Annotated in this window: 44 protein-coding genes, 4 tRNA genes and 1 riboswitch (1 of these 49 running past the window's edge); of the genes, 18 read left to right on the top strand and 30 right to left on the bottom strand. The window is 59.7% G+C overall.

Annotated elements, in window-relative coordinates:
• Positions 1-5,496: the 5' portion of a DUF5801 repeats-in-toxin domain-containing protein gene (locus tag KW846_RS12820; protein WP_256356717.1), read on the bottom strand. Its footprint begins 942 nt before the window's first position; only the first 5,496 of its 6,438 coding nucleotides appear in the window; its start codon is at positions 5,494-5,496; its stop codon lies beyond the left edge, outside the window.
• A gap of 439 nt (positions 5,497-5,935) precedes the next feature.
• Here KW846_RS12820 and KW846_RS12815 point away from each other — a divergent pair, with 439 nt between their 5' ends.
• Complete coding sequence (locus KW846_RS12815; RefSeq protein WP_218482577.1) at positions 5,936-7,147, top strand: site-specific integrase; 1,212 nt, start codon at positions 5,936-5,938, stop codon at positions 7,145-7,147.
• Positions 7,148-7,158: 11 nt separating this feature from the next.
• Here KW846_RS12815 and KW846_RS12810 read toward each other — a convergent pair whose 3' ends face one another.
• Complete coding sequence (locus KW846_RS12810) at positions 7,159-7,578, bottom strand: hypothetical protein (RefSeq protein ID WP_218482575.1); 420 nt, start codon at positions 7,576-7,578, stop codon at positions 7,159-7,161.
• A gap of 446 nt (positions 7,579-8,024) precedes the next feature.
• On the opposite strand from KW846_RS12810, the gene KW846_RS12805 reads away from it, so the two are divergent.
• The 7 genes from KW846_RS12805 to KW846_RS12775 all read left to right on the top strand — a co-directional run bounded on the left by KW846_RS12805 (position 8,025) and on the right by KW846_RS12775 (position 14,833).
• Entirely contained in the window at positions 8,025-8,225 is a 201-nt protein-coding gene (locus KW846_RS12805; RefSeq protein ID WP_218482573.1) for a helix-turn-helix domain-containing protein, read from the top strand.
• Positions 8,226-8,275: 50 nt separating this feature from the next.
• Positions 8,276-9,124, top strand: coding sequence for a hypothetical protein (locus KW846_RS12800; RefSeq protein ID WP_218482571.1), 849 nt, complete (start codon positions 8,276-8,278; stop codon positions 9,122-9,124).
• Between the two features lie 138 nt (positions 9,125-9,262).
• On the top strand, positions 9,263-10,144 hold the full coding sequence (locus tag KW846_RS12795) for an ImmA/IrrE family metallo-endopeptidase (protein WP_218482569.1): 882 nt from the start codon (positions 9,263-9,265) through the stop codon (positions 10,142-10,144).
• Positions 10,145-10,280: 136 nt separating this feature from the next.
• Positions 10,281-10,892, top strand: coding sequence for a hypothetical protein (locus KW846_RS12790; protein ID WP_218482567.1), 612 nt, complete (start codon positions 10,281-10,283; stop codon positions 10,890-10,892).
• A 649-nt stretch (positions 10,893-11,541) separates the two neighbouring features.
• Positions 11,542-12,414 (top strand): TauD/TfdA family dioxygenase, encoded by an 873-nt coding sequence (locus KW846_RS12785; protein ID WP_218482967.1) that lies wholly within the window; start codon positions 11,542-11,544, stop codon positions 12,412-12,414.
• Between the two features lie 106 nt (positions 12,415-12,520).
• Complete coding sequence (locus KW846_RS12780; RefSeq protein WP_218482565.1) at positions 12,521-13,000, top strand: 2,4'-dihydroxyacetophenone dioxygenase family protein; 480 nt, start codon at positions 12,521-12,523, stop codon at positions 12,998-13,000.
• Between the two features lie 183 nt (positions 13,001-13,183).
• Positions 13,184-14,833, top strand: a complete 1,650-nt coding sequence (locus KW846_RS12775) for a 3-(methylthio)propionyl-CoA ligase (RefSeq protein ID WP_218482563.1) — start codon at positions 13,184-13,186, stop codon at positions 14,831-14,833.
• 97 nt (positions 14,834-14,930) lie between these two features.
• Here KW846_RS12775 and KW846_RS12770 read toward each other — a convergent pair whose 3' ends face one another.
• The gene (locus KW846_RS12770; RefSeq protein ID WP_218482561.1) at positions 14,931-15,992 is read right to left on the bottom strand and encodes an alpha/beta fold hydrolase; all 1,062 of its coding nucleotides are present in this window, start codon (positions 15,990-15,992) and stop codon (positions 14,931-14,933) included.
• Between the two features lie 360 nt (positions 15,993-16,352).
• On the opposite strand from KW846_RS12770, the gene KW846_RS12765 reads away from it, so the two are divergent.
• Positions 16,353-17,366 carry an AraC family transcriptional regulator gene (locus tag KW846_RS12765; RefSeq protein ID WP_218482559.1) on the top strand — a complete coding sequence of 338 codons (1,014 nt, stop codon included), beginning with the start codon at positions 16,353-16,355 and terminating at the stop codon, positions 17,364-17,366.
• A gap of 153 nt (positions 17,367-17,519) precedes the next feature.
• Here the strand turns inward: KW846_RS12765 and KW846_RS12760 are convergent, their stop codons facing one another.
• Both KW846_RS12760 and KW846_RS12755 read right to left on the bottom strand, forming a co-directional pair.
• Positions 17,520-18,530: a YeiH family protein gene (locus KW846_RS12760; protein ID WP_218482557.1), complete on the bottom strand. Its 1,011-nt coding sequence runs from the start codon at positions 18,528-18,530 to the stop codon at positions 17,520-17,522.
• 118 nt (positions 18,531-18,648) lie between these two features.
• Positions 18,649-19,977, bottom strand: a complete 1,329-nt coding sequence (locus KW846_RS12755; protein WP_218482555.1) for an MFS transporter — start codon at positions 19,975-19,977, stop codon at positions 18,649-18,651.
• 151 nt (positions 19,978-20,128) lie between these two features.
• On the opposite strand from KW846_RS12755, the gene KW846_RS12750 reads away from it, so the two are divergent.
• From KW846_RS12750 to KW846_RS12740, 4 genes are all read left to right on the top strand, one after another.
• Complete coding sequence (locus tag KW846_RS12750) at positions 20,129-21,160, top strand: AraC family transcriptional regulator (RefSeq protein ID WP_218482553.1); 1,032 nt, start codon at positions 20,129-20,131, stop codon at positions 21,158-21,160.
• A 279-nt stretch (positions 21,161-21,439) separates the two neighbouring features.
• Entirely contained in the window at positions 21,440-22,297 is an 858-nt protein-coding gene (locus KW846_RS12745) for a TauD/TfdA family dioxygenase (protein WP_218482551.1), read from the top strand.
• A gap of 271 nt (positions 22,298-22,568) precedes the next feature.
• Complete coding sequence (locus KW846_RS30025) at positions 22,569-22,787, top strand: hypothetical protein (protein WP_256356707.1); 219 nt, start codon at positions 22,569-22,571, stop codon at positions 22,785-22,787.
• Positions 22,788-22,902: 115 nt separating this feature from the next.
• Positions 22,903-23,523: a recombinase family protein gene (locus KW846_RS12740; protein WP_218482549.1), complete on the top strand. Its 621-nt coding sequence runs from the start codon at positions 22,903-22,905 to the stop codon at positions 23,521-23,523.
• Here the strand turns inward: KW846_RS12740 and KW846_RS12735 are convergent.
• From KW846_RS12735 to KW846_RS12725, 3 genes are all read right to left on the bottom strand, one after another.
• Entirely contained in the window at positions 23,514-24,383 is an 870-nt protein-coding gene (locus KW846_RS12735; RefSeq protein ID WP_218482547.1) for a DUF2971 domain-containing protein, read from the bottom strand. The two genes, KW846_RS12740 and KW846_RS12735, sit on opposite strands and share 10 nt — an antisense overlap.
• A gap of 329 nt (positions 24,384-24,712) precedes the next feature.
• On the bottom strand, positions 24,713-25,735 hold the full coding sequence (locus KW846_RS12730) for a hypothetical protein (protein WP_218482545.1): 1,023 nt from the start codon (positions 25,733-25,735) through the stop codon (positions 24,713-24,715).
• Between the two features lie 173 nt (positions 25,736-25,908).
• Positions 25,909-25,985, bottom strand: a tRNA-Arg gene (locus KW846_RS12725).
• Positions 25,986-26,275: 290 nt separating this feature from the next.
• Here KW846_RS12725 and KW846_RS12720 point away from each other — a divergent pair.
• The 3 genes from KW846_RS12720 to KW846_RS12710 all read left to right on the top strand — a co-directional run bounded on the left by KW846_RS12720 (position 26,276) and on the right by KW846_RS12710 (position 27,435).
• Entirely contained in the window at positions 26,276-26,497 is a 222-nt protein-coding gene (locus KW846_RS12720) for a hypothetical protein (RefSeq protein ID WP_102699819.1), read from the top strand.
• A gap of 19 nt (positions 26,498-26,516) precedes the next feature.
• Positions 26,517-26,696, top strand: a complete 180-nt coding sequence (locus tag KW846_RS12715; protein ID WP_007972182.1) for a PA3371 family protein — start codon at positions 26,517-26,519, stop codon at positions 26,694-26,696.
• Positions 26,697-27,108: 412 nt separating this feature from the next.
• Complete coding sequence (locus KW846_RS12710; RefSeq protein ID WP_003178899.1) at positions 27,109-27,435, top strand: Arc family DNA-binding protein; 327 nt, start codon at positions 27,109-27,111, stop codon at positions 27,433-27,435.
• A gap of 524 nt (positions 27,436-27,959) precedes the next feature.
• Here the strand turns inward: KW846_RS12710 and mgtE are convergent.
• From mgtE to ltaE, 8 genes are all read right to left on the bottom strand, one after another.
• Positions 27,960-29,402: a magnesium transporter gene (gene mgtE / locus KW846_RS12705; protein WP_007971042.1), complete on the bottom strand. Its 1,443-nt coding sequence runs from the start codon at positions 29,400-29,402 to the stop codon at positions 27,960-27,962.
• Between the two features lie 464 nt (positions 29,403-29,866).
• Positions 29,867-29,943 (bottom strand) — tRNA-Arg (locus KW846_RS12700).
• A 72-nt stretch (positions 29,944-30,015) separates the two neighbouring features.
• A tRNA-Arg gene (locus KW846_RS12695) sits at positions 30,016-30,092 on the bottom strand.
• 107 nt (positions 30,093-30,199) lie between these two features.
• Positions 30,200-30,290, bottom strand: a tRNA-Ser gene (locus KW846_RS12690).
• Between the two features lie 62 nt (positions 30,291-30,352).
• Complete coding sequence (gene csrA / locus KW846_RS12685) at positions 30,353-30,541, bottom strand: carbon storage regulator CsrA (protein ID WP_002554426.1); 189 nt, start codon at positions 30,539-30,541, stop codon at positions 30,353-30,355.
• A gap of 188 nt (positions 30,542-30,729) precedes the next feature.
• Entirely contained in the window at positions 30,730-31,971 is a 1,242-nt protein-coding gene (locus KW846_RS12680; RefSeq protein WP_007971040.1) for an aspartate kinase, read from the bottom strand.
• Positions 31,972-32,062: 91 nt separating this feature from the next.
• Positions 32,063-34,684: an alanine--tRNA ligase gene (alaS, locus tag KW846_RS12675; RefSeq protein ID WP_095963655.1), complete on the bottom strand. Its 2,622-nt coding sequence runs from the start codon at positions 34,682-34,684 to the stop codon at positions 32,063-32,065.
• Between the two features lie 146 nt (positions 34,685-34,830).
• A complete protein-coding gene (gene ltaE, locus KW846_RS12670) occupies positions 34,831-35,835 on the bottom strand; it encodes a low-specificity L-threonine aldolase (protein ID WP_218482542.1) in 1,005 nt (334 codons plus the stop codon).
• 197 nt (positions 35,836-36,032) lie between these two features.
• A riboswitch (FMN riboswitch) is annotated at positions 36,033-36,203 on the top strand.
• Between the two features lie 114 nt (positions 36,204-36,317).
• On the opposite strand from ltaE, the gene KW846_RS12665 reads away from it, so the two are divergent.
• Positions 36,318-36,827 carry a 6,7-dimethyl-8-ribityllumazine synthase gene (locus KW846_RS12665; protein WP_218482540.1) on the top strand — a complete coding sequence of 170 codons (510 nt, stop codon included), beginning with the start codon at positions 36,318-36,320 and terminating at the stop codon, positions 36,825-36,827.
• 143 nt (positions 36,828-36,970) lie between these two features.
• On the opposite strand, the gene astE is transcribed toward KW846_RS12665, so the two are convergent.
• From astE to KW846_RS12630, 7 genes are all read right to left on the bottom strand, one after another.
• Positions 36,971-37,981: a succinylglutamate desuccinylase gene (gene astE / locus KW846_RS12660; RefSeq protein ID WP_218482538.1), complete on the bottom strand. Its 1,011-nt coding sequence runs from the start codon at positions 37,979-37,981 to the stop codon at positions 36,971-36,973.
• Positions 37,982-37,993: 12 nt separating this feature from the next.
• Positions 37,994-38,284 carry a hypothetical protein gene (locus tag KW846_RS12655; protein WP_007971029.1) on the bottom strand — a complete coding sequence of 97 codons (291 nt, stop codon included), beginning with the start codon at positions 38,282-38,284 and terminating at the stop codon, positions 37,994-37,996.
• Positions 38,285-38,346: 62 nt separating this feature from the next.
• On the bottom strand, positions 38,347-39,693 hold the full coding sequence (astB, locus tag KW846_RS12650; protein WP_102699826.1) for an N-succinylarginine dihydrolase: 1,347 nt from the start codon (positions 39,691-39,693) through the stop codon (positions 38,347-38,349).
• A gap of 164 nt (positions 39,694-39,857) precedes the next feature.
• Complete coding sequence (astD, locus tag KW846_RS12645) at positions 39,858-41,327, bottom strand: succinylglutamate-semialdehyde dehydrogenase (RefSeq protein WP_218482965.1); 1,470 nt, start codon at positions 41,325-41,327, stop codon at positions 39,858-39,860.
• Positions 41,324-42,349 (bottom strand): arginine N-succinyltransferase, encoded by a 1,026-nt coding sequence (gene astA / locus KW846_RS12640; protein WP_218482535.1) that lies wholly within the window; start codon positions 42,347-42,349, stop codon positions 41,324-41,326. Before astA ends, astD begins: the two co-directional genes overlap by 4 nt.
• Before the next feature lie 87 nt (positions 42,350-42,436).
• Positions 42,437-43,456 (bottom strand): arginine/ornithine succinyltransferase subunit alpha, encoded by a 1,020-nt coding sequence (gene aruF / locus KW846_RS12635; RefSeq protein WP_007971023.1) that lies wholly within the window; start codon positions 43,454-43,456, stop codon positions 42,437-42,439.
• A 214-nt stretch (positions 43,457-43,670) separates the two neighbouring features.
• The gene (locus tag KW846_RS12630; protein WP_007971021.1) at positions 43,671-44,891 is read right to left on the bottom strand and encodes an aspartate aminotransferase family protein; all 1,221 of its coding nucleotides are present in this window, start codon (positions 44,889-44,891) and stop codon (positions 43,671-43,673) included.
• Positions 44,892-45,201: 310 nt separating this feature from the next.
• On the opposite strand from KW846_RS12630, the gene KW846_RS12625 reads away from it, so the two are divergent.
• Positions 45,202-50,139 carry a dermonecrotic toxin domain-containing protein gene (locus KW846_RS12625; RefSeq protein ID WP_218482533.1) on the top strand — a complete coding sequence of 1,646 codons (4,938 nt, stop codon included), beginning with the start codon at positions 45,202-45,204 and terminating at the stop codon, positions 50,137-50,139.
• Between the two features lie 7 nt (positions 50,140-50,146).
• Here KW846_RS12625 and argR read toward each other — a convergent pair whose 3' ends face one another.
• The 7 genes from argR to acs form a co-directional block, all read right to left on the bottom strand.
• Positions 50,147-51,139, bottom strand: a complete 993-nt coding sequence (gene argR / locus KW846_RS12620; RefSeq protein ID WP_015096503.1) for a transcriptional regulator ArgR — start codon at positions 51,137-51,139, stop codon at positions 50,147-50,149.
• Between the two features lie 263 nt (positions 51,140-51,402).
• On the bottom strand, positions 51,403-52,167 hold the full coding sequence (locus KW846_RS12615; protein WP_007971015.1) for an ABC transporter ATP-binding protein: 765 nt from the start codon (positions 52,165-52,167) through the stop codon (positions 51,403-51,405).
• Positions 52,168-52,194: 27 nt separating this feature from the next.
• Positions 52,195-53,307 (bottom strand): M14 family metallopeptidase, encoded by a 1,113-nt coding sequence (locus KW846_RS12610; RefSeq protein WP_218482531.1) that lies wholly within the window; start codon positions 53,305-53,307, stop codon positions 52,195-52,197.
• Position 53,308: 1 nt separating this feature from the next.
• Positions 53,309-54,007 (bottom strand): ABC transporter permease, encoded by a 699-nt coding sequence (locus KW846_RS12605; protein ID WP_007971009.1) that lies wholly within the window; start codon positions 54,005-54,007, stop codon positions 53,309-53,311.
• Complete coding sequence (locus tag KW846_RS12600; RefSeq protein WP_007971008.1) at positions 54,004-54,693, bottom strand: ABC transporter permease; 690 nt, start codon at positions 54,691-54,693, stop codon at positions 54,004-54,006. Before KW846_RS12600 ends, KW846_RS12605 begins: the two co-directional genes overlap by 4 nt.
• A 91-nt stretch (positions 54,694-54,784) precedes the next feature.
• Positions 54,785-55,561, bottom strand: a complete 777-nt coding sequence (locus KW846_RS12595) for an ABC transporter substrate-binding protein (protein WP_007971007.1) — start codon at positions 55,559-55,561, stop codon at positions 54,785-54,787.
• 702 nt (positions 55,562-56,263) lie between these two features.
• A partial coding sequence (gene acs / locus KW846_RS12590) for an acetate--CoA ligase (RefSeq protein WP_218482528.1) occupies positions 56,264-57,671 on the bottom strand: 1,408 nt, incomplete at its 5' end.

The following is a 57,671-nucleotide window of genomic DNA, read 5'->3' as shown; positions in this document are numbered from 1 at the left end:
CAACAATGTGCGCACCGAGTCCGGGCCGCCCGCAGCGAGCGAGCCGTCGGCACTGCTGAGCACGATCGTCGAACTGAAGCCCTGCACCAGATCCAGTGCATAGCGACCATCGGCATAGGCGGTCAACGTGTAGTCGACGGTGGTATTCGCCGTTGCAACGTTGTTGTCGAAATCACCGGTCAAGGTTCCCGCGAACTGGTACGCGCCATTGACATCCGGTGACTGCGCCAGCTCGGTGAGCGTGCCGGTCCCGGTCGTGGTCGTGTTGTCTGGCCTGACGAGGGTGAACTGGTTATTGACCAACGAGATATCCAGACCGGCCGCACCCAGCCCGTCGGCTCCCGTTGCCATATTCCAGAACCCGGATTGCGCCAGGACGCTACCGGTCCCGATCAGGTTGCCGAAACTGAGTGCCGGCCCGTCGTCCTTGAACACCAGGTTTTGCCCTATGTTCAGCGTCGCCTGGGCGCTGTCGCCGTCCCCGTCGGTCTTGATCGCCGTCAGCGTCACCAGGTTGTCCGAGGTCAACGTCCTCGAATCATCCGGATTGTTTGGGTCGGAATGGACCACGGCGCGGAGTTGGTCAAGCGTGACGCTGCCATTGGCGGCTACGCCGACGGTGAACACCAGCAGGTTGCTCGTGGCCGTACGCCCTTCGACCACGGTGCCATTGAGCGACAGGTTCACCGCCTGGCCCGAGGCCGTGTCCGTCAGCCCGGAGGCCCCGGCCGCCACGCCCAGCGCATAGCTCAGGGTGCCTGCCCCATCGGCGCCAAATGCCGAGTTGAAGTTGGCAGCGAAGCTCTGAGTGTCGTCGGTCGTCAGTAGCGTCTCGTCCACTGTCAGCGTTGGCTCCGCGCCGGTGGTGCTGATGCTCGGCCCGTCGTCCTTGAACACCAGGTTCTGCCCTATGTTCAGCGTCGCCTGGGCGCTGTCACCCTCCTTGTCGGTTATGGTCGCCGTCAGCGTCACCAGGTTGTCCGAGGTCAACGTCGTCGAATCATCCGGATTGGTTGTGTTGGGATGGACCACGGCGCGGAGTTGGTCGAGTGTGACGCTGCCATCGGCGGCGACGCTGACCGTGAATACCAGCAGATTGCCGAGGGCCGTGCGACCTTCCACTACGGTGCCGTTGAGCGACAGGTTGACCGCCTCGCCCGAGGCCGTGTCCGTCAGCCCGGAGGCTCCCGCCACCACGCCCAGCGCATAGGTCAGCGTTCCGGCACCATCCGCGCCAAACGCCGAGTTGAAGTTGGCGGCATAGCTCTGGGTGGCGTCGGTCGCCAGTAGCGTCTCGTCCACTGTCAGCGTGGGCTCCGCGCCGGTGGTGCTGATGCTCGGCCCGTCGTCCTTGAACACCAGGTTCTGCCCAATGTTGAGGGTCGCCTGGGCGCTATCGCCATCCCCGTCAGTCTTGGTCGCCGTCAGCGTCACCAGGTTGTCCGAGGTCAGGCTCGTCGAATCATCCGGATTGGTTGGGTCGGGATGGACCACGGCGCGAAGCTGGTCGAGCGTGACGCTGCCATCGGCGGCGACACTGACCGTGAATACCAGCAGATTGCCGAGGGCCGTACGCCCTTCGACCACGGCGCCATTGAGCGACAGGTTCACCGCCTGGCCCGAGGCCGTGTCCGTCAGTCCGGAAGCCCCGGCCACAACGCCCAGCGCATAGGTCAGGGTGCCTGCCCCATCCGCGCCAAACGCCGAGTTGAAATTGGCGGCGAAGCTCTGGGTATCGTTGTTCGCCAGCAGCGTTTCGTCCACCGTCAGCGTCGGCTCCGTGCCAGCGGTGCTGATGCTCGGCCCGTCGTCCTTGAACACCAGGTTCTGCCCGATGTTGAGGGTCGCCTGGGCGCTATCGCCATCCCCGTCAGTTTTGGTCGCCGTCAGCGTCACCAGGTTGTCCGAGGTCAGGCTCGTCGAATCATCCGGATTGGTTGGGTCGGGATGGACCACGGCGCGAAGCTGGTCGAGCGTGACGCTGCCATTGGCGGCGACACTGACCGTGAATACCAGCAGATTGCTGAGGGCTGTACGTCCTTCGACCACGGCGCCATTGAGCGACAGGTTCACCGCCTGGCCGGAGGCCGTATCCGTCAGCCCGGAAGCCCCGGCCACCACGCCCAGCGCATAGGTCAGGGTGCCTGCCCCATCCGCGCCAAACGCCGAGTTGAAATTGGCGGCGAAGCTCTGGGTATCGTTGCTCGCCAGCAGTGTTTCGTCCACCGTCAGCGTCGGCTCCGCGCCGGTGGTGCTGATGCTCGGCCCATCGTCCTTGAACACCAGGTTCTGCCCAATGTTGAGGGTCGCCTGGGCGCTATCGCCATCCCCGTCAGTTTTGGTCGCCGTCAGCGTCACCAGGTTGTCCGAGGTCAGGCTCGTCGAATCATCCGGATTGGTTGGGTCGGGATGGACCACGGCGCGAAGCTGGTCGAGCGTGACGCTGCCATCGGCGGCGACACTGACCGTGAATACCAGCAGATTGCTGAGGGCTGTACGTCCTTCGACCACGGCGCCATTGAGCGACAGGTTCACCGCCTGGCCCGAGGCGGTGTCTGTCAGCCCGGAAGCTCCGGCCACCATGCCCAGTGCATAGGTCAGGGTGCCCGCCCCATCGGCGCCAAACGCCGAGTTGAAGTTGGCGGCATAGCTCTGGGTGGCGTCGGTCGCCAGCAGCGTTTCGTCCACCGTCAGTGTTGGCTCCGCGCCGGTGGTGCTGATGCTCGGCCCATCGTCCTTGAACACCAGGTTCTGCCCGATGTTGAGGGTCGCCTGGGCACTGTCGCCGTCCCCGTCGGTCTTGGTCGCCGTCAGGGTCACCAGGTTGTCCGCGGCCAGGCTCGTCGCATCATCGGGATTGGTTGGGTCCGGATGCACCACCGCGCGGAGCTGGTCGAGCGTGACGCTGCCATCGGCGGCGACACTGACCGTGAATACCAGCAGATTGCTGAGGGCTGTACGTCCTTCGACCACGGCGCCATTGAGCGACAGGTTCACCGCCTGGCCCGAGGCGGTGTCTGTCAGCCCGGAAGCTCCGGCCACCATGCCCAGTGCATAGGTCAGGGTGCCCGCCCCATCGGCGCCAAACGCCGAGTTGAAGTTGGCGGCATAGCTCTGGGTGGCGTCGGTCGCCAGCAGCGTTTCGTCCACCGTCAGTGTTGGCTCTGTACCGGTGGTGCTGATGCTGGGTCCGTCGTCCTTGAACACCAGGTTCTGCCCGATGTTCAGGGTCGCCTGGGCACTGTCGCCGTCCCCGTCAGTCTTGGTCGCGGTCAGGGTCACCAGGTTGTCCGAGGCCAGGCTCGTCGAATCATCCGGATTGGTTGTGTTGGAATGCACCACTGCACGAAGCTGGTCGAGCGTGACGCTGCCATTGGCGGCCACACTGACCGTGAACACCAGCAGGTTGCCCGTGGCCGTGCGCCCTTCGACCACGGCGCCGTTAAGCGACAGGTTGACCGCGTCGCCCGTGGCCGTGTCCGTCAGCCCGGAGGCTCCCGCCACCACGCCCAGTGCATAAGTCAGCGTCCCGGCACCATCGGCGCCAAACGCCGAGTTGAAGTTGGCGGCGAAGCTCTGGGTATCGTTGGTCGCCAGCACCGTCTCGTCCACCGTCAGTGTTGGTTCCGTACCAGTGGTGCTAATGCTCGGTCCATCGTCGTCGAAGATGATCTTGGAACCGATCTCGGCTTTCGAAATAGAGGCCTGGACCAGCGTGAAACCACCGATATCAAAATCGGCGTGCTCATTGCCCTTGGCATTGACGGCCGCCCCGTTCTCGACGAGCACGCGGTTGTGGTCCGACGTCGTGGTGTATTCAATCTGGTAGCCGGCTTTAACGCCGGTGATGGTTGCAACCCCTGCTGCAAAGCTGATGGTGATGGCCGGATCATTCACCGAGCCGTTTGAGTTCTCGATCACCTGCCCGGTACTGTTGAAGACGCGAACATTGGTGATGGCCACCGACGCATCATTCCCGTACCCATTGATGAAATTCGTGCCGGGTTCAGCCGCGGTGCTGAATGCGCTGACCCTTACCACGGCACTCTTGCCGCTTTGCAACTGCACAACGTCGAAACTGGCCGACTTCGCATTGAAGACGCCGGTAAAGTCGACGTTGGATTCAACATCGGCTTCGTTCTGGTCCAGGTTGGGAATGGTCACATTCTGCCTGGCACCCGTGACGAACGAAAAGCGGATGCCCTCTTGCTCCACAATCATCTGATTGTTGGTACCGAATGTGGTCGGCCCCCCCGCCTGGCTAGTATTGATCGTGTCGCCAGTCGTTATATTGACGCCGCTTGACTGGTCTGCGGGGTCTTTGCCGGTGGCGATGATGGTGGGATCCGTGATCCGCAACACACCTGCGACATCGACAACGTTCGGGTTCGCCTTCGTGAACATCAGGAAGAGGTTCTGACCGGACGGCGCATTGGCCAGGCTGAATTCCAGGTCCTGGCTGGCCCCGATGAAAACCTTATCCGCCAGATTGAGCGAATCATCGGCATTCGTCATGTCAGGATGTTTGAGCGGTTGGTACTCCACGGTCCAGATCTTGCCGCCCGTGACCGGCGATCCGGTTTCTTCTATATAGGCGGCGAACACGATCGCGCCGGTTGCGCTCCCGGCTCGGCCCACGACGATGTTGTTGTTCGTATCCGTATAGAGAAGGATGCTGGTGCCATCGAGGGTATCCAGTCCGCTGTCCACGCCATTGAGTGGTGCGCCGGAGCTGCCGACGAAGCTGATATCGGTAATGGTTGCTCCGGGGTCAGCGGTGATGGTGAATGCATTGCTGCCCCCGTTGCCCGCGGCACCGGTATAGCCGCTCAAGGCCGCGCCCGTGGCAGTACCTGCCGCCAGTGCGGCTAAACGAGTAGCGAAGGTCGAAGGCAGGGACGCCACCGGAATGTCGTTGTCGTCAACGTCCCCCGCCGGGGTCGGAGTGGCAGTGGCGTTCTGCAACCCGGCCGTTTCGTCCAGCGTCACGTCCTCGCCAGTCGCCACAACGCCCAAAACGCTGTCCGTAAACGAAGTTGTCGCCACGGCGTCGTCACCGCTGCCGACGACGCCATCGACGCCCGCAGAGGCCGCAGTGAGCAGAAACGTTGCGCCCGCCGAGTCGTCGGGATTCACGTACCAGGAAGTGGTGACGCTGCCGTTGACCTGGCCGTCGAGATCGCCGGCACCGCCGTCGGTCACGGACCAGGGCTCATGACCCGCGCCGGTGTTGGTATCGAGCACATCGTCGGACGTGCCCCACACGCCATCCGCGCCAGCACCGACGGCGTGGTCCACTTCGAGCGTCACTGTGCTGCCAGCGGCGAAACCGCTGGCCGTGATGATGGCAGTGCTGCCCGGTGCGTAGTCTTTAAGGTTGGTGGTGACGGTCGGAATGTAGGTAAAAGTCCAGTCGTGGCTGACAGGTGAAGGATGCTCACCGGCGTTACTGGCCAGGTCAATCGGTAGCGATGAGGTTTTCTTGCGCATAGCCATGACTTTCTCCTGAGCGGGGGTCCAGTCATCGGAGATCGACCTTGGACCATTTTCTGATCTACAGGTCTCAACTATGAACAAGCACTACAGGCCGCACATCGGCGGATACTCCCAGACGGGATGGGAGATTCAGACTACGTGGGAGAGGAGAAAGAAAGTCGCGAAGACAGGGTTGATGGCGTCGATAAATCCAGGGCAGCTGAATCTGTCGGGTTTTATCTACAAGTCGTGAAAAGGAAGCGTTGAAACAGGCGGGGAGCTGCAGAATATGGTGTCCCAGGGCAGGTTCGAACTGCCAACCTTCCCCTTAGGAGGGCCATCTAACAGCCTGATGACTCTAGACTACCCCAGCAATCACGGAGATTTCAAGGGCTATTGAGTACAGCAGTACACAGCCGTATAGTTCCTTTTGCACCCACATTGCACCCACGAAGGCACAGTGAAAGAGAAACTGACAGTTCGGCGCTTGTCCTCCCTCAAGGTCACGGGGAAGGAATACGAAATCCACGACAGCACGGTGCCTGGCCTCTTCGTCCGTGTGACCAAGGCCGGCGCCAAGTCTTTCTTGGTGACTTGGGCCAGGGGCAAGAAGAAGACCCTCGGCCGGGTCGGCATCATGACCCTCGACCAAGCCCGAGAGGAAGCCCTACTGTACCTCAACGAGGCGCGCAAGCATGGCGAGCCCCTGGCTGTCGCCCAGGGCCGCACGGCGGCCACCTCCCCCACCCTTCGCGACTTCATCGATGACACCTACCTGCCGTGGTTCAAGGCCCACCACCGAGGCCACGAGAAGAGCGCGCACACTCTTTCGACCAGCTTCAAGCCGATCATGGCCATGCGCCTGGTGGAGGTCTCCGGCCGCGACCTGGAGCAGATCCGCACCGGCTGGCTGAGGGCCGGCAACAAACCAGCCACAGCCAACCGCAAGATGGGCACCATCAGCGGAGTCTTCAGTCGGGCCGTGGACTGGAACTATCTGGAGGCCTCACCGCTGGACAAGGTGAAGGCGCTGAAAGTCGACGCCAAGGGTCGCATCCGCTACCTATCGAAGGATGAAGCCAAGGCCCTCCGGGAGGCCCTGGACGCGCGTGAGGAGCGCATGCGGGTGGAACGTGACAGCGCCAACCAATGGCGCGCCGAACGCAGGCGGGAGCCCACGGTGGACCTGCGCGCGCTCGCGTTCTCCGATCACCTGAAGCCCATGGTCGTCCTCTCGCTAAACACTGGGCTACGCCGCGGCGAGCTGTTCAACCTGCGCTGGCCACACGTGAACCTGCAGGGAAAGACCCTTACCATCGCCGGCGAGGGCGCCAAGACCACCGAGACCCGGCATATCCCATTGAACGCCGAGGCGCTGGCGACTCTGCAGGCATGGAAGAAACAGAGCGACACTGGCGGCTATGTCTTTCCAGGCCAGGACGGTGAACGCATGACGGACGTGAAAACGGCCTGGCTGGAGTTGCTGAAAAATGCCGGGATCGAAGACTTCCGCTGGCACGATATGCGTCACGACTTCGCGTCACGCTTGGTGATGGCTGGGGTTCCGCTGAACACCGTTCGCGATCTGCTGGGGCACAGCGATATCAAGATGACGCTCCGCTATGCCCACCTGGCGCCAGATAGCAAAGCTGCGGCGGTGGAGTTGATCTAGCTAGCAAAAGATCAATCTTGATCCGACTCTTCTTGCCTGACCCGCTGTTCTATTGCCACATGCAGCTTGGACTTGAAGCTTTCCAAGTCTTGCTTAGGCACCTTGATTGGCTCACGCGAATCGTCCCCCTCACTAAGAGCCTCGCCGATCGCTTCTTCCACGGCCCGCCACATCCGCTCAGTCAGCCCTCGATCACGGAGATGGGGGATGTCAGCATTGGTGAGCACCACTACATCCTTGCGGCTTTCGACGATTTCGATGATGGTCGGCCAGCTATCCGCGATTACGCTGAGCTTCGCGTTTTCCCATGGCGAGCAATCCTCAGCAGAGCGAGGCAACCGGTGCCAAAAGGGCGGCGACAGCTTAATCGTCTCCCATATGCGGGTTTCCTCATACGAAAGCAATTGCGGATAACGGGAAGCCAAGAGCACCAACCGCACTCCTTCGTTACTAGACCACAAGCGGTCGTCGAGACTAGATGCCAAGTCAGTGGGCGCATCTGGATCTTCGTGTTCAGCGAATACCGACCTTGGAAGCGACACGTCCGCCAAGGCTTGCTCGACAGCCCATTCAACTACGCCGGTAACAGTTCGCTTCTGAATGCGCGCAGCGAGGTCAATCCCGTATTTGATTCGGGGATCGATTCGCAGCGAAACGCTTACGGTCGTTGACTGGTCAGCTGACTTTCTTGGGCGTGCCATAGATGTCCATCTCTTTTTGAACGCAAAGTCTGCTAGCAAACGCAACTGCTGTCAATTTTGCAATTCCGTCCAGATTCGTTCAGTTGTTTTGTGCAGCATTTGCTTGCACAAAACGCAAATGCACCCTAGCATCCTCCTCCCGGCAAACCCTCAACCCGACCAGTAAGAGAATCGACATGACCCGAGCAGCCCCGATCATTCCGCTTGCAATTGGCCCTGAAGAAGCTGGCCGCATGAGCGGCCACACCCGTTCCGCGATCTATGATGCGATCGCGAAAGGCGACCTGGAGTCCTTCAAATCCGGCAAGCGCCGCCTGATTCTGGTTAAGCAGTTGGAAGCCTGGCTTAACCGCCTCGCAAAGGAGAACGCCCGATAGCTACCACTAGCATTACTGCGCCCTTAAGCCCCACAGCCTGAGATAGCCTTGTGAATGTTGACGTCAGGAGAGTGCTAAACCGAGCTGAAATCTGCATCGAGTTCGGACGGCTTGTCATTCTCCCCACCAGCGGTGCTCCTGTTCCACAGCACTGGTTTCAGGAGCACTCGTCCGGTCTTATCCGAGAAATCCTGACCACCCTCGGGATAGAGGCATACGAATACTGCAGCTACACAACAGGGTATTACGATAAGCACAAAGCGGCCGGCGTAACCCTGCAGTTCGAGTCCGCAATATCCGACTCAACACCCTACGCCATATTCAATGCAGAGCTAACGCGCAGCCGGAGTACCAAAACAGCCAAGAAGGGCTCGCCTCTACCGAAAGGACACTTTCGCATCAGCAAGCGCCGCCACCTATATCGCTTCTGGAAATCAACGGGGCTTCCTGAACCCAAACGCCTGGCAGCTCTCCACGACTACATGGGCAACCTGGCTGGCATCCTGTTCACGGCAGACTGGGTGAAAGGCCGCGAAAACCGTATGGATGCCGGCTCGCTACTCCCCTTGTCCGTCTCTGCAGGGGAAATCCGCAAAGCATTTCTACCGGACAACTTACGGACAACACCCGGACAAGCGCCGGACAACATCCAGACAAGGTTGCCGGACAAGGATTCCGCTCTATCCCTTGAAAATCGAGGTCTTCAGCCAATACCAACTACGTGTCACGAAAACCACGGTAAAGCGGTAATCAGTGAGCGCAGGGACAAGGGAGCTGGCTCGTCCCCTCCTCAGCGCCAGACACCTCAGGAGCAGCATTGGGAGGACTGGCTCGACGAATACTCACGTCCCGAGCAACCAGACTCCGACTTTAAACAATCGGTGGGGAGTCTCGAATGAGCGGTGCTGGCGGACTATCTGTTCGGTTGAGCAAGCGGGGCTGGCTAGAGCTCAGCTGACTTGCTGTGGCTCCTTGAGCGAAGCCCCTACCTGTCGGCTAGGCTTCACAAAACTCACACGAGAATGCAGTGGCCAATCATGATGTTTCAACAAGACCCTTTCGAGTCCGAAGCCGCCCGCTCATTGTTGGATCAGCTGCTGGAGGACTCGCGCCTCTATCACGGTAGCTCTGACTACAAGATGCTCTTGGACTTCATGGTGAAACTCAGGAACTTCGCGCCCTTCAACGCGCTGCTGCTGCAAATCCAGAAGCCGGGACTGAGCTACGCCGCGTCGGCATACGACTGGCGAGAGCGCTTCAATCGCCGTCCCAAACGGGATGCCCGCCCTTTGCTCATACTGTGGCCTTTCGGGCCAGTGGCTCTGGTTTATGACGTTCAGGATACCGAGGGGGCTCCACTTCCCGCAGACGTCAAATTCTTCCAGGCGAGCGGTGATATCACCGAGGAACGCATGATGCGTTTCCTTACCCTGATAGAGCGCAAGGGCATCAAGCATCATTACTTCGATGCGGGTGACTGCAGTGCCGGCTCCATCGAGCAGGTTCGAAAGCCGCCAGCCCCAAAGGACACGAAAGACAAAAAAGCCAAGGAGCCCAGCGAATACCTGATGCGGATCAACCACAACCACACCCCAAATGTGCAATTCAGCACTTTGGCGCATGAGCTCGGCCATCTTTTCCTTGGACATCTCGGCGCTGACGAGCGACTCAATATTCCCCAGCGGCTGCGGCTGACTGAGGCTCGAATGGAGCTGGAAGCCGAGTCCTTCGCCTATTTGGCATGCAGCCGCAATGGGATTGCGTGCAGTTCGCAAAGCTACCTGGCCAAATACGTCGAAAAGCACACAAGCGTCGATGACCTCGACATCTACCAGATCGTCAGGGCGGTCGGTCAGATGGAAACCCTCTTGGAACTGACCGCCCATACGCGCTATGAGGTGCCAAAGGCCAAGCAGTAAAGGGACATGGCTCTCATGTCTGTCCTGACGAAAACCTCATTGCAAATTGCCAAATGATTTCGACAAATCCCTGGGAGAAAAAATGGGCGGATGGGGTAGTGGGCGCGGACAGGCTGGCAAGGACACCACATACGACATGCTGGCACTGGATGTTCGTCTCCTGCAGCGTGATGGCCTGCTTTCACTAGGCAGGACCGTCGACAGGTGTTGGTCGCTCAATGGCGAAAAAGTCGGCTCCATCCAAATTCGGGCAAAGGCTGACCATGTAACTCTCAACTACCGAACCCGAGTCAGTGGCGCCGAATGGCAAACGATGGAGTACCCCGTCTTTCTGGAATGGACAGACTGCGCCTATGGCGGGCGTCGGCCATGGTTTCTGTGCCCTGGGCAGGGCTGCGGGCGGCGCGTGGCGATCCTGTTCGGCGGATCAGTCTTTGCCTGTCGGCACTGTCACAAGCTGGCATATTCAAGCCAGCGGGAACGCTCCCGTGATCCGGCTATGCTTCGTGCCGACAGAATCCGAGAAAAGCTGGATTGGAAGCCAGGCATCTTCAACGGTGACGGAGTCAAACCAAAGGGAATGCACTGGAAAACCTATAACCGTCTGAAGGCCGAACATACTGGGTATGTGGTGGCAACGCTGATGGCTATGGAAGACCGCTATGGAATGTTCGAGAGCGAACTGGCCAAGATTGAATATCTGCAGAACCTTGCCAGCTGCAAAGTCCGCCCGACGCATTGCCACTGACCAGTCATTTGCATTCGTCCTGACCAACCGCTTGCATTCGACTTGACCAGCACACGCCGTAGTGACGACCGGCAGAGAACGGCCAGAAGCTGACATTCGATTTTATTGAAACCTCAGTCCTTTGGTGAAAACACCAGATCTCGCAGTGGTTCCGCGGCCAGTTTGACCGATCACTTTTGGATTTAGCCTGTTACAACAGGCAGAACAAGGCAGCCTCTAGGGCTTATTGGATAAAAGCGAGGCCCGGGCCGCTCACGCGCTTTTTAGTGCTCCTGATCAGGATTTTCGACGGCCACGATGCTCCTGGCGATAGGCATTCCTCCGTCTCTAATAGTTCCGGCCCAGCAGGCAAAACTGCGCGAAGCGAGAAGATTAATTAGCTTAGTCCATGGTCCCGCTCGTCGTCCCAATATGCTAAGAAACTGTCCCGCCGTGCTCATAGCCTCGTGCCAGAGATACCTACTATAGGACCAGTACCCTCTGCTCGATCAGCGGGAGTCAGTTACCTATACCGGGTGCACATATTGGGCACCGCCGAAAGCACGGACTGGAGACAATAATGATAAAAATCGCCGAAATCCAAAACACTCCTTCACCAGCGTCTCCCTCGGCACCGGCCATCATCCGGTCGTCGGTGCGCCAGCATTCAATCAAGGTAGAGCTTTGCACGCCCGCCATCGGTGCAGAGCTCAGCAACATTAGCCTTGTCGACGCTGCTCAGGATCCAGAATTGATCGCGCAAATCAGGGCTTTGTGGCTCAAGCACAAAGTGCTGTTCTTTCGCGACCAGAACATAACTCCAATGGAGCAACAGCACTTCGCCTCGCAATTCAGCGAACTGGAAGCCCATCCCCTGGCGCCGAGCCATCCGGAGGCGGACAAGCTGCTGATGCTGTACCGCAATCTCGATCCGAGCAAGCCCAAGAGCTATGTGGAAAAGGCCAGCCGGGAAAACCTCTGGCATGCCGATGTCACCTACAAGCAGGCGCCGCCCCGGGGCGCGGTATTGCGCTGTGAACTGGGTCCAGAGACCGGCGGCGATACGCTGTTTTCCAACATGGTGATGGCCTACGAAAACCTGCCTGAAACCATCAAGCAACGGATCGATGGCTTGTACGCCAAGCACGGTGCCGAGCAGACCTTTGGCGCCCAGTTACCACGCGAAGAACGTCACGCGATGGCCCTGAAGACCCCCGGCGCCGAGCATCCGGTGGTGCTTGTGCATCCCGAGACCGGCGAGAAGGTGCTGTTCGTCAATTCCGCATTCACCACCCATTTCTCGAACTTCTTCAACTTCGAGGACATCCGCTACGGCCAGGACTTCATGCCCGAGGCTCATCACCTGATGAACTACCTGATGTCTCAGGCCGCGATTCCGGAATACCAGGTACGCCTGAAGTGGCGCACCAATACGGTTGCCATGTGGGACAACCTGCAAGTCCAGCACTACGCCGTGGCTGACTACGGCAATGCGCCACGGAAGATGCTGCGCGCGACCCTGGCGGGAACCCCGCTGACCTGACCCTGACTGCCTGACAGACAGCCCGGGCATCCGACCATCCGTGATGGTCGGACCATCCCGGCCGCCGAAAATTTCCCGATCAAAACAACAATCAACGGAGATACCTATGCTCTACGAACACGTCGACACCGCAGTCATCGATGGCGAATCCCTGCCCTGGATTCCGTTTACCCCGTATGCCGATAACGTCCTGCTGAAGTACTTCAAGCTTGACCCGATCCGTGGCGAATGGATCGTCATGATGAAGGCGCCGATCGACATGCAGCTGCCCAAGCACCACCACACGGGCACGGTGATGGTCTACACCTTCGAAGGCCAGTGGAAATACAAGGAGCATGACTGGGTGGCCGGCCCGGGCAGCATTGTCTACGAGACGGCCGGGTCGACTCACACCCCGGAAGTCGTCAGCACCGGCAATGGCGACGGCTATGTGCTGACCCTGGTCCAGGTCAATGGCGACCTTGCGTTTGTCGATGACAACGACAACATCGTCGCGCTGGAAAACTGGAAGTCCGGGCTCAAGCGTTATCTCGCCTACTGCGAGCTGCATGACATCCAGCCGAAAGATCTCACGGCATTCAACTGATCCGGTTCCAGCAACGCTCCCGGCACGCCCCGATTCACGGGGCCGCCGGGACGGTTACCTGATCACCAACATCCAGGGGAGGAAAACAGGCTGTCCCGGTTCGCGGTCTTGACGTGGAATCCGACAGAGAGCCCTGGCTGCCTGTCCGCTCCCCGATCACAGACTTTTGAACGGAGCGATGCCATGCATGGCTTGATGATGCACAAGCAGCTGTTGATTTCCTCACTGATAGAACACGCCGACCGCCATCATGGCGATACGCAGATCGTATCGCGCAGGGTGGAGGGCAATATCCATCGCTACACCTTCCGTGACTGCCACCGTCGCGCGCGCCAGCTGGCCAGCGCCCTGACGGGCCTGGGCGTGCAGCCGGCCGACCGCATCGGTACGCTGGCGTGGAACGGCTACCGTCACCTGGAGTTGTACTACGGCATTGGCGGCATGGGTGCCATCGTGCACACCATCAACCCGCGCCTGCATGAAGACCAGGTGGCCTATATCGCCAATCATGCCGAAGATCAGTACCTCTTTTTCGACCTGACCTTCCTGCCGCTGATCAAACTCATCGCTGGCCGCTGCTCCGGGGTCAAGGCGTTCATCGCCATGACCGATCGCGCCCACATGCCGACCGACGCCGGTATCGATAACCTGCTGTGCTATGAAGACCTGCTGCAACAGGGCGCCAGCGACTACGCCTGGCCGGAGCTCGACGAGGATGCGGCCTGTACGCTCTGCTACACCTCAGGCACCACGGGTAACCCTAAAGGCGTGCTTTACAGTCATCGCTCCTCGCTGCTGCACACCTATGCCGCCGCGCTGCCGGATGCTCTGAATTGCTCGGCGCGGGACGTCATCCTGCCGGTGGTGCCGATGTTCCATGTCAACGCCTGGGGGCTGCCGTACATCGCGTGCATGGTCGGGGCCAAGCTGGTATTTCCTGGACCTGCGCTGGACGGCAAATCGCTGTTCGAGCTGCTCGAAGCGGAGCAGGTGACGCTCTCTGCTGGCGTACCCACGGTCTGGCAAGGGCTGCTGGGGCATCTGGAACAAACCGGCGAGTCTTTTTCCAGCATGCAACGCACCATCATTGGCGGCGCAGCCTGTCCCTCGGCCATGCTGCACAAGTTTCAGCAGACCTACGGCGTGGCGGTGTTGCACGTGTGGGGCATGACCGAGTTGAGCCCGATCGGCACCATTGGCACCCTCAAGGCCAGGCACCTTGATATGTCCCCGGCAGAGCGCAACGCCGTGCAGTCCAAACAAGGCCGCGCAGTGTTTGGCGTCGACATGAAGATCGTCGGCGCGGATGGCGTGGAACTGCCTTGGGACGGCGCCACCTCGGGTGACCTGATGGTGCGTGGCCCCTGGGTGGTGCGCGACTATTTCAGAAATGAAGGCGACGGTTCGCCGCTGATCGAGCACGCCGGCCAGACCTGGTTCCCCACCGGCGATGTGGCGACCATCGATGGCGATGGCTTCATGCAGATCACCGATCGCAGCAAGGATGTGATCAAGTCGGGCGGCGAGTGGATCGGCTCCATTGACCTTGAGAACATTGCCCTGAGCCATCCCTCGGTCGCCCAGGCGGCCTGCATCGCTGCGAAACATCTGAAGTGGGATGAGCGGCCCTTGTTGATCGTGGTCAGGAAGGCTCAGGCAGCCCTGAGCCGGGAAGATCTGCTGGCCTTTTATGACGGCAAGATTGCCAAGTGGTGGACGCCGGATGATGTGGTCTTCGTCGACACGATTCCACTGGGTGCTACGGGCAAGGTATTGAAGAACCACCTGCGCGAGCAGTTCGGCGATCATCTACTGGTCAAGGCGGCCAGCTAGTTCTAAGGGGAAAATCAAGCCCTGTGCAAAGGCAGGGCGGACGTTACGGTAGATACCTACGTTCGCCCTGCCTTTTGTTTTGACGTTATGAAGGGGGTTAGCGTGCCGCTGGCTCAGAGACCATCAACTGCTCGAGAAACTTCAGCAGCAACTCGTTGACCTCAGCCGGACTTTCCTCTGCAGCGCTATGGCCGACACCGGGCAGCAGCACCTTTTTGCGCAGCGCGGGCAGGTAGGCGTCCATCTGCTCGTATTGGCTGCGGATTTCCACCGGCTCCAGGGACGGGTCGGCCGCACCACCGATGAACAGGCTCGGCTGGCTGACCTTCGCTCCGTCGAGAAACGCGGTGATTTCCCAATTGCGGTCGCGGCAGCGGTAGTAGTTGAGGGCACCGGTAAATCCGGTGCGCGTGTACTCGGCGACGTAGTAGTCGAGCGAACGCGGGCTCAGCCAGGACGGGAACGCGCCTTTAGGCTCGGTAAAGGCGTTGAGGATTGGCTCGCCGGCTTCGACAAACAGGCGCCAGCGTTCGGCACCCACGGCGCTGCCGGAGATCGAGTAGAAGACGCTGCTCAGGGTCTTGCGCGGATCCGCGGCCAGCTCGCGATCCGGCTTGTCGAGCTGCTGGAAATACAGGTGGTGGTAGACCCGGCCTTTGGCCATGGCCTGCAGGCCCACGGTTGGCTTGACCTTGCCCCGCGGCGGTACCGGGGTGTTGAGCATCACCAGGCCTCTAAACAGATCCGGGCGCAACATAGCCGCCGCCTGGGCCACCCAGGCGCCCAGATCGTGGCCGATGATCACCGCAGAGGTTTCGCCCAGGGCCGCCATCAAGCCGACCATGTCGCCGACGGATTGGCTCATGTCATAGGCTTCGATAGTGTCGGGGCGGTCCGATTGCCCGAACCCTCTTTGATCGGGCACGACAACCCGATAGCCGGCCTCGGCCAATGCCAAGATCTGGCGCCGCCACATGTACCAGAGGTAGGGGAAGCCGTGCAGCAGGATGACGAGCGGCCCCTGGCCCTCGTCGATGTAGTGCATGCGGATGCCGTTGACGTCGGCAAAGCAGTGGTTGAATGCATCGGGATCGTCGGTATCCACCTGCGCCATTGCGGCGAGCGGCTGACCGATACGCATTGCAGCGCGCGTATCCATTATCTACCTCCATCTTATCAATTGTGGGCCTGAAGGTAGCCCGCGAGGGTGCCCTGCACTGAGCTTGCCGGGACACAATCTTATGAAATTGGGACAGTACAAACCCCTGTAGAGCGGCGTCTGCCGCCGCCATCTCCGGCCCGTCCGTCGTGTCCCAATATGCTAAGAAATTATCCCGCCATGCCCATGGCGCCTCGCCCGTGCTCCCTAAAATGGGACCGCGCGACCTGCTCTGCGTTACGCCAGGTCAGGGTTGAAGATCGCTGGCGCTATCAGTGCTTCACCAGCGTCGCCTTCCCGCGCAATAAACCTTCGATGAAAAAAGCAGCGCCGCCATCGGCCGAGGGAGGTCTCCTACACATGCCCATGCTTGTTCGCGCCGCCGTTTTGACCAAATACCTGGAAGTCACCCAGGACCTGGGATTCAACCCGTACGACGTCATGACTGTCGTCGGCCTGAGCAGGGCTCAATTGCGAGTCCCGGAAAACCGGATACCCATCGATACCGCCGTGCGCCTGCTGGAAGATTCCGCCGTCGCCAGTGGTTGCCAGACCCTCGGAGTGCGCATGGCCGAGTCGCGCCAGCTTTCGGACTTCGGCGTGGTCAGCCTGCTGCTCAGCCAGCAACGCACCCTGCGTGACGCCTTGCAGGTGATGCAGCGCTACCGCCATCTGATGAATGATTCCCTGGGGATCTTTGTTGAAGAAGCCGGCAGGATGGTGATCATTCGTGCCGAGATGGTCACCGAGTCACTGTTGCCCAGTCGCCAGGCCTCAGAGCTGGTCATTGGCGTGCTGTTCGGCCTGTGCTCGACACTGCTCGGCTCGCAGTGGCGCCCCTACAGCGTCAACTTCATGCACCAGCCACCCGACAATTTGCAACGTCATCGGCGTATGTTCGGCTGCAATCTCGAGTTTGGCAGCGAGTTCAACGGCATCGTCTGCTCCGCTGCCAGCCTGGACATGGTTAACGCCAGTGCCGACCCGGCCATGGCGTGTTATGCCCAGGACTACATCGATTCGCTGCAAGGTCATGAAAGCACCTCGTTGCTGTTCGATGTGCGCAAGGCGATCTACCTACTGTTGCCCATGGGCCGCGCCACGATCGAGCAGATCGCACTGTCGCAGGGCATGAACGTGCGTACCTTCCAACGCCGCCTCCAAGACGACGGCTGCTCCTTCAACGACCTGATCAACGAGGTGCGCCGCGACCTGGCGCTGCGATACCTGGAAAACCCCAACCACTCGTTGAGCCGCATCGCCGACCTGTTCGGCTTCTCCATGGCCAGCTCCTTCACCCGCTGGTTCATTAACCAGTTCGGCATGCCGCCAGCGGCGTGGCGTCGCGCGCAGAAACAAACGGTCGCTCCCTGACAGGGAGCTGTCCCCCAATCCCTTTTAACGCACACAAAAAAACGGCGACTGCTGGTACAGTCGCCGCGGAAACCGGTGCTTGTGACACCGGTAGTGAGCTTCACTGTAACGAGGAGCCAGCCCAGTGAAGCCCTGCCATAAACTTGTGTGAGTTCAGAAGCCCCAGTGCAGTAGCAAGAGCACCAGCACCACGAGAAACACCGTTTCCCCGACCATCAGCAGGATCGGCTTGATCCCCACCGCCGCCAGTTCCTTGAGCCTGGTTTTCATGCCCAGGGCACTGATGGAAATCACCAGGCACCAGCGCGACAGTTCATTGACCCCGCCTTGCACGGCCGGCGCGATCCAGCCGGTGCTGTTGATGCAGGCCAGGATCAGGAAGCCGACGGCGAACCATGGCAGCAGCGGTGGGCGCTTGCCGGTCGGATCGGCGCCCTGCATGCGGGTAATCATGGCGGCGGTGACGATCACCGGCAGCAGCATGGCGACCCGCATCAACTTGACCACAGTGGCGGTATCGCCGGTCTCGGTGGACATGCCGTAGCCGGCGCCGACGACCTGGGCGACATCGTGGATAGTCGCACCGAGGAACACCCCGGCGATCTGCGGCGACAGCGAGAGCCAGTTGGCGATCATCGGATAGACGATCATCGCCAGAGTCGACAATGCCGACACGCCGATCACCGTGAACAGGGTCGCGCGCTCTTTCTGCGGATGGTTAGGCAAGGCCGCGGCCAGCGCCAACGCTGCCGATGCACCACAGATGGCGGTGGCGCCACCGGTGAGCATGCCGAACAAGCGGGAAAAGCCGAGCAACCTGGCGGCGATCACCGAGACGCCTATGGTCACCACTACCAGGATCACCACCAGCGCCATCGGCTTCCAGCCCAGCGCGGCCATTTGCTCCAGGGTGATGCGCATCCCCAGCAGTGCCACGCCTATGCGCAGTACCGTCCGCGAAGTGAACTCGACACCGGCCTTGCACGGACCTTCGTCCGCAAGAAAGTTCAGGGCCATTCCCAGCAACAAGGCGAACAGCATGACCGGCGCACCATAGTGCTCGGACAAAAACGAAGCGGCGGCCGCTACGATCAGGCTGACGATAAAACCCGGTGCCAATTCGCGTGCGCGGCTCTGGACCCGGGTCAAAGCAATGGCGCTCATGACGTGGACTCCTCGCCCTGGCCCGCCCCTTGAGAAGGTTGTGCATCTTGCTCTTGCTGACGTTTGCCGACCGGGTAGCAGGGGCAATCGAAAAACACATCAATACGTAAACGACGACTCACAACTTCACCTCTAACGCGGCGCCATGGATGGGGGCCGCAACGCTGTCACCCGTTAAACGGGCAATATCTTTGTGGTAGTGACACTTGGCATAAAAGAACACCGCCGCTGCCGCGAGGCTGACCAGGGGCACGAGTTGAAACGCGGCGTGCAGCCCGATCAGATCGGACACCCGCCCGGTAAGAAACGGCCCCGGGGCCAGGCCCAACAGATTGTTGGCCAGGGTCAGCGTGGCGAACGCGGTGCCGTGCACCGAGTAATGGGTCAGGTTGGCCACCATCGCTCCGGCGGGGCCGGTGGTACCGGTGGCAATCAGCATGCCCAGGCAGATCAACAGCAACTGCACAGGGCCCGCCTGCAACGCGAACGCCACCGACAACAACAGGCAGCTGCCCAGGCAGAACGCGATGGCCAGGCTGACCTTGCGTTCCGGCGAATTGCGGCACAGGCGATCACTGAGCATGCCGCACAAAATCATCCCCACACCGCTGCACAGCACGATGAGCGCCGCCATGCCGCCGGCCTTGTCGGTCGGCATGTCGTAGTAGCGGTTGAGGTAGCTGGGAATCCACACCATGACCGTACCGCCCACGAACAACTGCAAACCACTGCCGACATAGGTCGCCACCACCGATCGGCTGGACCACAGGGTGCACAATGGACGCTTGACCTGCGCCATCTTGTTCAACGCCTGCGCAGCACGCTGCGGAGCAATGCGCGCTTCCTTGACGATGAGCGGGTACAGCACCGCCAGGCACAGGCCGAACAGCGCCATGCCGGCGAACGACCAGCGCCAGCCCAGTTTCGCCGCAATGGCGCCGCCCAAGGCCATGCCCAGCACAGCGCCGAACAAACCGCCGGCCATGAACGCGCTGGCCAGGGTGGCGCGCATGTGTTTAGGGAACACCGAAATCACTACCGCGATGCCCACGCTGCCGTAAGCGGCTTCGCCGACGCCGACCATGAAGCGTGCAATAAACATCTGCTGGTAGTCCTGCGCCAGGGCGCAACCCAGTGTGGCCAGGCTCCACAATAGAGCCATCAGCGTCAGGCTCTTTACTCGGCCGAAGCGGTCGGCCATCAACGACAGTGGGAATGTCAGCAGGCCGACCATCAGGGCGACGATGCCACTGAGCAGGCCGAGCTGACCGTCACTCAGTGCCCACTCGCTCTTGAGCAGCGGGAACACCGCGTTGAGCACTTGGCGCGACATGTAATCGGAAATCAACAGGCCGAAGGTCAGTGCAAAGACCATCCAGGCATATTTGCGCGCAACGTTGACGCAGCCACGGTCGTCATCGTCCGCGGCGATTGGGTGAAAGGCCATGCAGCCTCCTCATCGGTTTTATTGTTGTTATCAAGCGGGTGGCCGATACGGCGCTGCCCCCACTATTTTCAGTGACCTGAAGGTAGCTCTGGCGGGGCGTCCTGCACTAAGCTTGGCAGGACACAATCTTGTGAAATTGGGACAGCCCAGCATGTACACCCTGACCCGAAGTGCCAGCCTGACCCACTATGAGCAAGTGGCCCGCTCCGTAGGGTTGGACCCGTTTCGCATGCTGCGCCTGGCCAAACTGTCGGCCAGTATCCTGGCCGATCCGAACATCATGATCAGCAGCGATTCGGTCGGATGGCTGCTGGAAGAGTCGGCGCGCCTGTCTGGCCATGAAGCGTTTGGCCTGTTGATGGCGCAATCGCGGCAACTGTCCAACTTCGGCATGCTGGCGCTGCTCATTCGCGAAGAGCCGACACTTCGCTCAGCCTTGCTGTCCTGCGCTCGTTACGCGCGGCTGCATAACGCCGGCGTGGAGATGCGGCTGGAGGATGTCGGGGACCTGGTGCTGTTGCATATGGGCGTGAACATGCAGGGTCAACATGGCGTCTGGCGCCAGGCGATCGAACAGGCGACTGGGATTATCGTGCGCACGTTGAGCAATCTCAGCGGCCAGTCTTTCCGGCCAGTCAGGGTCAGCTTTACCCACGAGCGACCCGCCAGCCTGGAAGTCCATCACCGCGTGCTGGGACCCGCGATCGAGTTTTCCCAGGAGTTCAATGCCATCGTTTGCCGCGCCCGCGATCTCGACGCGGCCATCCCTGCAGCAGACCCGACACTGCATCGCGAAGTGAAGCGATCCCTGGACCTACAGTTGGCCAACCTGCGCGACGAGCCGGCGCAGCGGGTGCGCCAGATGGTCAAGATGCTGTTGCCAGGCGGGCTGTGCTCCGTCGATGGCGTTGCCCAGCACCTCGGCGTGCATCGACGCACGCTGAACCGGCACCTGGCGGCCGAGGGGCAGAGTGTCACCACGATTATCAATGCCGTACGTGCCGAGCTCGCCGAAGAATACTTGGCCAACAGCAAGCGCCGGTTATATGAGGTCGCCGAACTGCTCGGTTTTTCCTCTGCTGGTGATTTTTCCCGCTGGTTTCGCGGCCAGTTTGGCATGACACCCTCGAGTTGGGTCACAGGCTACCGGGAAAGCAAGGCGACACCCGGGTCAATCACCTAAGTAATTGAACGGGGGGACGCGCGCGTCCGAGAGCGGGCGGTTACTGTCCCAATACGCCAATAAAATGTCCTGAAATGCACAGGATTGTCCGTGCCTGCCGATTAGGATGGGTGCGCGGACCCGCTGTCGGCTCCTGCCGCAACCACCCGCGGATTCACCTGTGCCACCCCACCGCAGCCAAAAAACTGGATCAACAATAACAAGCGCCGTCGTCACTCAAGGCATGGCTTTCACCTCCACGCCCACGGCCCGGCCATAGACCAAGTAAATGGAGACGCAATGCGAGTCGAACAACTGACCTGTGCCATCGGCGCGGAACTGCTCGATGTGAACCTGGGCGACGCAGTGCGCGATGACGACCTGTTCAACGAAATTTATGCCGCGCTGCTCAAGCACAAGGTGCTGTTCCTGCGTGACCAGGATTTGGACAAACTGTCCCGTCGCGACCACGAAGCTTTTTCCCGCCGCATGGGGCAACTCGAAACCCACCCAATGCTGCCCAGCCACCCCGAAGCGCCTGGCCTGGTGCAAATCTACAAGACCCCGGAGAACCCGGCGGATCGCTATGAAAATGCCTGGCATTGCGATGCCACCTGGCGTGAATCTCCGCCGATGGGTGCGGTGCTGCGTTGCATCGAATGCCCCCCGGTCGGTGGCGACACCATGTGGGCCAACATGGTGCTGGCCTATGACAAGTTGCCGGCGGACGTGAAACAGGAAATTGACAGCCTGATCGCCAGCCATAGCTTCAACTCCTCCTTCGCCGCCGCCATGCCAAAGGAAAAGCGCCTGGCGATGAAGGCGCACTACCCAGATTCTGAGCATCCGGTCGTGCGCACCCACCCGGAAACCGGCGAGAAGGTGCTGTTCGTCAATGCCTACGCCACACACTTCGTCAATTACCACCGCGATGGCCGTGTCCGTTTCGGCCAGGATTACAACCAGGCCGGCGTTGACCTGCTGAAGTACCTAATCAGCCAGGCCTACAATCCCGAGTACCAGGTGCGCTGGCGTTGGAAGAAAAACAGCGTGGCAATATGGGATAACCGCTGCACCCAGCATTATGCCGTGATGGACTATCCGCCTTGCCATCGCAAGATGGAGCGCGCGGCTATTATCGGAGACACACCCTACTGATCAGTTAACCTTTCCATAACCCAGAGACGCAACTGAGCGTCTCTTTTGGGTCGTTTTCTGCCTATCGCAAAGGGCAGTAATAGGCCATTCACTGCCGGTCATGTTTGCTAAGGGGGCGGGTCAAATCCGGCGCAGATGGTTGGTTAGGTCGAATGCAAATGAGTGGTCAAGTCAGTGTAAATGCCCAAGCGTCAGCGGATCTGGAGAAGTGGCTCGAGCCAGCGGCGAGTTGAGCTAGTCTTCCCGCACCAGTTACTCAAGGACGATACCCATGTCAGATATCTCTGAAGCCAATATAGCCACAGCAGACGCACTCACACTGCTCCTGCACAACCAGCACGCAATATGTGCGGCCATTGAGGAGGTGACCAAGTGGCTTTCTGAGAATGGAGTTGGGTGCGTTGCCACTAACGCAATTGCGGCCATGGAAACGCTAGACCGGAATGCTCAAGACATCTCAGACGCCATCATGCGACTACGGCAGTTATAGGTATGCCTTAGCTGATACGGGCAAATTCAAATTTATTTGCCCTTTCCGCTTGATAAGTGACACCCATAGTGCAACAGTATTAGTAGTACACCCTAACTGATACGTGAGGCACATCATGTTCATCCGCGCATATCTCCGAGCATCAACCGAAGAGCAAGACGCCAGCCGCGCCCAGGCCTCGCTTGAACAGTTCGCCAGCGACCATAACAAGGACATTGCGAGCGTGTATCTGGAGAATGCCAGCGGCGCCTCCGCGAACCGGCCCGAGTTGCTGCGTCTGCTCAAAGATGCGCGCAAGGGTGACGTGCTGCTCGTGGAGTCGATAGACCGGCTTTCCCGCTTGCCGGTGGAGGACTGGCAGAAGCTAAAGGCCACGATTGATTCCAAAGGCCTGCGCATCGTCGCGCTCGATCTGCCGACCAGTCACCAAGGAATGCAGGACACGAAGGGCGACGAGTTTACCGGGCGTATGCTTGGCGCTATCAACTCGATGCTGGTGGAAATGATGGCGGCCATTGCGCGCAAGGATTACGAACAGCGCCGCGAACGCCAAGCTCAGGGTATCGAGAAAGCGAAAGCTGCCGGCAAGTACCAGGGCCGCCCAGTCGATGGAGAGTTGCACAAGCGGGTGAAGGAGCTGCTCGACGCTGGCCTTGGCATCCGGGCCACGGCCAGGCACGCGAACTGCTCAACCACCACCGTTTTACGCATTCGAGATTCAGCTTCTCACCAATAATTAAAAGGGATAGCTGACGTGGTCACTATTTTCGGATCGTGGCCATACTGCTTAACAAGAAATTCAGCGGCTCTGAGCGCGCGCTGTTGATTTGGGTTCGGCCCGACAATAACCCTCTTGAGCGCCTTGGGCTTCGCCTTCAGAAGATCAAGGCAAACATAAGGAATGACGTACGACGGGCCCGGTCGGAATTCTACGGTTTCGACAGGATGATTCGTGACTATCCGCCATTCGGCTTCTTCGTGGAAACCTTCATGCTTGAACAAGGGGGCAACCTCTAGAAGTGACTCGCCAATCGCGTCGAGTGCGAGATCTGCCCTCATCTTCAAGTCTCCGCTCAGCCTTTCATTAAACTCCTCCATGTATTCGGCTTTCGCCTTAATATCGAGGGCGTTGAATAGCTGAATGTCTAAAGGAATCGTTGGATACAGAGCCATGCAGGACGTGACGATTTCGGTGACCTTGAGACGCTGTTCATCGTGCCCATACAGGCAAGGCTCAAGTTGCAACTCGCGCTCCTCGCAGTATTCAGCCATCGCAGCACGATCAAGCCCTATACAGTATCCGCTACCGGAGGGGCAATACCCGCGCCACTGGCTGAGCAAGTCAGGCTTTTCGCTGAAGGACGACACATACAAATCATCGCCACGGATGCTCTTTAGATGCCGATGCAACGCCGAGCCAAAAGACGACCAATAATCGCTGTCGAAGAAATAGCTCGCAATTGAAGCCGCGAACGAAAGCCCATGCACAAATTCGGTGGGGTCGTTCAAGAAATGGGTATTTGTCGCCCAAACGGATTTGCTGTTAAGAATTCCCAGTAATCCATGCTGGCTGGTGTAATGGTAAAGAATGCTCAATAGCGCCGATCCCACCAAAAAAAGAGTGATTTGCTGTCACTGTGCTTAGGGGCTCGATAACCTTTTTAAGCTTGGCTAGCATGCACCCAATAAAAAGGCCGGCTCATAGCCGACCTCTGGAAAATCCAAATGTTGTTCAACCGACTTCGATCATTCCATTGCGAAAGGTCGCGGAGCAACCCTTCACCGGGGCGCTCGGTTGCGCGGGAGGACGGGCATCTTGCAGCGAAGGAATTGCGCCACTACGATCCGAGCAAGCGAACGATCGCTCGAAGCTCCCGCGCTCCTCTTGCGTTTTAGATCCGATCTGACCCGATGAATCCCGGATACTATAAATCATGAGAATAACCCGTGTGGTTATGTACCAATTTTGGCTCGTTGAGCATGACGAATTTCTCGCCTCTCTTAAGCACACCGATGTGCGTCCTTCCACCTACGGTAGCCACGCCGCTAGCGAAGCGCTGCATTCCCGACTGCAGATTGACCAAAAGCTCCGCTAAATCGACGGCATACTGTGCAGGTAGGTTTCCAAAGTCAATACGGGCAACGCTTTCCCACCATGGTAGCTCAATAGGAAAATCTGGCGTCACGAATGTCATCCCTTCAGGTATTCCGACACCTGCAGCCCTCAATTGATCAGTAATTGCTTGCACAATCGTCTGAGTATGACTTGCTACCAATTGACCAACGGTCGAATCAATCTGATCAGCAAGTCGGCCATCAACACCCACCAAAAGACGCTCTACAAAATCAGACTGCCCCGCGAAGCACGTACCAGAACGACTTTTCCAAGTGAACTGTTCCTCCAGCTTCCCCGAGTTGACAGAAAGCTTGAATACCTTACTCGTAGCATCATCCGTACCATACCCGCCGACTATAAATTGGACATCCGGAAAATAAGGCCGAAGCTCCTCAGCCGCGGTTTCATATTCCACTTCCGACTCCCATTCTTGACGAACATGCGCCAAGAAAGCGGCCGCGACCGATTCGACCGTGCGATAGACCGTCCCCTCTCCGGAGTTCTTCTTCTTAAAGCGATTAGCAACGCCAGCGATGGTCACGCCGCAGAGTGTGGCCATCCCCGCAGTCACTGCTGCCACGGTTGTGTCCTCATCCTCATAGAGGCAGAACATTTTCTGGGCACCACCAAAAACATTAGTGACGTATGGACGCAATTCCGCAGCCGAGACAACTTTATGACCAGTAGCGTCAATAAGCTCATTTCCGTCGGCATCCCGAGCGAATCCGCCCCCATTTCGAAAAGGCAAAATTGCCTGTTCAACCTGGCTGGAAAGACTGTCACAGCCGAGAACAATAGCGTCATACGTGGCTATCGCAATATTGATAGTCAATGTGGAAACACTCCCAGTCGAGCGCGAGGTCATTCTCGGCAATTCGAGTGTAGGCAATGTTCGCAAAGTAGATGACAGAGGGATCGTCGACGCAAAAGGGACGCTGCTGCACCCGCTATGCACCCACAAACATGATCGGAGAAGTTCGACCCTGCTGAAAAGCCCAGAAAATATGGTGTCCCAGGGCAGGTTCGAACTGCCAACCTTCCCCTTAGGAGGGGGATGCTCTATCCAATTGAGCTACTGAGACACAAGTCGACCGCGAAGAAACGCGGTGCGATGGACGGCGTGCATGTTAACGGCCGGGCTGGCTTTTGTCATGTCGTCCGTAGGCTTTTTAAGTGTAGGCAGACGCCTCGGCCGAGCGCGGACTTGTTGACCGTGCAAATTGCATCAATGCAAAAAGCCATCATTGCAAAATGCAATATGGAGCTTTACCAAAAATAACTTAATTCATTGTTTTTAAAGAATTTAATTGTCGATAAACTCTGGCATGCGAGCTGCTTCTGCTGTTCTCACAGAACAACCGAGGTCCGCGCCATGAAATGCGCCCTTTTACTCTCGAATGCAATCGCACTGGCAGTTTTACTGGGATTTCATTTTTTTCCTGAGAGTAGCGCGACGCAGGTTGCCCAGCGCATCCCGCATTACCTTCAGTTGCAGAAGGCTCCGCAGTTGGCAGCGATAAGCGACCAGCACGGTTTTGTCAGCCAGGAAAACATCCCGGTGCCGAACCCGCCTGCCGAACGTTTGGTATTTTGAATCCCCCCAGGAGCACCGCATGTCCAGATCAGCCGCGAGTTTCTTAATCCTCGCCTTGTTGAGCGGCATTTTTCATCTGTCATTGACCCAGGACATGGTCGTCACCCTCCCCCTGATCGCCTGCGGTGTATTCACCGCTCTGTTCGTGCTGGCATTGATTGCCGGACGCAAGATCAAGTTTGATCCGGTACTGCGTTGACCCTGGCTTGGCAGATCCAGTGCAAGGGCCTGCCATCAATCCTGAATTCAGCCCCTCAATACGCCCCCCCTAGTAAATCGGCCATTTGCCACTATTCTGTAAAGGCAAGGAACAGGGATCGAGCCCGCTTTTTTCCTCCCGTCAGAGACCTTTCGTCGGTCGGAGAAAGCGCCAAGCGAAACGGCCCGGTCAAACTTTTCAAACCAGTGCGCATTTCTGATAATTGGTGCTGGCAGAACGCCTTTATCCAGTTCAATATTTGTCACAGAATTGACGCCAAGGATCTGGCTGGTTTGAGGCATGATGCGCGCCTCTATCAATTCAGGTTGAACATTTGGTCAGAGAGCTTGTCCTACCAGACATCCTGCGGCCAATCCCGAAAACCGCTCCCCTGAACTAACCGGTTAAATATATGCGCCCATTGAAACAGGCAATTTATTCCAGCCGTACGGCTGACAAGTTCGTCGTACGTCTGCCAGACGGAATGCGTGAACGCATTGCCGAGGTGGCTCGCAATCATCATCGCAGCATGAACTCCGAAATCATTGCGCGCCTTGAGCAGAGTCTTATTCAGGAAGGCGCACTGGGAGAAGAGTTGAGCATGCGCCTGGACAGCCCGGAGCTTTCCTTGCACGAACGGGAGCTGCTGCAGCGCTTCCGCCAACTCTCACATCGACAGCAGAACGCTCTCGTTTCGCTGATCGCGCATGACGCTGAAATGGCCGCCGACGCGTCCTGATTCAGCCAGAAAGCTCAAGCCAGCCTGATCGCTGGCTTTTTTTTTGGCTATTTCACTGGCCTGAGCATGGACTCCTGCAGTTGCGGCCCCTTGTGGGAGCTGGCTTGCCAGCGATGGTCGTTAACGATAACGCGGGCAAACTGGATAACCGCGGCGCACTGGAATCCATCGCCAGCAGGCTGGCTCCTACAGTTCCAGCGTGGGCATGGCCCCCTGTGGGAGCTGGCTTGCCAGCGATGGTCGTTAACGATAACGCGGGCAAACTGGATAACCGCGGCGCACTGGAGTCCATCGCCAGCAGGCTGGCTCCTACAGTTCCAGCGTGGGCATGCCCCCCTGTGGGAGCTGGCTTGCCAGCGATGGCCGTTAACGATAACGCGGGCAAACTGGATATACGCGGCGCACTTGAGTCCATCGCCAGCAGGCTGGCTCCTACAGTTTTCCGGGATTGCGTGAAGAATTTTTTTACCTGAAACCCGAGCACAAAAAACCCGCCAGAAGGCGGGTTTTCAGTGAGCCGGGCATCAGAGCAGGAAAATTGTCGCCAGCCCGAGGAAGATGAAAAAGCCTCCGCTGTCGGTCATGGCCGTAATCATCACGCTTGCACCCATCGCTGGATCACGCCCCATCTTCGCAAGGGTCATCGGAATCAAGACCCCCATCAATGCCGCCAGCAACAGATTGAGCGTCATCGCGGCGGTCATCACCACGCCGAGTGACCAACTGCCATACAGCAGATAGGCGACCACGCCGATCACCCCACCCCATATCACGCCATTGATCAAGGCGACCGCCAACTCCTTGCGCATCAGGCGCGAGGTATTGCCGGTGCTCACCTGGTCCAGCGCCATGGCCCGAACAATCATGGTGATGGTCTGGTTGCCCGAGTTACCACCGATCCCCGCCACAATCGGCATCAAGGCCGCCAGCGCCACGAGCTTCTCGATCGAACCCTCGAACAAGCCGATGACCCGGGAAGCCACGAACGCGGTAATCAGGTTGATCGCCAGCCAGGCCCAGCGGTTGCGCAGGGATTTCCAGACCGACGCAAAAATGTCTTCTTCTTCACGCAGACCCGCCATGTTGAGAACTTCGCTTTCGCTCTCTTCACGGATCAGGTCGACCATTTCATCGATGGTCAGACGGCCGATCAGCTTGCCGTTCTTGTCGACCACGGGTGCGGAGATCAAGTCGTAACGTTCAAACGCCTGGGCAGCATCGTAGGCGTCTTCGTCCGGGTGGAAACTCACCGGATCGCTGGCCATCACCTCGGAAACCTGTTTGTCCGGATCGTTGACCAGCAAACGCTTGATCGGCAACACGCCCTTGAGGACGCCGTCGTAATCGACCACGAACAGCTTGTCGGTGTGGCCCGGCAGCTCTTTCAGACGACGCAGATAACGCAGGACCACTTCAAGGCTGACATCCTCGCGGATGGTCACCATCTCGAAGTCCATCAACGCACCGACCTGCTCCTCGTCGTAGGACAGTGCCGAACGCACACGCTCGCGTTGTTGCTGGTCAAGGGTCTCCATGAGCTCATGGACGACGTCTCGCGGCAGCTCGGAGGCCAGGTCAGCGAGTTCGTCGGCATCCATGTCCTTGGCGGCCGCCAGGAGCTCGTGATCGTCCATGTCGGCGATCAGCGATTCACGGACCGAATCGGATACTTCAAGGAGGATGTCGCCGTCGCGATCGGCCTTGACCAATTGCCAGAGCGTCAGACGATCGTCCAGCGGCAAGGCTTCAAGGATGTAGGCCACGTCGGCGGAGTGCAGGTCATCGAGCTTGCGTTGCAACTCGACGAGGTTCTGCCGGTGGACCAGGTTCTCGACCCGGTCATGATGCGGGCCTTCCTGGCGGTGAGTCAGGTCTTCTACCACTCGCTGGCGCTGCAGCAACTCAACCACCTGAGCCAGGCGATCCTGCAAGCTTTCCTGCGTTTTCTTTACTTCAACTTCGGACATAGGCGAACTCCACTCCCAGCAGCGGGGCACGCCGGAAGGATCAATCAGTCAATTCATGATTGGTAAAACGGGGTACTGAGTAACTACTGGGTAAGTCCATGGAGGTATTCCACAAGCCCCGGCGGGGCTGACGGGCGCAATGATACACCGCCTGACGGTTTTAAACGTTAAAAAATCTTGGCTGAAACAAGCGCTTGCACAACAAACTTGAGCATCGTCCTGATCCGTGAAAATGCGACGACGCAATCCGAGAGGAAAACACACGCCCCTTCGAAAATTGTAGCCGCCAGCCTTGAAAAGGAATGCCACGCAGGACGCCCAGGAACACGCAGAGGCGATTTTCAACCAGCAGGAGCCAGCAAGACGCCAGGCGCGCGTGGCGTTCGACGGGAAGGGATGCAAGAAGGGAAAAGCCAAATCCCGGACGGCAAAAAGCCCGCATAAAATGCAGGCTTTCTGTTGTATGGTGCACTCGACAGGATTCGAACCTGTGACCGCTCGGTTCGTAGCCGAGTACTCTATCCAGCTGAGCTACGAGTGCAATTTGTGTTTTTAGACCAGATCACAACTGGTTGAAGCCGAGTCATTCACATTACTGCAGATGACTCTTAAATGGTGCACTCGACAGGATTCGAACCTGTGACCGCTCGGTTCGTAGCCGAGTACTCTATCCAGCTGAGCTACGAGTGCATTTGTTGCCGCGCATTATAGGCCGTCTAATCTCTATGTCAAACACTTTTTCTAGTAATTTCAACAACTTACCGAAAAAGCCAGATTACAACGTACTAAGCAAATAATGGCGGAGAACGGGGGATTCGAACCCCCGACACCCTTTTGAGGTGTACTCCCTTAGCAGGGGAGCGCCTTCGGCCACTCGGCCAGCTCTCCGCAACACGGGGCGTATATTAACCAGCTTCTTCCCCGTTTGCAAACATAAAAAACGATAAAAATTAATGGCTTGGTTCTTCGTCCTTCTCTTTCTTGATACGCAGGTAAATTTCTTCCCGGTGAACAGCGACCTCTTTGGGGGCATTAACACCGATGCGCACTTGATTTCCTTTGACGCCGAGTACGGTCACGGTGATTTCGCCATCACCGATAATCAGGCTTTCTGCACACCGACGAGTCAGAATCAGCATACCTTTCTCCTCACGCATTTCATTTCAGGGACAACAGTCTGCAAAAAAAAGGCACTCGACCCACAACCGGAGCGGTCGCAGCCCTACATGCCTGAGTATTGACTAGCGCGAGCAAAAGAACAGTCTCGGGGGTCACGCCATTCAAAAAAACAAAAGGCGCGGTCAAACCGCGCCTTCTGGCAAACGCATCACTCGCCCTGGCGGGCCGGCGCGTCCAGTTCGAAAGCCGTGTGCAGAGCGCGCACAGCCAGTTCCAGGTACTTCTCTTCGATCACTACGGAGACTTTGATTTCCGAGGTCGAGATCATCTGGATGTTGATGCTTTCCTTGGCCAGGGATTCGAACATGCGGCTGGCCACGCCTGCGTGAGAGCGCATACCGACGCCGACGATCGAGACCTTGGCGATCTTGGTGTCGCCCACGACTTCACGGGCACCCAGCTCGCCAGCGGTTTTTTCCAGCACGGCTTGCGCGGCCTGGTAGTCGTTACGGTGCACGGTGAAGGTGAAGTCGGTGGTGTTATCGTGCGCGACGTTCTGCACGATCATGTCGACTTCGATGTTCGCGGCACTGATCGGGCCGAGAATCTTGAAGGCAACGCCCGGAATGTCTGGCACGCCACGGATGGTCAGCTTGGCTTCATCGCGGTTGAAAGCGATACCGGAAATGATCGGCTGTTCCATGGTTTCCTCTTCATCAATAGTAATGAGGGTGCCCGGACCCTCCTTGAAGCTGTGCAGTACGCGCAGCGGAACGTTGTACTTGCCGGCGAACTCGACCGCGCGGATCTGCAACACCTTGGAACCGAGGCTGGCCATTTCCAGCATCTCTTCGAAGGTGATCTTGTCCAGGCGCTGGGCCACGGACACCACACGCGGGTCGGTGGTGTAGACGCCGTCGACGTCGGTGTAGATCTGGCATTCGTCAGCCTTCAGGGCCGCCGCCAGCGCTACGCCGGTGGTGTCGGAACCGCCACGACCGAGGGTGGTGATGTTGCCGTGCTCGTCGACGCCCTGGAAACCGGCGACAACCACCACACGACCTGCCTTCAGGTCACCGCGAATCTTCTGGTCATCAATCTGCAAGATACGCGCTTTATTGTGCGCGCTATCCGTCAGAATCCGCACCTGGTTGCCGGTGTACGACACCGCCGGCACGCCGCGCTTGATCAGCGCCATGGCCAACAGGGCAATCGTCACCTGCTCACCGGTGGAGACGATCACGTCCAGCTCGCGCGGAACCGGTTGGCCGTCGCCACTGATTTGCTTGGCCAGATCGATCAGACGGTTGGTTTCGCCGCTCATTGCAGACAGCACAACCACCAGGTCATCGCCGGCATCGCGGAATTTCTTAACCTTGTCGGCAACCTGCTCGATTCTCTCGACAGTGCCGACCGAGGTGCCTCCAAATTTCTGTACGATCAAAGCCATTTCAAAGCCGCCTCTGCCCATGAAGGGCGCCCAAATAATCACTCAAACAGCATTGCGGCCCGCCACTAGACTACGAGCCGCAAGCACTGCCTTATAGACCCTGCTCTACAAACGGAACGGTCAGTGCAAGTGCCGCATCCAGTGCGCCAGCGTCGGTACCGCCGCCTTGCGCCATGTCTGGACGACCACCGCCCTTCCCGCCCACTGCCGCAGCGGCTTGCTTCATCAAATCACCGGCTTTGAGTTGGCCAGTCAGGTCTTTGGTTACGCCTGCAACCAGAACGACCTTTTCCTCATGGACACTGCCGAGCAGGATCACTGCGCGGCCGAGTTTGTTTTTCAGTTGATCGACCAGCGCCAGCAGCGCCTTGCCATCCTGACCGTCCAGACGCACGGCCAGCACTTTCACACCCTTGACGTCCTGCGCCTGGGCCGACAGATCGTCGCCCGCGGCACTGGCAGCCTTGGCTTGCAACTGCTCGAGTTGCTTCTCCAGCAGACGGTTGCGCTCCAGCACAGCCGACAGCTTGTCGATCAGGTTATCGCGGCTGCCCTTGACCAGGCTCGCCGCTTCCTTGAGTTGTTCTTCCGCCGCGTTCAAGTAAGCCAGTGCCGCTGCACCGGTAACGGCTTCAATACGACGCACACCCGATGCCACACCGCCTTCGCTGATGATTTTCAGCAGGCCGATGTCGCCGGTACGGTTGGCGTGGATACCGCCGCACAGTTCGACAGAGAAATCCCCCATGCTCAGTACACGCACGCTATCGCCATACTTCTCGCCGAACAGCGCCATGGCGCCTTTTTGCTTGGCGGTTTCGATATCGGTTTCTTCGGTTTCAACTTCGGAGTTCTTGCGAATCTCGGCGTTGACGATCTCTTCCAGCGCTTTCAGTTGCTCAGGCTTGATCGCTTCAAAGTGGCTGAAGTCGAAGCGCAGGCGCTGACTGTCCACCAACGAACCTTTCTGCTGAACGTGGTCGCCCAGTACCTGGCGCAATGCAGCGTGCAGCAAGTGAGTCGCCGAGTGATTCAGCGAAGTCGCGTGGCGCACTTCGGCGTCGACATGAGTCTCCACCGGAGTACCTACGATCAGGCTGCCCGAATCCAGCACGCCGTGGTGCAGGAACGCACCACCGGTCTTGGTGGTGTCGCGCACGTCGAAACGCGCAGCACCGGCCTGCAGGAAGCCGCAATCACCAATCTGGCCGCCGGACTCCGCATAGAACGGCGTCTGATCGAGGACGATCACGCCCTCTTCGCCTTCGCTCAGCACGTCAACCGATTGCCCGTCCTTATAGAGAGCAACGATTTTGGCGGAACCGCTGTGAGCGGTGTAACCGGTGAACTCGGTGTCCACATCGACCTTGACCAGGCTGTTGTAGTCCATGCCGAAGGAGCTGGCGGAACGGGCACGGACGCGCTGGGCTTCCATTTCACGCTCGAAACCTTCTTCGTCGATGGTCAGGCTGCGCTCGCGAGCGATGTCGCCGGTCAGGTCCATCGGGAAACCGTAGGTGTCGTAGAGTTTGAACACCACGTCGCCCGGCACCACGTCGCCTTTGAGTTCAGCCAGATCCTGCTCGAGGATCTTCAGGCCCTGCTCCAGGGTCTTGGCGAATTGCTCTTCTTCGGCCTTCAGCACGCGCTCGATGTGCGCCTGCTGGGATTTCAGCTCAGGGAAAGCCTCGCCCATCTCGGCGACCAAGGCCGCGACGATCTGGTAGAAGAAGCTGCCCTTGGCGCCCAGCTTGTTGCCGTGACGGCAGGCGCGACGGATGATGCGGCGCAGCACGTAGCCGCGGCCTTCGTTCGACGGCAGCACGCCGTCGGCGATCAGGAAGCCGCAGGAACGGATGTGGTCAGCCACGACTTTCAGCGAAGCCTGGGCGTCGTTGGTGCAGCCGATGGCCTTGGCCGACGCGCTCAGCAGGCTCTGGAACAGGTCGATTTCATAGTTCGAGTGAACGTGCTGCAGCACGGCACTGATCCGTTCCAGGCCCATGCCGGTATCCACCGACGGCGCTGGCAGCGGGTGCAACACGCCATCGGCGGTGCGGTTGAACTGCATGAACACGTTGTTCCAGATTTCGATGTAACGGTCGCCGTCTTCTTCCGGCGAACCCGGTGGGCCGCCCCAGATGTCGGCGCCGTGATCGTAGAAAATCTCGGTGCAAGGACCGCACGGGCCGGTATCGCCCATGGTCCAGAAGTTGTCGGAAGCGTACGGCGCGCCCTTGTTGTCGCCGATGCGCACCATGCGCTCGGCCGGAACGCCGATTTCCTTGGTCCAGATGTCGTACGCCTCGTCATCGCTGGCGTAGACGGTGACCCAGAGCTTTTCCTTCGGCAGGTTCAGCCACTTGTCGGAAGTCAGGAAGTTCCAGGCGTAGCTGATGGCATCACGCTTGAAATAATCGCCAAAGCTGAAGTTACCCAGCATTTCGAAGAAAGTGTGGTGACGAGCGGTATAACCGACGTTTTCCAGGTCGTTGTGCTTGCCGCCGGCGCGCACGCATTTCTGGCTGCTGACCGCGCGGGTGTACGCGCGTTTTTCCTGGCCCAGGAAGCAGTCCTTGAACTGGTTCATCCCCGCGTTGGTGAACAGCAGGGTTGGGTCGTTGCCCGGAATCAAAGAGCTGGAGGCTACACGGGTGTGGCCTTGCTCTTCGAAGAAGCGAAGGAAGGCTTCACGGATTTCTGCGCTTTTCATTAGGTTCTTCCACGGAGGCTGCGGCCAAAGGCCTGTTCGAAACGTCAACAGACGAAGCGACGGCAAAGGGCCGCATTATATCGGCCCTGCGCGCGGGGTACAGCGTGTTTATACGATAGAAACGGTCAATTGGAGCGCTAACGCTATCACTTGCGCGAAAAGTCGACGAATGTCGCGACGACTTGCTCGATTTGCCCACGGCTGACGTCCATGTGCGTGACCATGCGCAGACGCGCGGCCGCACTGAGCCTGATCCCGCGCTCGGCGGCGAAGGCCTTGAGCGCTTCGGCCTGGTCGCCCATCTGCACATATACCATATTGGTCTGCACCGGCTCGACCTCGAAGCCCGCCGCACGCAGGCCTTCGGCCAGCAACTGCGCGTTGGCATGGTCATCGGCCAGGCGCTGAACGTTGTGATCCAGCGCATACAGGCCGGCCGCCGCCAGAATACCGGCCTGACGCATGCCGCCACCGACCATCTTGCGCAGGCGCCGCGCCTTGCCGATCAGCTCGACCGAGCCGCACAGCACCGAACCGACCGGTGCACCCAGGCCTTTGGACAGGCACACCGAGACCGAATCGAAATACCGGGTGATTTCCCGGGCATCCACACCCAGCTTCACTGCCGCGTTGTACAGACGTGCGCCGTCCAGGTGCAGCTGCAAACCCTGCTCGCGGGTAAAGCTGCGCGCCCGGGCCAGGTATTCCAGCGGCAGGACCTTGCCCTGCATGGTGTTTTCCAGCGCCAGCAAGCGGGTGCGGGCGAAGTGGAAGTCGTCCGGTTTAATCGCCGCCGCGACCTGTGCCAGGTCCAGCGAGCCATCGGCCTGCACTTCCAATGGTTGCGGCTGGATCGAGCCGAGCACCGCTGCGCCGCCACCTTCGTACTTATAGGTGTGGGCCTGCTGGCCGACGATGTACTCGTCACCGCGCTCGCAGTGAGCCATCAACCCCAGCAGATTGCTCATGGTCCCGGTCGGCACGAACAGCGCCGCGGCAAACCCCAGGCGCTTGGCCAGTTCGGCCTCCAGCTGATTGACCGTCGGATCTTCGCCATACACGTCGTCGCCGGTGACGGCGTTGGCCATCGCGTCCAGCATGCCGGCGCAAGGTTGGGTGACGGTGTCGCTGCGAAGATCGATAACGCTCATGAATCTGGCCTCGGTAAGCAGGGGAAATCCCTTTCAGGAAAGAATTACTGCGGGCATGGCGACGATTAATCAACCCTTGCGTAGGAAAAGGCCGATTAAAACAACGGAAAAGTCGATGACAATCATCCAAAAGGGGTCATGCGCATATCGGAAATATGTGATAAAAACGCTGCGCCGCCAAACATTCCGGCGGCAAAAAACGTTCTCAGGGCGGGGTGCAACTCCCCACCGGCGGTAATTGCGCGCAATGCGCATAGCCCGCGAGCGCTTGATGGCAGCACGGCTTCGGCGGTGCCTGACAGCAAGGTCAGCAGACCCGGTGTGATCCCGGGGCCGACGGTCATAGTCCGGATGAAGAGAGAACGGGATTGACGCCGCCTAGCTCTATACCAAAGCGCCGTCCGTAGGCACTCGTGCCTGCGTAGCCTCAGATCCCCTTCGATTCATAACGCCCTGTTTTTCACACAAACAGGAGTCAGAACATGCAACCCACCGCAATTGACAGCAAAAGCAAACACCATCACGGCGAGCGCGTCGCGTTCATCCAGGCCTGCTGGCACAAGGAAATCGTCGATCAGAGCCGTAAAGGTTTCCTCGCCGAAATGATTGCCCAGGGTTATCAGGAATCCGACATCGACTTCTTCGAAGTCGGCGGTGCCTTCGAAATGCCCCTGCACGCCAAGTTGCTGGCCAAGACCGGTCGTTATGCCGGCATCGTCGCGGCCGCCCTGGTGGTGGACGGCGGGATCTACCGTCACGAGTTCGTCGCCCAATCGGTGGTCAGCGGCCTGATGCAGGTTCAACTGGAAACCGAAGTACCGGTGTTCTCGGTGTCCCTGACCCCACACCACTTCCATGCCGGCGAAGAGCACCAGAAGTTCTTCTTCGAGCATTTCGTGCATAAAGGCCAGGAAGCGGCGAAGACTTGTGCGGATACGCTGATGAAAATCCGCACGCTGCGCCGCACTGAACCGCGCGCGGTAGCCGTCTAATGGCTAAGTGAGGTCTACGGCCTCACTCAAAACCAAATGTGGGAGCGGGCTTGCTCGCGAAAGCGGTGCAACAGTCACATCGATGCTGGATGTGCCACCGTCTTCGCGAGCAAGCCCGCTCCCACATTGGTTCTACGCAGATTTCAGGCGAGGTTTTCGTCGGTCGTCGGCACCACCAGGATGCCGGCACGCAAACCATTCTTCACCTTGGGGTTGGGGAAGATGATCCGGGCACCCTTTTCTTCGATGATCCAGCGGGTGTTGGCGATGTCTTCCGCCAGCAGGTAACCCACTTCCAGCTCCGAGAAGTTCTCGACATCCGCCGGCAGGTTCAGGCGAAAGCTGTCGCTGTGCTTGATGATTTCCCGCGCCACGCTGTACAGCTGCAAACCGTCCAGTGCCGCTTCAGTCAGTTCCGGCTCGGTGCCTTCGATGATCTGCTTGAGGCGCGCCTCCAGCAGCGACACGTTGACCCCGGCGTTCTGCCCGAACGGCCGCGCCTTGCCCAATTCCAGGGTGAAGGCCTCGGCACCGAGCTTGTCGTAGGTGTAGGCGCTGAACACGATGGACGGCTTGTTCTGCAGCAACACCGCCTCCATGCCAGCGGCACGCAGGCGCGCCAGTTCCTGACGCGAATGCTGGCGGTCTTCTTTCCACGGGTACAAGGCGAACTGCTCGATTTTCGAGCCACGAATCGCCGTGTGCAGGTCGTAGTGCAAGCGCTGACGGTCCGGCAGGCTGAAGAAGCTGGCCGCCAAACGCTCCAGCTCGCAGGCGCGCAGGGCTTCGGAGCCGCTGCTTTGTTCGTGACGGCCGTTGAACAGCCGATTGACGTCCTGCTCGACGAAACGCTCGCCTTTGCGAATCGCTTCGGGGTTGCCGAACAGGAACAGAATACGTGCGCGCGGCTTCAGATCGCCGCGGGCAATGTCGTGCAACAGGCGATCGAGCAACTCGATCGGCGCTGTTTCGTTGCCGTGGATCCCCGCCGACAGCAGCAGGTCAAGACCATTGTCACGCGCTTCAGGTGGCCGGACTTCCAGCGCACCTTCGCTCAACCAGCGCATGCGCACGCCTTCGACAGTCAGTTGAGTCTTCTCCGCCGGTTCGCGGCCGGCGAGGGTCAGTTCAAGCAGTTTGCCGAGGGCGAGCATAGAGCGGTTTCCTTAGTGATCGTGGTTGCAGTCCGGGCCGTGAACATGGTCCTCATCGTCGGTGAGGTCAGCCGGTTCCATCTCCAGTTGCAGACTTACCAGATTAGTCGCCAATGGGCGCAGCAGCAGGTTGGCGTATTCGGCATCGCCTTCTTCGACGTCCACGCCGATCAGCAACTGGCCACGGCCGTCCTGCTGGATCCACAGCTCTTTGCCTTGCCACAGGACCGCGACGCGGGTGCAGGACGTCTCCAGTTGCGTGCCATCGGTGTCTTCAAGGATCAGCTGCAGGGTATCGCTCATGTGTTTACGCTCTCGTTTGAGATGAAGCGACGCACTGCCATCCGGGGCACGCGCGTCGTCGATCAATTGATCTGGAATGGATAAACCGCGCCCAGTTTAAGGATTTGCGTCAGTTCATCCAGTGCCGTCCGGCACTCAAGCAACAATTGCGGGTCCGCCAGATCGTTTTCGGTCATGCGGTCGCGGTAGTGCTTCTCGACCCATTCGGTCAGAGTGCCGTACAACGGTGCCGTCATGATAACCCCTGGGTTGACGGCCGCCAGTTCGGTTTCGTTGAGTGCGACGCGCAACCGCAGGCAAGCCGGGCCACCGCCGTTCTGCATGCTCTGCTTGAGATCGAAGACTTTCACTTCGCGGATCAGCCCGCCGGAGCTGGTCAAACCCTGCAAGTATTGCCAGACACGCTCGTTGCCACGGCATTCTTCCGGCACGATCAACAGCATGGAGCCGTCAGGACGCGACAGCAGTTGGCTATTGAACAGGTAGGAACGAACCGCGTCTTCCACACTGACTGCGGAACGCGGTACGCAGACTGACTGAAATTTCCCACCGGCCTTGGCGAGTTTGCTCTGCAGCTCGGCCAGCATCTTCTCGGTCTCGAGGAACGCGTCCTCGTGATAGAACAGCACCTCGCCATTACCCACGGCGATCACGTCGTTGTGGAACACGCCCTGATCGATCACCGACGGGTTCTGCTGGGCGTAGACCACGCCGTCATCGCTCAAGCCGTGCAGACGGGCAACGGCCTGGGACGCTTCGAGGGTCTGGCGCGCCGGGTACTTCTGTGGAGCCGGATAGCGGGTGTCGAACGCGCTGCGGCCGAACACGAAGAACTCGACACCGGCTTCGCCGTATTCACGGCAGAAACGCGTGTGGTTGGCCGCCCCTTCGTCACCGAACTGCGCCACGGCCGGCAAGGCGGCATGGTGGGCGAAGTGTTTCTGGTCAGCGAACATCGCACCCAGCACGCGGCTGGTGGTCGGGTGTTCGATGCTGCGGTGATATTTGCAGTTGAGGTTGGCAGCGGTGAAATGCACACGGCCGTCAGCGGTGTCGGCGCTCGGGCTGACGGTGGCGGCGTTGGCCACCCACATGCTCGAGGCCGAGCAACTGGCTACCAGCAGCGGCATCGCGTCTTTGGCAGCGCGCTCGATCACTTGAGCGTCAGTGCCGCCAAAGCCCAGGCGACGCAGTGCGGCCACATCCGGGCGCTCTTGCGGTGCCAGCACGCCTTGCTGGAAACCCATTTCCATCAGCGCTTTCATCTTCGCCAGGCCCTGCAGCGCCGCTTCCTTGGGGTTGGAAGACTGCTGGCTGTTGCTCTGGGACGCGACGTTGCCATAGGACAGGCCGCCGTAGTTATGGGTCGGCCCCACTAGACCGTCAAAATTGACTTCATAGGATTTCATCAGCGAGGCTCCACGAGAATCTGTTGTTATAGGCATCGAGTAACAATTGATTTAGACCGAGGCGCGGCCTTCGCGGGCAAGCCCGCTCCCACAGGTTCAGCAGTGTTCACAAATTTTGTGTTCGACGCAGTCCTTTTGGGAGCGGGCTTGCCCGCGAATGGGCGCTACGCCATTTTCACGCCTGGCGTCAGGGCCGCAGGCAACACCAGGCTCGGCGTTTCCAGCGAGGCCACCGGGTACGCGCAGTAATCCGCCGCGTAGTAGGCACTGGCGCGATGGTTGCCCGAGGCGCCGACGCCGCCGAAGGGCGCGCTGCTCGCGGCACCGGTCAGTTGCTTGTTCCAGTTGACGATACCGGCACGGCTTTCCAGCCAGAATTGCTGGTAACGCGCTTCGGAGTCCGACAGCAAACCGGCGGCCAGACCGTAGGCAGTGTCGTTGGCTTCAGCGATAGCCGCTTCAAAATCAGCGTAGCGGATCACTTGCAGCAACGGGCCGAACAGCTCTTCGTCAGGACGATCGGCAACGGCGGTCACGTCCAGGATGCCAGGGGTCAGCAAGGCCGACTGAGCCTGAGGCTGGGTCATTTCCAGCAGCGCCACGGCGCCATTGGCCAACAGGTGTTGCTGGGCATCCATCAGCGCTTTTGCCGCACCGAGGGAAACCACCGAGCCCATGAACGGTGCCGGTTGTTGATCGAAAGCACCGACTTCAATAGTCGCGCTGACGGCCACAAGGCGCGCCAGCAGCGAGTCGCCCCAGGCGCCTTGCGGCACCAGCAAGCGACGGGCACAGGTGCAACGCTGGCCGGCAGAGATGAACGCCGACTGAATGATGGTGTACACCGCGGCATCGAGGTCGGCGACCTGATCGACCACCAGCGGGTTGTTACCGCCCATCTCCAGCGCGAGGATCTTGTCCGGACGACCGGCGAACTGCTGGTGCAGGTGGTTGCCGGTGCGGCTGGAACCGGTGAAGAACAGCCCGTCGATGCCCGGGTTCGCCGCCAGGGCGATACCGGTTTCGCGAGCGCCTTGCAGCAGGTTCAACACGCCCGCCGGCAGACCGGCCTCGATCCAGCACTTGACCGTCAGTTCGGCCACTTTCGGTGTCAGCTCGCTGGGCTTGAACAGCACGCTGTTACCGGCCAGCAATGCCGGCACGATGTGGCCGTTCGGCAAGTGGCCCGGGAAGTTGTAAGGACCAAATACCGCGACTACACCGTGAGGCTTGTGGCGCAGCACAGCGGTGGCGTCGCCCAGCGGGCCGCTCTTCTCGCCGGTACGTTCGCGGTAGCTCTGCACCGAGATGGCGATCTTGTTGACCATGCTGGTGACTTCGGTCGCCGCTTCCCACAGGGGTTTGCCGGTTTCTTCGCCGATGGTGCGGGCCAGTTCGTCCGCATGATTCTTCAGCGCGGCAGCAAAGGCTTCCAGCACCGAGATACGCTCTTGCAGGGTACGCCGCGCCCAGCCCGGGAACGCCTGACGCGCCGCCTGCACAGCCGACTCGACCTGAGCGGCGGTGGCACCGACGCCGGACCACAGCACCTGCTGGGTCACCGGGTTCAACGATTCGAAGGCTTCGCCCTGTCCGGTCAGCCATTCACCTGCAATGTAAAGCGACTTCATTATTTCGACTCCCGAGCTGCGGACAACGCCACGGCGCGCACTTGATCGCCAGCGTTGAGTTGAAGACGTTTGGCGGTCTGCGGATCGACCACCAGGGTGCCGGCGGCCAGACGTGCCGGCGCAGCAGTGATGCGGCAGTCTTCGCGCTTGCGGTTGTGGATGATAAATGGCGTGGCGTCGTCACCCGGCGTGCCGACGGCCAGCACCAGCGCCTGGCTGTCGCGTACTGCACGGATCTTGCCGGTTTCGCATTCGATGGCCGGGCCTGCGTCGAAAATGTCGACGTATCCCTGGTAGCTGAAACCTTCGCTCTTGAGCATGGCCAGCGCCGGCTCGGTGTCCGGGTGCACCTTACCGATCACGTTGCGCGCATCCGGCGACAGGAAGCAGGTGTACAGCGGGAATTTCGGCATCAGTTCGGCGATGAACGCCTTGTTGCCCACGCCGGTCAGGTAATCGGCCTGGCTGAATTCCATCTTGAAGAAGTGACGCCCCAGGCTTTCCCAGAACGGCGAACGCCCGGCTTCGTCGGAAACACCGCGCATTTCGGCGATGATCTTGTTGCCGAACAGTTGCGGGAATTCGGCGATGAACAGCATCCGCGCCTTGGACAGCATGCGGCCATTGAGACCGCTGCGGTAATCGGCGTGCAGGAACAGCGAGCACAGCTCGGAGTTGCCGGTCAGGTCGTTGGCCAGGAACAGCGTCGGGATTTCGCGATAGATGTTCAGCTCTTGGGAAGCGCTGACCGTCAGACCGACCCGGAAGTTGTACCAGGGCTCTCGCAGGCCGACGGCGCCGGCAATGGCGGAAATGCCCACCACGCGACCGTCGTCGTCTTCGAGCACGAACAGGTAGTCCGCGTCGCCCCGCCCGGCTTCGCCGCGAAAGGTCTTCTCGGCCCAGCCGACCCGATGGGCCAGACGCTCTTCGTTGGCCGGCAAGGTGGTCAGGCCGGTGCCGGTGCTGCGGGCCAGGTCGATCAGAGCGGGTAAATCGCTGCTGCGTACGGGACGAACGATCATGCTATCTCCTCAAACGGGCCGCTTGCGCCACCCGTGAAACTCGCTGCTTTACTAAGCATTCACTCTTTATAGGCATAGCAGCAGGCGTTAAACCGCCACCAGGCGCACGCTGGCACCTTCACCGACACCCAGGGCTTCGGCCGCTTCCAGGTCCAGGGTCACCGGTTTACCCGGCGCGTAGTCAAGCTCGAGCATGACTGCGCGGTAGTCCTGCAACTGGGCGTTGGCCACCAGGTACTGGCGACCGACACCTTTGACCGGCTCGCCGATCTTCACCGGCACTACGCGGCTCTGGGCGATCGAACGGATCCCCGAGACGCGGGCATGCAGGGTCGGGCCGCCGTCGAAAATGTCGATGTAGTGATCGGTCTCGAAGCCTTCGCGCATCAGGATGTCGAAGGTGATCTGCGCCCGCGGATGCACCTGGCCCATCGCTTCTTGCGCGGAGTCCGGCAGCAGGGGCACGTAGATCGGGTAATGCGGCATCAGTTCGGCGAGGAATGTACGGCTCTTCAGGCCGCACAGACGCTCGGCTTCAGCGTAGTTGAGGTCGAAAAAGTTGCGCCCTATGGCATCCCAGAATGGCGAGTCGCCGTTTTCATCGCTGTAACCGACGATCTCGGTCACCACGGAATCGGCAAAACGCTCCGGATGGCTGGCCACGAACAGCAAGCGGCCGCGGGAGTTGAGTTCCGACCACGGCGAACCCACCAGATCGCGCTGCACGTAGAAACTGGTCAGCAAACTGTTGCCGGTCAGGTCGTGGCACTGCGAGAGCACGTGGATCTTGTTGTGAATCTTCAGCTCGCGCGAAGCGTGCACGAAGGTTTCGTTGCGAAAGCTGTAGAACGGCTCGGAGTAACCGGCCGACGCCACGATGGCCGAACAACCGACCAGCTTGCCGGTGGCAGAGTCTTCGAGGACGAAGAAATAGCTTTCCTCACCGTTGAAGCTCACTTCGGCGGCGAACGAGGCTTCGCTCGCCGCGATCTTGTCGCTCAGGCGCTCAACGTCATCCGGCAAGGAAGTGACACCAATCGGACTGTCCGCAGCCAGACGCTGTACCTCGCCCAGATCAGCCATTTGCGCGGGGCGCATCACCAGCATGGTGTCACTCCTTTATCTCAGAACTTACAGAAGAAAAATCCCGGGCCTACACAGAGATCAGTGTGGGAGCGGGCTTGCTCGCGAAAGCGGTGGGTCAGACAGTAAAAATGTTGACTGATACACCGCTTTCGCGAGCAAGCCCGCTCCCACATTTGATCGTGCCCGGCATCAAAATTGGGTTCGACGCCTGAACGGTCAGGCGTCGAAGGGTCTATCAGGCTTGCGTCAGTTTTGCCGCGGCACGTTCGAAGCGGTCCAGGCCGGCATCGATATCGGCGTCTTCCACCACCAGGCTTGGCGCGAAACGCACCACGTCCGGGCCGGCTTGCAGGACCATCAGGCCTTCTTTTTCAGCGGCGTTGAAGATGTCCTTGGCCTTGCCTTTCCACGCATCGCTCAACACGCAGCCGATCAACAGGCCCATGCCACGCACCTTGGTGAACAGGCCGTATTTTTCACCGATCTGCTCAAGGCGCGCCTTGAACTTGTCGTGCTTGGCCTTGACGCCGGCCAGCACCTCAGGGGTGTTGATCACGTCGATCACGGCTTCCGCGACCGCACACGCCAGCGGGTTGCCGCCGTAGGTGGTGCCGTGGGTGCCGACGACCAGGTGCTTGGCCAGGTCTTCAGTAGTCAGCATGGCTGCGATCGGGAAACCACCGCCCAGGCTCTTGGCGCTGGTCAGGATGTCCGGAGTCACGCCGTAATGCTGGTAGGCGAACAGGTGGCCGGTACGGCCCATGCCGGTTTGCACTTCGTCGAAGATCAGCAATGCGTTGTGCGCGGTGCACAGTTCGCGGGCACCTTGCAGGTATTCGAGTTCAGCCGGGATGACACCGCTTTCGCCCTGGATCGGCTCCAGCACCACAGCGCAAGTCTTGTCGGAAATGGCGGCTTTCAGCGCGGCCAGATCGTTGTACGGCACATGGGTGATGCCGGTGATCTTCGGACCGAAACCATCGGAGTACTTCGACTGGCCACCGACGTTCACGGTGAACAGGGTACGGCCGTGGAAGCTGTTGAGCGCGGCGATGATCTCGTACTTCTCGCTGCCGAAACGGTCGAAGCCGACACGACGGGCCAGCTTGAAGGCGGCCTCGTTGGCTTCGGCACCGGAGTTGCAGAAAAAGGCGCGGTCGGCAAAGGTGGCGTCGACCAGCTTGTGCGCCAGGCGCAGGGCCGGCTCATTGGTGAACACGTTGGACACGTGCCACAGCTTGTTCGCCTGCTCGGTCAAGGCACCGACCAGCGCCGGATGCGCATGGCCCAATACGTTAACGGCAATCCCGCCGGCGAAGTCGATCAGCTCGCGACCGGACTGGTCCCAGACGCGGGAACCGGCGCCACGCACAGGAATGAATGCGGCAGGCGCATAGTTGGGAACCATTACCTGATCGAAATCGGCGCGTTGTACCGCAGCGTGCTCAACGGACATCGGAGTCTCCTGAAGAGAAAACACTCGCCTGAAACTGGCGAGCGATGGGGGGATTGTAAGGACAGTTTTCAGCCCGGCCTTGCCGCCAAGCGACAACTTCTTATAGCGCAAACCCCGGATTTTCCCGGGTTTACGGCAATGCGACATATAGGGTCGCAAAGGCGCAGTTTAACTGGCGGCGGACGTTTGCGGCAGGTCGCTGTGTCGTAACCCATGCCGATTCCATGAATGCGGTAGATATGTACCGCGTGTCGTCTTCGATTACGGGTTTTCCTGACGGTCTATCAACCGCGAGGGTGGACCTATCCCCATGAATACCGAAAATCCCGACATCCCTGAGACTTTCAGGCCCGACGCGCATTACCAGCATCTGATGAACGTCATTCCACCCTGGCTTCGCCAAACCACGCCACGAAGGCGTGAAGCGCTGCGCAACATCAAGCCGGTGTTGCCCACGCCCATCAGGGATGCATCCGAAGATCAACACGCCGAACTCGGTCGACTCATTACCCGGCAGACGACAAGCCAGAACCGGGTCGATCACGCCCTGGCGAATCTGCTGAACCCCGCAGCCTTCGCCGAACCCATGCTCAAGGGCGCACTCAAGACACGTTTCGGCCTGGAAGTGGACGTCAGTAAAATCTTTCTGCGCCTTTACATGCCCGCGCACATCCCCTGGCTGCGCCTGAAGTCCGGAGCCGCGCGCACCTGGACCGTGTCGTTGCTGGACGCTGCGCTGCACAACTTCGAAAGCGCCGAAACCGAAGCCGACGCCTTTGAACCCGCCTCGACTTACATCACCGCGCCCTCTTCCACCGGGCAATTCAGCACCCTGCCACAGATTCTGGCGAAGATGCCCATCACGGCGTTCACCCAACTGTGCCGCGAACTCGACATTGGCGAGCGCTATAAAAGATACCTGGAAGACAACCTTGGCATCAGCAACCCGGTGGCTGCGGCGATCCTGCAACCGAAAATTCGCGAAAGCCAAAAAACCGCACTGACCGCCGCCCTGCAGATGGCGCAGATGCAAAACCTGCTGGCCAGCGACGTTCATCAGCCGCTCCTTCGCCTGCTCTCCGATGGCCACGACCAATCCTGGCGATGCCAGGAACTGACGATCATGAATGCCCGCCTGACCGGCATCGTGCTGTTCGCCCCGGAACTGGAACGCGCCCGCGAAGCAGTCCGGGTAGTGGCCTACATTCCTGACGACCCCGAACACCCCATCAAGCAATACCCCTCATCGGCGGCATTCGCCAAGGAACTGAGCCAGCGCCTGCGCGCGCCCGACTATCAACAATTTTTCAGTCGCTTTATCAATCATGAAGACCGCGGTTACTTCTTCGCCGAGCTGAACAATCGTCTCGACCCCATCACCTGGCAACCGGTCCCACCCGGCGATTCACGGCCGACCTGGAGAGAAACCCCCAACCAGCGTCCCGACCTGCAAATGGCAGCAACGCCGATCAGAGGCGACCTGTGGGTCCATCTCTATCAACGCAAACTCGACAAGATCCTCAATGACGCGCGTGTGATCGCAGTGTCGACGGCCACGGTCGACCGCAAGGCCCGATGGGCGTTATGGGACTCCTTCACGGAAATCGCCTCGGCGCTGCTGAACATCGCAGCCTTCATCGCGTTGCCGTTCGTCCCGTTCCTTGGCGAACTGATGCTGGCTTACACCGCCTATCAGCTGCTGGATGACACCTTCGAAGCTGTTGTCGACTGGGCTGAAGGCCTGACCAACGAAGCCTTCGAGCATTTCATGGGGATGGTTGAATCTGCAGTGCAACTGGGCACTTTCGCGGCCGGTGGCATGATCGCCGTCAGCGAATTTCGCGCGGTCCTGCCCCGGGAGGTCGTGCAATTCATTGACCGCTTCAACGCCGTGAAACGCCCCAATGGCGAAACCCGCTACTGGAAGCCTGACCTGACACCTTACGAACAAACCGTCGCAATCCCCAACGACGCAAAACCCGACTCGATGGGACTGCACGCCCATCAAGGCAAAACCCTGCTGACACTGGACAACAGCCGTTACTCCGTGACCGAGGATCCGTTGACGGGGCGCCATCGTATCCAGCACCCCACGCGTCCCGAAGCTTACCAACCCACCCTGAGGCACAACGGAAAAGGCGCCTGGCACACCGAACTCGAGCAGCCACTGACCTGGGACCAGGCCACCCTGCTGCGGCGTATCGGTCCGGACATGCAGCGTTTTTCCGCGAGCGAACGCGAGCGCATCCTCAGCATCAGCGGCTGCCACGAAAACGCCTTGCGCAAGATGCATGTCGACGCCGAACAACTACCGCCGCTGCTGGCCGACACCCTCAAACGCTTCAAAATTGATCAGGACCTGCAGATCTTCATTGATCAAATCGGCAGCAATCGTGCGGACAATTACCTGAAGGCTGATCCGCTGATGCAACTGGAACTGCTCTGCGACTACGGTGACTGGTCAGCGGACAAGGGGCTGCGACTGATCGATGCAACTGGTGAAACCCTCTGGGAGCGCGGCGCGGGCAACCAGGTCGTGGTGCAGATCGACCTGGCGCAACTGGACGATGGCGACCTGATCACCCCCCTGCTGCAACACCTCGACAACACCGACGCACGCTCAGTGCGCCGCCACCTGGCAACGCTTGCCATAGCCAAGCGGGAAACCCTCTTCAGCCAGCGCTACCGCAAGATCGAACAAGGTGCGCGCCCCTTGGTCCAGCGCATTATCGACAGCGAACCCGGTTTGCCAACCAGCCTCGCCGAAGCACTGCTAGACAGCGCCAGTGCCACGGAACGCGAGCAACTGGAGCGTGGAACATTGTCCAAACGCCTCACGGAACTGGCACAGGAGGCCGGCCTGCAAGTGCGCGTCACTCGCGCTTATGAGGGGCTCGAGCTGTACTCGACGCGCAACCATCTCGATACCGATCGCCTGACGCTACACACCCTGGAACGCTTGCCTGGCTGGTCGGGACAACTGCGCCTGGAAATCCGCCAATACACCCACAATGGGCCGCTGATCGACAGTATTGGCGAGCTGGACGCGCCCTTGCGCAAGGTGCTGGTGTTGACCGATGAAGGGGCGTATCAGGCCTACGATGAAACCGGTGAACAGCTCAGTAGCACCGACTCCCTCTATTCCAGCCTGTTACAGGCACTGCCCGACAGCGAGCGAATCGCCCTCGACCTCAACATCGGTGAGGGCGAAAGGCTCAAGCAGCTGATTCGCACCCGCGCGCTCACTCGTGAAGCATTGCGTGCGCTGCTGGCGCACCGGCCGAACCTCAAGCCCGCCTACGATCCGGCGGTGATGCGTTTGCTGGGCGGGGGCGATGGTTATCACCGGATGCCGGCCAATACCCCTTCATTACAAAGCCACATCTATCGGCTGTTTCCCCATCTGAGCCCAGAGGAACTGCAAGCCTTTGCCGCACGATTGCAAGGCACGCCCGGCGGACCGCGCGCAGAACTCCAGCGCCTGTTCTATCAACACGCGCAATTGTTTGAGCAATTGAACGCCTGGCGCGAAGAGATCCCGCTGTATGTTCCGGGCACGCAAATCCGCTTGAGCATCGAGCAGCTCGCCAGTCAACGGCTTGCGCGTCGGCAAATGACAGCCAGTTTGCTCGACGGCTGGCGGCGTCAGGCCACCTACGACAGCGCCCATGGCGTACCGGTTTCCTTTGAGTTTTCCCAGCCGGTTGTTGGCGAGCTGCCAAAGTTGAACGTCGATTTCCCTCAGGTGCGCAGCGTGACGCTTGAAGGTCATCGTGCCACCCAGGGCGTGAATGATTTTTTGAAGGGTTTTTCCAGCCTCAACCGCCTGGCACTACGCAACTTCGAACTGGGGCAGTTGCCGGACGCCATTGCCCAATGGCCCCAACTCGACGCACTCATCCTCAGCGACTGCGCCGTGACCCTCACAGAGCAGAGTCGCGCCACCCTGTCTGCCCTGACCCAATTGACTGCGCTCGACCTGTATAAAAACCCGCTCGGTGAGTGCCCTTCCCTGGCAAACATGCCAAAGCTGAACTACGTCGATCTTTCCGGTACCGGAATTACCCGCATTCCCGAGGGTCTGGTGAATCACCCGAGCATTCGAACCGCCATTTTGAATGACAACCAGATCACCGAATTGCCCACCACCCTCTTCGATCTGCCCGGCAACATCACCGAGGGATTTGATTTTGGCAACAACCCTCTGCCCCCGAGCACCCGGGAACACATCAAGCGTCACTATCAGCGAACCGAACAGGACTTTGGAGTCCATGCCGAACAGGTCGATATCGATCGCACCAAAGCCCTTTACCCAAGTCTGGACAACGAAGAAGCCAGCGACTTTATCTACCGCTTACCCGGCACACTCGCAGAGGGTCGAGCCGACCTGACCCGTCGCGAGCTCGAACTCACCCGACTCGGTACCGAGCTGAGCCGGTGGACGGCCGATGTGCCCGACACCCATTCCGTTACTGGCGTCCCGCTGACGGCCGACGAGATGTTTGCCGAGCACGTCAAAAGAGACGAATTCAAGCAAAACCTGGAACGCTGCTGGCGCCAGATCCCCATCGAAAGCATGGCCGTGGGTGAGTACGGATTCGTCTCACACCTGGCCATCATGGGTGACCTGCCGACGCTGTCAGCCGACTTCAGTCATGTGCCCGAAATGTACCTGACGACCGCCCAAGGCATTGCACCTGGGCTTGGCCGGTTCCTGGACAGTTTTGCCAACCTGGATACCCTGACCGTACGCGGATACCGACTGGGCAACCTTCCCGAAGCCATCTTCAGAATGGGCAGGTTGTCGGTGCTGAGCTTGTCGGAGTGCGGCATTACGCTGACTCAGGAAACCGTAGAAGCCCTGGCGGGCATGGAGCACCTTGACCACTTGAGCCTGCGGGACAATCCACTCGGCCCAAGCCCTGACCTTAGCCATATGACAGAAATATCCTCACTGGACTTGAGCCATACGGGCATCACTGAAATCCCCAAGGGCGTGCTGAGCATCACGACCTGGACCGACGTCGACCTGAGCTTCAACGCCATTACCGAGATGCCGCCCGAACTCATGGAGGTGGACCCGGGTGTCGGAGAAAGCTTTGACTTCAGCGGCAACCCGTTCAATGCGCAAAGCTTGCAACGCATCGCGGCGTACTTTCGCGCAACCGAGAATGATCTGGGTATCGACGTAATAGCCGACATGCCGGTGCCTGAGGATGAGGCGCCCGACACCGACATTGAAGACTGAGTACCGGCTAACCGCGTTCCGGTGGCACCGATGACAATTCGAACGGGCTGCTGCTGCGCCGCTGGTTGCGATCTTCCCGCGGCGTGGCACCGAAGAAGTTGCGGTAGGCGCTGGAGAAATGCGGTCCCGAGGAGAAGCCACAGGACAGGCCGATCTGAATGATCGACTTGCTGGTTTGCATCAACATCTGCCGGGCCTTGTTCAGGCGCAACTCCAGGTAGTACTGGCTCGGCACACGGTTGAGGTATTGCTTGAAGATCCGCTCCAGCTGCCGACGGGACACGCACACGTGCTGGGCGATTTCGTCGGTGGTCAACGGTTCTTCGATGTTGGCTTCCATCAGCAACACGGCTTGCGTGAGCTTCGGATGGCTGGAACCGAGACGGTTCTGCAACGGGATACGCTGGCGCTCGCCGCCCTCGCGGATGCGCTCGACCACCAGTTCTTCGGAGACCGCACCCGCCAGCTCCGCTCCATGGTCGCGGGCCAACACGGCCAGCAACAGGTCGAGCACCGACATGCCGCCGCACGCGGTCAGGCGATCACGATCCCAGTCGAACAGGTGGCTGGTGGCGATGACCTTGGGGAAACGTTCGGCGAAATCGTCCTGCCAGCGCCAATGCACGGCCGCGCGATAGCCATCGAGCAAACCCAGTTGCGCCAAGGGGTACACACCGGCCGACAGGCCGCCGATCACGCAACCGGAGCGCACCAGCTGTTTGAGCGCACTGCTGAGCGCCGGCGCCAGTGCGGTCGGCGGCTCGTCAGCGAGCAGGAACAGTTTCTGGAAGTTTTCCAGCTTGCCGGTCCATGCCTCACCCGGCAATTGCCAGGCACTGTCGGCCGCGGCTTCGGTAATGGCTTCGGCTTGCAGGAACGACAGCTCGTAAACCACGTCCGGATGCACACGCTGGGCAACACGCAAGGCCTCCTCAGCCAGCGCAAGCGTCAGTGCTTTAGTGCTGGGCCAAATCAGGAAACCAATTCGATGGGCAGTCATGGTGGGCAATCCGAAGCGAAGAACAGAGATGAAGGCATGGGCCAATGCTAGCCCGTAAATGAACGCAAATCTCGAAACCGCCCTGCATCAAATCTGATCACAGATCAAATGTGGGAGCGGGCTTGCTCGCGAAGGCGGTGTGTCTGTGACATAGAAGCAAACTAACCCACCGCTTTCGCGAGCAAGCCCGCTCCCACAGGGGATTGGGGCCGGCCTCCAGATCGCGAAGCATGCACTATTCAGGTGCGCAACGGCAGTCCTGATTACTTCAAGCTGCCGGACAGGAATTGCTGCAGACGCTCCGATTGCGGGTTCACCAGCACTTCGCGCGGGTTGCCGCTTTCTTCGACCACACCCTTGTGCAGGAACACCAGCTGGTTCGACACTTCACGGGCGAAGCCCATTTCGTGCGTCACCACGACCATGGTCCGGCCTTCCTGGGCCAGGGCCTGCATGACTTTCAACACGTCGCCCACCAGCTCCGGGTCGAGGGCCGAGGTCGGTTCGTCGAACAGCATCACCTCAGGTTCCATCGCCAGTGCACGGGCAATCGCCACGCGCTGCTGCTCGCCGCCGGACATGTGGCCCGGGTAAGCATCTTTGCGATGGGCCACGCCGACCTTGTTCAGGTAGTGCTCGGCTTTTTCCCGGGCTTCTGCCTTGGACACGCCGAGCACGTGCACCGGCGCTTCCATGATGTTTTCCAGCGCGGTCATGTGCGACCACAGGTTGAAATGCTGGAACACCATCGACAGGCGCGAACGCATGCGTTGCAGCTGTTTCGGGTCGGCGGCTTTCAACGCGCCGTCCTTGTTCGCCACCAGTTTCAACTCTTCGTTGTTGAGCAGGATCTTGCCCGCGTGCGGCTGCTCCAGCAGGTTGATGCAGCGCAGGAAGGTACTTTTGCCGGAGCCACTGGAGCCGATGATGCTGATCACATCGCCGGCTGCCGCTTTCAGGGACACGCCCTTGAGCACTTCGTGACTGCCATAGCGTTTATGCAGGTCTTGGACTTCAAGTTTGTACATGCGGTCGGTTCTCACAAAAACAGTCAGTCAGTCGTTGAGCAAGCGCCCGTGACGCAGCGCTTCGCGCCCCGCCACCTTGGCCAGCCAGAAACCGGGTTGGGCATAACGCAGCCGTTCAATGGCAAACAGCACCCCGGACGTACCAGCACACACCGTGCTGACCCGATCCACCAACGGATCGATCACTTCAAAAATCTCGTCGCCCGCTTCAACCCACTCACCGGGCTTACGCAGGAAACTCACCACACCGGGGTGTGGTGCAAACAGCAATTCGGTGCCTTCGAACGGCAAGCCCTCGCAAGGCTCTTGCGCAGCTTTTGGCCATTCACCGCCGATCAGGCCTTGCTCGGCGAGGAACGCCAGAATGCCTTCGGCATAAGCCTCTGCTTCGGCGCGCCCGGTGTCGGCCTGACCACCCAATTCAATGGTAGTCGCCAGGCAGGCCAGCGGAATTTGCGCCTGCGGGAACAGACGCGACAGGCGCAACCACGGCAACGAACAGGCTTCGTCGAACGAACTGCCGCCGGAATCTTCCGCCAGCAAACCGACCCGCACGTTCAGGTGCGCAGCCAGCGAACGCCACTGCGGCCAGTGCTGCGGCAAGGCGTACATGTGCAGCGCCGCTTCGGCGTCGCAATGCAGATCCAGCACCACATCGGCGGTACAGGCGTGGCTGAGCAGAACGCGCTGCATGCCCTGCAACTGGCTGCTCGCCTCTGGCAAAGCGGCCAGATGATCGACCATCGCCTGACGGATCAGGCGAATGTTGGCGTGCGGATCGTCACCCAGGCTTTCTGCCAAGGCAGCCGCCACAGGTGCGCTCAACTCGACGAAATCGCGGTTGAAGTTCTTGCCGCTGCCCGCCTCGAAACGCCCTTGATGATTGCCCTGAAGCAGTTGACCCAGACCCAGTGGATTAGCCACCGGCACCAGTTCGACCACACCGTTGAGCAAGCCCTGGGCTTCGAGTTCGGCCAGACGCTTTTTCAGCTCGAACGCCGTGCGCATGCCCGGCAGCTCATCGGCATGCAGGCTGGCCTGGATATAGGCCTTGCGCTCGCCACTGCCGAAGCGGAACACCGAAATATGGCGTTCGCTGCCCAGGTGGCTCCACGGCAAAGCATGATCGATGCGTTCCATATCAGTGCTTCCGCGGGGCCAGGTAGCCCAGCCAGCGGCGCTCGGCCATCTTGAACAGCTTCACCAGGATGAAGGTCAGGCACAGGTAGAACACGCCGGCGGTGATGTAAGCCTCGAACGGCAGGTAGAACTGGGCGTTGACCGTGCGCGCGGCACCAGTGATGTCGATCAGGGTCACGATGGACGCCAGACTGGTGGTCTGCAGCATCATGATCACTTCGTTGCTGTACTGCGGCAGCGCCCGGCGCAGGGCCGACGGCAGCAGGATGCGCTTGTACATCTTGAAGCGCGACATGCCCATGGCCTTGGCCGCTTCGATCTCGCCGTTCGGCGTGGCGCGCAGGCTGCCGGCGATGATCTCAGCGGTGTAGGCGCTGGTGTTGATCGCGAATGCCAGGCACGCACAGAAGGTTGCGCTGGACAGCCACGGCCAGAGGAAGCTCTCACGCACCGCTTCGAATTGCGCCAGACCGTAGTAGATCAAAAACAGCTGCACCAGCATCGGTGTGCCGCGGATCACGTAGGTGTAGAGCCAGGCGGACATGTTGACCACCGAGTTCTTCGAGACGCGCATCAGGCCCAGCGGCAATGCGCACAGCAAGCCGAAGAACAGCGACAGCGCGAGCAGTTTGAGGGTGGTCACCAGGCCGCCGAAGTACAGCGGCAAGGCCTCCCAAATGACGTTGTAGTCGAAGATCATAGATCAGCCGCCCTTACGCCTACCGAGTAGCGCTTCTCAAGGTGACGCAATGCCAGCAACGACACACTGGTGATCACCAGGTACATCGCCGCCACTGCGAGGAAGAAGGTGAAAGGCTCGCGGGTGGCGTCGGCCGCCTGCTTGGCCTTGAACATCATGTCCTGCAGGCCCACCACCGAAATCAGCGCGGTCGCCTTGGTCAGAACCAGCCAGTTGTTGGTGAAACCCGGAATCGCCAGACGAATCATCTGCGGTACCAACACCCGGAAGAACACCTGCAAACTGCTCATGCCGTACGCCATGCCCGCTTCGGCCTGACCTTTGGGGATCGCCATGAACGCGCCCCGGAAGGTTTCCGACAGGTACGCACCGAAGATGAAGCCCAGGGTGCCGATACCGGCGGCCAACGGGTTCAGGTCGATGTACTCGTCAAAGCCGAGCAGCGGTGCGACGCGGTTGAGCAGGTCCTGGCCGCCGTAGAAAATCAGCAGGATCAGCACCAGGTCGGGAATACCGCGGATCACCGTGGAATACAGGTCGCCCAGCCAGGCCAGCCAGCGCACCGGCGACAGACGCAGTGCCACGCCGATCAGGCCCAGAACAATGGCCAGGGCCATGGACGACAAGGCGAGCTGAAGCGTCAGCCAAGCGCCATCGAGGATGACAGCCCCGTAGCCTTTCAACATGATTCAGGTCCTCGAAAGTTGGGATGAAAAAATGGCGCAAACCTCAGAGATCCTGCTGCTTGCGCCATTTCGGACTTGTCGCCGGGGCGTGTTACTTGCCGTAGATATCGAAGGCGAAGTACTTGTCCTGGATTTGCTTGTACTTGCCGTTCTCGCGAATGGCGGCGATGGCGGCGTTGAGCTTGTCCAGCTCAGCCTTGTCGCCCTTGCGCACCGCGATGCCTACGCCGTCGCCGAAGTACTTGACGTCGGTGAACGCAGGGCCGACAAAGGCGAAACCTTTACCGGCGTCGGTTTTCAGGAAACCGTCATCCAGAAGCGTAGCGTCTGCCACGGTGCCGTCGAGGCGGCCGGCGGCCACGTCGAGGTAAATTTCGTTCTGCGAACCGTAAGGCTTGATCTCGGCACCCAGCGGGGCCAGGACTTCGCGGGCGAAACGCTCGTGGATCGAACCACGCTGCACGCCGATGTTCTTGCCCTTGAGCTCGGTCAGGCCGTCGCTGACCTGAGTGCCGGCCTTCATGACCAGGCGAGCCGGGGTGTTGTAGTACTTGTTGGTGAAGTCCACGGACTTCTTGCGATCTTCAGTGATCGACATGGACGACAGGATCGCGTCGATCTTGCGCACTTTCAGCGCCGGGATCAGGCCGTCGAACTCTTGCTCGACCCACACGCACTTGACCTTCATCTCTTCGCACAAGGCGTTGCCGATGTCGTAGTCGAAACCAACGATGCTGCCGTCCGGTGCTTTGGAAGCGAACGGAGGGTAAGCCGCTTCGATACCAATTTTCAGAGGCTTTTCATCGGCGAAGGATGGCAGCGACAGCACGGACAGTGCCAGGGCGCCAAGCAGCACGAGTTTCTTCATCTTGGGACTCCATCGGTAAAGGGCAAAAACGGCAGAGTGAGCAACAGCCCAATATGCGAATGAGTGGAACCAGACAGCAGTGCTGCGTCCTGGGAAGCCGGTGTTTAAATTCAACACGAGCAACGACGAGCGAGTGATCGGCATTCTAACGACAGGCCCGAGGCCGATATTTCTTCAATGCGACAACAAATTACAGAAGCACCGAGAAAGTCGCTTTAGCGCGTTGACAGCCCTGCAAAATCATGCAAGAGCAAAAGATATGGAACCGATCTATATTGCAAATTGCGGGCCTATTATTGGCAAACCCTTCTAATCCGGCAAGCGCAGCGTGGGGTCTTATTTTTCAGCGGTGGTTTTTAGGCTCGGATAAGGGGCCTGGCGTTTCCCAATGCCCCGCATTGGCGCGATGCGGTTACACATTCAGTAACCTGAAAGGTCGCAGGTAACAGTAGGAAAACGCCGACAGAGAAACCCGATAATTATTGGCTGATGTTGCTGTATTGCCTATCAGGCCGCCTTCGCGAGCAAGCCCGCTCCCACATTTGATCTCGAATGGACACAGAATTTGTGTCCGCAACAGATTTAATGTGGGAGCGGGCTTGCTCGCGAAGAGGCCAGCAAATTCGACACAAAAACTTCAGACATGAAAAAGCCCCGCCAGGCTCAACACCTGACGGGGCTTCGATAACTCAGAACCGCCGCTTACGCGACATTCATCGTCTTGTGCGTATCAATCAAATGCTGCACCACACTCGGATCCGCCAGGGTAGAGATATCCCCCAACCCATCATATTCAGCGGTAGCAATCTTGCGCAGAATCCGCCGCATGATCTTGCCCGAACGAGTCTTCGGCAGCCCCGGTGCCCACTGAATCACATCCGGCGAGGCAATCGGCCCGATCTCCTTGCGCACCCAGTTCTTCAGTTCCAGGCGCAGTTGCTCGTTCGGCTCCTCGCCATTTTTCAGCGTGACATACACATAAATGCCCTGCCCCTTGATGTCGTGCGGCACACCGACCACCGCCGCTTCGGCGACTTTCGGGTGCGCGACCATCGCGCTTTCGATCTCGGCGGTGCCCATGCGGTGGCCCGAGACGTTGAGCACGTCGTCCACGCGACCGGTGATCCAGTAGTAGCCATCGGCATCGCGACGGGCGCCGTCACCGGTAAAGTACATGCCGCGGAAGGTCTTGAAGTAGGTGTCGACGAAGCGGTCGTGGTCGCCATACAGCGTCCGCGCCTGGCCCGGCCACGAATCGAGAATCACCAGGTTGCCCTCGGCCTCGCCTTCGATGATGTTGCCCAGGTTGTCCACCAGGGCCGGCACCACGCCGAAGAACGGACGTGCCGCCGAACCTGGCTTGAGGGCGTGAGCGCCCGGCAGCGGGCTCATCATGTTGCCGCCGGTTTCGGTCTGCCACCAGGTGTCGACGATCGGGCAACGGGACTTGCCGACGTTCTTGTAGTACCAGTCCCAGGCTTCCGGGTTGATCGGCTCGCCCACCGAACCCAACAGGCGCAGGCTGCTGCCATCGGCGCCTTCTACCGCGGCGGTGCCCGAGGCCATCATGGCGCGGATCGCGGTCGGTGCCGTGTAAAGGATGTTGACCTTGTGTTTGTCGACGATCTTCGCCACCCGGGTGATGTCCGGGTAGTTCGGCACGCCCTCGAACAGCAGGGTGGTCGCGCCGTTGGCCAGCGGGCCGTAGACGATGTAGCTGTGACCGGTGACCCAGCCGACGTCGGCGGTGCACCAGTAGATTTCGCCCGGACGGTAGTCGAACACGCGCTCGTGGGTCATGGCGGCGTACAACAGGTAGCCGCCGGTGGTGTGCTGCACGCCCTTCGGCTTGCCGGTGGAACCCGAGGTGTAAAGGATGAACAGCGCCTCTTCGGCACCCATCTCTTTCGGCGCGCACACGGTGCCGGCCACTTTCATCAGGTCCTCGAACCAGATGTCGCGGTGCTGGTTCCACTTGATCTGGCCACCGGTGCGCTTGCACACGATGACTTTCTGGATGCTGCTGGTTTCCGGGTTGGTCAGCGCGTCGTCGACGTTGGCCTTGAGCGGGATCTTCTTGCCGGCACGAATGCCTTCGTCGGCGGTGATC

The sequence above is a fragment of the Pseudomonas sp. PDM32 genome (assembly GCF_019219225.1).
Classification (GTDB): Bacteria; Pseudomonadota; Gammaproteobacteria; order Pseudomonadales; family Pseudomonadaceae; genus Aquipseudomonas; species Aquipseudomonas laurylsulfatiphila.
Note: the sequence above shows the minus strand (reverse complement) of the source record. Positions and strands in the feature narration are given on the sequence as shown.

Coding starts and splice junctions, on each gene's coding strand:
- KW846_RS12805 (WP_218482573.1), top strand. CDS start 8,025: ATGACCCGAGCAGCCCCGATCATTCCGCTTGCAATTGGCCCTGAAGAA.
- KW846_RS12795 (WP_218482569.1), top strand. CDS start 9,263: ATGATGTTTCAACAAGACCCTTTCGAGTCCGAAGCCGCCCGCTCATTG.
- KW846_RS12790 (WP_218482567.1), top strand. CDS start 10,281: ATGCTGGCACTGGATGTTCGTCTCCTGCAGCGTGATGGCCTGCTTTCA.
- KW846_RS12780 (WP_218482565.1), top strand. CDS start 12,521: ATGCTCTACGAACACGTCGACACCGCAGTCATCGATGGCGAATCCCTG.
- KW846_RS12775 (WP_218482563.1), top strand. CDS start 13,184: ATGCATGGCTTGATGATGCACAAGCAGCTGTTGATTTCCTCACTGATA.
- KW846_RS12770 (WP_218482561.1), bottom strand. CDS start 15,992: ATGGATACGCGCGCTGCAATGCGTATCGGTCAGCCGCTCGCCGCAATG.
- KW846_RS12765 (WP_218482559.1), top strand. CDS start 16,353: ATGCCCATGCTTGTTCGCGCCGCCGTTTTGACCAAATACCTGGAAGTC.
- KW846_RS12760 (WP_218482557.1), bottom strand. CDS start 18,530: ATGAGCGCCATTGCTTTGACCCGGGTCCAGAGCCGCGCACGCGAATTG.
- KW846_RS12755 (WP_218482555.1), bottom strand. CDS start 19,977: ATGGCCTTTCACCCAATCGCCGCGGACGATGACGACCGTGGCTGCGTC.
- KW846_RS12750 (WP_218482553.1), top strand. CDS start 20,129: ATGTACACCCTGACCCGAAGTGCCAGCCTGACCCACTATGAGCAAGTG.
- KW846_RS12745 (WP_218482551.1), top strand. CDS start 21,440: ATGCGAGTCGAACAACTGACCTGTGCCATCGGCGCGGAACTGCTCGAT.
- KW846_RS30025 (WP_256356707.1), top strand. CDS start 22,569: ATGTCAGATATCTCTGAAGCCAATATAGCCACAGCAGACGCACTCACA.
- KW846_RS12740 (WP_218482549.1), top strand. CDS start 22,903: ATGTTCATCCGCGCATATCTCCGAGCATCAACCGAAGAGCAAGACGCC.
- KW846_RS12720 (WP_102699819.1), top strand. CDS start 26,276: ATGAAATGCGCCCTTTTACTCTCGAATGCAATCGCACTGGCAGTTTTA.
- KW846_RS12715 (WP_007972182.1), top strand. CDS start 26,517: ATGTCCAGATCAGCCGCGAGTTTCTTAATCCTCGCCTTGTTGAGCGGC.
- KW846_RS12710 (WP_003178899.1), top strand. CDS start 27,109: ATGCGCCCATTGAAACAGGCAATTTATTCCAGCCGTACGGCTGACAAG.
- mgtE (WP_007971042.1), bottom strand. CDS start 29,402: ATGTCCGAAGTTGAAGTAAAGAAAACGCAGGAAAGCTTGCAGGATCGC.
- csrA (WP_002554426.1), bottom strand. CDS start 30,541: ATGCTGATTCTGACTCGTCGGTGTGCAGAAAGCCTGATTATCGGTGAT.
- KW846_RS12680 (WP_007971040.1), bottom strand. CDS start 31,971: ATGGCTTTGATCGTACAGAAATTTGGAGGCACCTCGGTCGGCACTGTC.
- alaS (WP_095963655.1), bottom strand. CDS start 34,684: ATGAAAAGCGCAGAAATCCGTGAAGCCTTCCTTCGCTTCTTCGAAGAG.
- ltaE (WP_218482542.1), bottom strand. CDS start 35,835: ATGAGCGTTATCGATCTTCGCAGCGACACCGTCACCCAACCTTGCGCC.
- KW846_RS12665 (WP_218482540.1), top strand. CDS start 36,318: ATGCAACCCACCGCAATTGACAGCAAAAGCAAACACCATCACGGCGAG.
- astE (WP_218482538.1), bottom strand. CDS start 37,981: ATGCTCGCCCTCGGCAAACTGCTTGAACTGACCCTCGCCGGCCGCGAA.
- KW846_RS12655 (WP_007971029.1), bottom strand. CDS start 38,284: ATGAGCGATACCCTGCAGCTGATCCTTGAAGACACCGATGGCACGCAA.
- astB (WP_102699826.1), bottom strand. CDS start 39,693: ATGAAATCCTATGAAGTCAATTTTGACGGTCTAGTGGGGCCGACCCAT.
- astA (WP_218482535.1), bottom strand. CDS start 42,349: ATGATCGTTCGTCCCGTACGCAGCAGCGATTTACCCGCTCTGATCGAC.
- aruF (WP_007971023.1), bottom strand. CDS start 43,456: ATGCTGGTGATGCGCCCCGCGCAAATGGCTGATCTGGGCGAGGTACAG.
- KW846_RS12630 (WP_007971021.1), bottom strand. CDS start 44,891: ATGTCCGTTGAGCACGCTGCGGTACAACGCGCCGATTTCGATCAGGTA.
- KW846_RS12625 (WP_218482533.1), top strand. CDS start 45,202: ATGAATACCGAAAATCCCGACATCCCTGAGACTTTCAGGCCCGACGCG.
- argR (WP_015096503.1), bottom strand. CDS start 51,139: ATGACTGCCCATCGAATTGGTTTCCTGATTTGGCCCAGCACTAAAGCA.
- KW846_RS12615 (WP_007971015.1), bottom strand. CDS start 52,167: ATGTACAAACTTGAAGTCCAAGACCTGCATAAACGCTATGGCAGTCAC.
- KW846_RS12610 (WP_218482531.1), bottom strand. CDS start 53,307: ATGGAACGCATCGATCATGCTTTGCCGTGGAGCCACCTGGGCAGCGAA.
- KW846_RS12605 (WP_007971009.1), bottom strand. CDS start 54,007: ATGATCTTCGACTACAACGTCATTTGGGAGGCCTTGCCGCTGTACTTC.
- KW846_RS12600 (WP_007971008.1), bottom strand. CDS start 54,693: ATGTTGAAAGGCTACGGGGCTGTCATCCTCGATGGCGCTTGGCTGACG.
- KW846_RS12595 (WP_007971007.1), bottom strand. CDS start 55,561: ATGAAGAAACTCGTGCTGCTTGGCGCCCTGGCACTGTCCGTGCTGTCG.